The sequence below is a fragment of the Pseudoalteromonas sp. NZS37 genome, from assembly GCF_015864265.1.
GTDB classification, from domain to species: Bacteria; Pseudomonadota; Gammaproteobacteria; order Enterobacterales; family Alteromonadaceae; genus Pseudoalteromonas; species Pseudoalteromonas arctica.
Window position 1 is genome coordinate 57,672 of record NZ_JADYXL010000006.1, and the last position, 57,671, is coordinate 115,342.

General features: G+C 39.2%; 51 protein-coding genes and 1 pseudogene (2 of these 52 cut by a window edge). 35 read left to right on the forward strand and 17 right to left on the reverse strand.

The genetic code is table 11. The features are described from left to right. Positions 1 to 479, forward strand: the 3' end of a protein-coding gene (locus tag I6F47_RS12750) for a magnesium transporter (RefSeq protein WP_007584828.1). 874 nt of this gene lie to the left of the window's left edge; the window shows 479 of its 1,353 coding nt (coding positions 875–1,353); the start codon falls outside the window, past its left edge; its stop codon occupies positions 477 to 479. Positions 480 to 664: 185 nt separating this feature from the next. Continuing rightward, a complete protein-coding gene (locus I6F47_RS12755; RefSeq protein WP_076925166.1) occupies positions 665 to 1,726 on the forward strand; it encodes a DUF21 domain-containing protein in 1,062 nt (353 codons plus the stop codon). Positions 1,727 to 1,758: 32 nt separating this feature from the next. Here I6F47_RS12755 and I6F47_RS12760 read toward each other — a convergent pair whose 3' ends face one another. After that, positions 1,759 to 2,364: a TIGR04211 family SH3 domain-containing protein gene (locus I6F47_RS12760; RefSeq protein WP_197183971.1), complete on the reverse strand. Its 606-nt coding sequence runs from the start codon at positions 2,362 to 2,364 to the stop codon at positions 1,759 to 1,761. A 294-nt stretch (positions 2,365 to 2,658) separates the two neighbouring features. Here I6F47_RS12760 and I6F47_RS12765 point away from each other — a divergent pair, with 294 nt between their 5' ends. From I6F47_RS12765 to I6F47_RS12780, 4 genes are all read left to right on the forward strand, one after another. Further along, positions 2,659 to 4,182, forward strand: a complete 1,524-nt coding sequence (locus I6F47_RS12765) for a CYTH and CHAD domain-containing protein (RefSeq protein ID WP_165728469.1) — start codon at positions 2,659 to 2,661, stop codon at positions 4,180 to 4,182. Next, positions 4,183 to 4,413 (forward strand): hypothetical protein, encoded by a 231-nt coding sequence (locus tag I6F47_RS12770; RefSeq protein WP_231609223.1) that lies wholly within the window; start codon positions 4,183 to 4,185, stop codon positions 4,411 to 4,413. 192 nt (positions 4,414 to 4,605) lie between these two features. Beyond that, positions 4,606 to 5,415 (forward strand): phosphate/phosphite/phosphonate ABC transporter substrate-binding protein, encoded by an 810-nt coding sequence (locus I6F47_RS12775; RefSeq protein ID WP_197101429.1) that lies wholly within the window; start codon positions 4,606 to 4,608, stop codon positions 5,413 to 5,415. Continuing rightward, positions 5,402 to 7,633, forward strand: coding sequence for an ATP-binding protein (locus I6F47_RS12780; protein WP_197183972.1), 2,232 nt, complete (start codon positions 5,402 to 5,404; stop codon positions 7,631 to 7,633). The genes I6F47_RS12775 and I6F47_RS12780 overlap by 14 nt, the downstream gene beginning before the upstream one ends. Before the next feature lie 39 nt (positions 7,634 to 7,672). Here I6F47_RS12780 and I6F47_RS12785 read toward each other — a convergent pair whose 3' ends face one another. After that, complete coding sequence (locus I6F47_RS12785) at positions 7,673 to 9,190, reverse strand: S10 family peptidase (RefSeq protein WP_165728472.1); 1,518 nt, start codon at positions 9,188 to 9,190, stop codon at positions 7,673 to 7,675. Positions 9,191 to 9,555: 365 nt separating this feature from the next. On the opposite strand from I6F47_RS12785, the gene I6F47_RS12790 reads away from it, so the two are divergent. From I6F47_RS12790 to mrcB, 4 genes are all read left to right on the forward strand, one after another. After that, positions 9,556 to 10,779: a response regulator gene (locus tag I6F47_RS12790; protein WP_010555508.1), complete on the forward strand. Its 1,224-nt coding sequence runs from the start codon at positions 9,556 to 9,558 to the stop codon at positions 10,777 to 10,779. Between the two features lie 220 nt (positions 10,780 to 10,999). Then, on the forward strand, positions 11,000 to 11,338 hold the full coding sequence (locus I6F47_RS12795; protein ID WP_004587162.1) for a P-II family nitrogen regulator: 339 nt from the start codon (positions 11,000 to 11,002) through the stop codon (positions 11,336 to 11,338). A 9-nt stretch (positions 11,339 to 11,347) separates the two neighbouring features. Continuing rightward, positions 11,348 to 12,577 carry an ammonium transporter gene (locus tag I6F47_RS12800; protein ID WP_010555509.1) on the forward strand — a complete coding sequence of 410 codons (1,230 nt, stop codon included), beginning with the start codon at positions 11,348 to 11,350 and terminating at the stop codon, positions 12,575 to 12,577. 150 nt (positions 12,578 to 12,727) lie between these two features. Continuing rightward, complete coding sequence (mrcB, locus tag I6F47_RS12805) at positions 12,728 to 15,070, forward strand: penicillin-binding protein 1B (protein ID WP_010555510.1); 2,343 nt, start codon at positions 12,728 to 12,730, stop codon at positions 15,068 to 15,070. 65 nt (positions 15,071 to 15,135) lie between these two features. Here the strand turns inward: mrcB and I6F47_RS12810 are convergent, their stop codons facing one another. From I6F47_RS12810 to I6F47_RS12830, 5 genes are all read right to left on the reverse strand, one after another. Then, positions 15,136 to 16,977 carry a methyl-accepting chemotaxis protein gene (locus I6F47_RS12810; protein WP_121954084.1) on the reverse strand — a complete coding sequence of 614 codons (1,842 nt, stop codon included), beginning with the start codon at positions 16,975 to 16,977 and terminating at the stop codon, positions 15,136 to 15,138. 178 nt (positions 16,978 to 17,155) lie between these two features. Further along, a complete protein-coding gene (gene hemL / locus I6F47_RS12815) occupies positions 17,156 to 18,436 on the reverse strand; it encodes a glutamate-1-semialdehyde 2,1-aminomutase (protein WP_197183973.1) in 1,281 nt (426 codons plus the stop codon). A gap of 33 nt (positions 18,437 to 18,469) precedes the next feature. Then, a complete protein-coding gene (locus tag I6F47_RS12820) occupies positions 18,470 to 19,486 on the reverse strand; it encodes an aspartate carbamoyltransferase (RefSeq protein WP_007584862.1) in 1,017 nt (338 codons plus the stop codon). Between the two features lie 114 nt (positions 19,487 to 19,600). Continuing rightward, entirely contained in the window at positions 19,601 to 20,035 is a 435-nt protein-coding gene (locus tag I6F47_RS12825; protein WP_007584864.1) for a CopD family protein, read from the reverse strand. Positions 20,036 to 20,050: 15 nt separating this feature from the next. Next, positions 20,051 to 21,733 (reverse strand): chloride channel protein, encoded by a 1,683-nt coding sequence (locus I6F47_RS12830; protein WP_007584866.1) that lies wholly within the window; start codon positions 21,731 to 21,733, stop codon positions 20,051 to 20,053. A gap of 321 nt (positions 21,734 to 22,054) precedes the next feature. On the opposite strand from I6F47_RS12830, the gene erpA reads away from it, so the two are divergent. After that, the gene (erpA, locus tag I6F47_RS12835; protein ID WP_002958911.1) at positions 22,055 to 22,393 is read left to right on the forward strand and encodes an iron-sulfur cluster insertion protein ErpA; all 339 of its coding nucleotides are present in this window, start codon (positions 22,055 to 22,057) and stop codon (positions 22,391 to 22,393) included. A 49-nt stretch (positions 22,394 to 22,442) separates the two neighbouring features. Here the strand turns inward: erpA and I6F47_RS12840 are convergent, their stop codons facing one another. After that, the gene (locus tag I6F47_RS12840) at positions 22,443 to 22,631 is read right to left on the reverse strand and encodes a hypothetical protein (protein WP_010555198.1); all 189 of its coding nucleotides are present in this window, start codon (positions 22,629 to 22,631) and stop codon (positions 22,443 to 22,445) included. Between the two features lie 452 nt (positions 22,632 to 23,083). Between I6F47_RS12840 and I6F47_RS12845 the strand changes: the two genes are divergently transcribed. Then, positions 23,084 to 23,323, forward strand: a complete 240-nt coding sequence (locus tag I6F47_RS12845) for a helix-turn-helix domain-containing protein (RefSeq protein ID WP_007584874.1) — start codon at positions 23,084 to 23,086, stop codon at positions 23,321 to 23,323. Positions 23,324 to 23,393: 70 nt separating this feature from the next. Here the strand turns inward: I6F47_RS12845 and I6F47_RS12850 are convergent, their stop codons facing one another. From I6F47_RS12850 to I6F47_RS12865, 4 genes are read right to left on the reverse strand one after another with little or no spacing between them, the layout of a single operon-like run. Next, a complete protein-coding gene (locus tag I6F47_RS12850) occupies positions 23,394 to 24,773 on the reverse strand; it encodes an AmpG family muropeptide MFS transporter (RefSeq protein ID WP_197183974.1) in 1,380 nt (459 codons plus the stop codon). A 50-nt stretch (positions 24,774 to 24,823) separates the two neighbouring features. Next, a complete protein-coding gene (locus I6F47_RS12855; RefSeq protein WP_010555196.1) occupies positions 24,824 to 25,444 on the reverse strand; it encodes a peptidylprolyl isomerase in 621 nt (206 codons plus the stop codon). Between the two features lie 2 nt (positions 25,445 to 25,446). Beyond that, positions 25,447 to 26,007: a YajG family lipoprotein gene (locus tag I6F47_RS12860; protein WP_197183975.1), complete on the reverse strand. Its 561-nt coding sequence runs from the start codon at positions 26,005 to 26,007 to the stop codon at positions 25,447 to 25,449. After that, complete coding sequence (locus I6F47_RS12865; RefSeq protein ID WP_197183976.1) at positions 26,008 to 27,150, reverse strand: methyltransferase; 1,143 nt, start codon at positions 27,148 to 27,150, stop codon at positions 26,008 to 26,010. A gap of 42 nt (positions 27,151 to 27,192) precedes the next feature. Here I6F47_RS12865 and I6F47_RS12870 point away from each other — a divergent pair, with 42 nt between their 5' ends. The 17 genes from I6F47_RS12870 (at position 27,193) to cyoE (ending at position 44,099) form a co-directional block, all read left to right on the forward strand. Further along, positions 27,193 to 27,804 carry an alpha-ketoglutarate-dependent dioxygenase AlkB family protein gene (locus I6F47_RS12870; protein WP_197183977.1) on the forward strand — a complete coding sequence of 204 codons (612 nt, stop codon included), beginning with the start codon at positions 27,193 to 27,195 and terminating at the stop codon, positions 27,802 to 27,804. A gap of 62 nt (positions 27,805 to 27,866) precedes the next feature. Beyond that, positions 27,867 to 28,178, forward strand: a complete 312-nt coding sequence (locus I6F47_RS12875; protein ID WP_024589282.1) for a BolA family protein — start codon at positions 27,867 to 27,869, stop codon at positions 28,176 to 28,178. A gap of 107 nt (positions 28,179 to 28,285) precedes the next feature. Then, positions 28,286 to 29,479, forward strand: a complete 1,194-nt coding sequence (fabV, locus tag I6F47_RS12880) for an enoyl-ACP reductase FabV (RefSeq protein WP_197183978.1) — start codon at positions 28,286 to 28,288, stop codon at positions 29,477 to 29,479. Between the two features lie 629 nt (positions 29,480 to 30,108). Next, positions 30,109 to 31,452, forward strand: coding sequence for a Na(+)-translocating NADH-quinone reductase subunit A (locus I6F47_RS12885; RefSeq protein ID WP_010555190.1), 1,344 nt, complete (start codon positions 30,109 to 30,111; stop codon positions 31,450 to 31,452). 4 nt (positions 31,453 to 31,456) lie between these two features. Then, positions 31,457 to 32,659, forward strand: coding sequence for an NADH:ubiquinone reductase (Na(+)-transporting) subunit B (locus tag I6F47_RS12890; RefSeq protein WP_197183979.1), 1,203 nt, complete (start codon positions 31,457 to 31,459; stop codon positions 32,657 to 32,659). Further along, on the forward strand, positions 32,652 to 33,404 hold the full coding sequence (locus I6F47_RS12895) for a Na(+)-translocating NADH-quinone reductase subunit C (RefSeq protein ID WP_007584890.1): 753 nt from the start codon (positions 32,652 to 32,654) through the stop codon (positions 33,402 to 33,404). Before I6F47_RS12890 ends, I6F47_RS12895 begins: the two co-directional genes overlap by 8 nt. After that, positions 33,404 to 34,036: an NADH:ubiquinone reductase (Na(+)-transporting) subunit D gene (locus tag I6F47_RS12900; RefSeq protein WP_007584891.1), complete on the forward strand. Its 633-nt coding sequence runs from the start codon at positions 33,404 to 33,406 to the stop codon at positions 34,034 to 34,036. Before I6F47_RS12895 ends, I6F47_RS12900 begins: the two co-directional genes overlap by 1 nt. A 10-nt stretch (positions 34,037 to 34,046) precedes the next feature. Next, positions 34,047 to 34,655 carry an NADH:ubiquinone reductase (Na(+)-transporting) subunit E gene (nqrE, locus tag I6F47_RS12905; protein WP_007584892.1) on the forward strand — a complete coding sequence of 203 codons (609 nt, stop codon included), beginning with the start codon at positions 34,047 to 34,049 and terminating at the stop codon, positions 34,653 to 34,655. Between the two features lie 19 nt (positions 34,656 to 34,674). Continuing rightward, positions 34,675 to 35,904 carry an NADH:ubiquinone reductase (Na(+)-transporting) subunit F gene (gene nqrF / locus I6F47_RS12910; RefSeq protein WP_007584893.1) on the forward strand — a complete coding sequence of 410 codons (1,230 nt, stop codon included), beginning with the start codon at positions 34,675 to 34,677 and terminating at the stop codon, positions 35,902 to 35,904. Between the two features lie 109 nt (positions 35,905 to 36,013). Then, on the forward strand, positions 36,014 to 37,045 hold the full coding sequence (locus tag I6F47_RS12915; protein ID WP_024608763.1) for an FAD:protein FMN transferase: 1,032 nt from the start codon (positions 36,014 to 36,016) through the stop codon (positions 37,043 to 37,045). A gap of 101 nt (positions 37,046 to 37,146) precedes the next feature. After that, complete coding sequence (nqrM, locus tag I6F47_RS12920; protein ID WP_007376137.1) at positions 37,147 to 37,359, forward strand: (Na+)-NQR maturation NqrM; 213 nt, start codon at positions 37,147 to 37,149, stop codon at positions 37,357 to 37,359. A 1,177-nt stretch (positions 37,360 to 38,536) separates the two neighbouring features. Next, complete coding sequence (locus I6F47_RS12925) at positions 38,537 to 38,956, forward strand: hypothetical protein (protein ID WP_007581161.1); 420 nt, start codon at positions 38,537 to 38,539, stop codon at positions 38,954 to 38,956. Positions 38,957 to 39,275: 319 nt separating this feature from the next. Beyond that, positions 39,276 to 40,235, forward strand: a complete 960-nt coding sequence (gene cyoA / locus I6F47_RS12930) for a ubiquinol oxidase subunit II (RefSeq protein WP_121954119.1) — start codon at positions 39,276 to 39,278, stop codon at positions 40,233 to 40,235. Positions 40,236 to 40,237: 2 nt separating this feature from the next. Beyond that, positions 40,238 to 42,226 carry a cytochrome o ubiquinol oxidase subunit I gene (gene cyoB, locus I6F47_RS12935; protein ID WP_007581166.1) on the forward strand — a complete coding sequence of 663 codons (1,989 nt, stop codon included), beginning with the start codon at positions 40,238 to 40,240 and terminating at the stop codon, positions 42,224 to 42,226. Continuing rightward, positions 42,223 to 42,849 (forward strand): cytochrome o ubiquinol oxidase subunit III, encoded by a 627-nt coding sequence (gene cyoC, locus I6F47_RS12940; RefSeq protein ID WP_007581168.1) that lies wholly within the window; start codon positions 42,223 to 42,225, stop codon positions 42,847 to 42,849. The genes cyoB and cyoC overlap by 4 nt, the downstream gene beginning before the upstream one ends. Next, positions 42,849 to 43,205 carry a cytochrome o ubiquinol oxidase subunit IV gene (gene cyoD / locus I6F47_RS12945; RefSeq protein ID WP_024589276.1) on the forward strand — a complete coding sequence of 119 codons (357 nt, stop codon included), beginning with the start codon at positions 42,849 to 42,851 and terminating at the stop codon, positions 43,203 to 43,205. The genes cyoC and cyoD overlap by 1 nt, the downstream gene beginning before the upstream one ends. Positions 43,206 to 43,214: 9 nt before the next feature. Next, complete coding sequence (cyoE, locus tag I6F47_RS12950; RefSeq protein WP_007581172.1) at positions 43,215 to 44,099, forward strand: heme o synthase; 885 nt, start codon at positions 43,215 to 43,217, stop codon at positions 44,097 to 44,099. A 101-nt stretch (positions 44,100 to 44,200) separates the two neighbouring features. On the opposite strand, the gene I6F47_RS12955 is transcribed toward cyoE, so the two are convergent. From I6F47_RS12955 to ettA, 5 genes are all read right to left on the reverse strand, one after another. Next, positions 44,201 to 44,866, reverse strand: a complete 666-nt coding sequence (locus I6F47_RS12955) for a hypothetical protein (RefSeq protein WP_197183980.1) — start codon at positions 44,864 to 44,866, stop codon at positions 44,201 to 44,203. Positions 44,867 to 44,948: 82 nt separating this feature from the next. Further along, positions 44,949 to 45,446 (reverse strand): TlpA family protein disulfide reductase, encoded by a 498-nt coding sequence (locus I6F47_RS12960; RefSeq protein WP_165721281.1) that lies wholly within the window; start codon positions 45,444 to 45,446, stop codon positions 44,949 to 44,951. Between the two features lie 62 nt (positions 45,447 to 45,508). Then, the gene (locus I6F47_RS12965) at positions 45,509 to 46,417 is read right to left on the reverse strand and encodes a histone deacetylase family protein (RefSeq protein ID WP_024589271.1); all 909 of its coding nucleotides are present in this window, start codon (positions 46,415 to 46,417) and stop codon (positions 45,509 to 45,511) included. Positions 46,418 to 46,470: 53 nt separating this feature from the next. Beyond that, a complete protein-coding gene (locus tag I6F47_RS12970; protein WP_024593523.1) occupies positions 46,471 to 46,839 on the reverse strand; it encodes a PilZ domain-containing protein in 369 nt (122 codons plus the stop codon). Between the two features lie 156 nt (positions 46,840 to 46,995). Next, positions 46,996 to 48,669, reverse strand: a complete 1,674-nt coding sequence (gene ettA / locus I6F47_RS12975) for an energy-dependent translational throttle protein EttA (protein ID WP_007581203.1) — start codon at positions 48,667 to 48,669, stop codon at positions 46,996 to 46,998. A gap of 223 nt (positions 48,670 to 48,892) precedes the next feature. Here ettA and I6F47_RS12980 point away from each other — a divergent pair, with 223 nt between their 5' ends. The 6 genes and pseudogenes from I6F47_RS12980 to I6F47_RS13005 all read left to right on the forward strand — a co-directional run. Then, positions 48,893 to 49,840, forward strand: a complete 948-nt coding sequence (locus tag I6F47_RS12980; protein ID WP_010555178.1) for a homoserine O-succinyltransferase — start codon at positions 48,893 to 48,895, stop codon at positions 49,838 to 49,840. Next, positions 49,830 to 50,903: a homocysteine S-methyltransferase family protein gene (locus tag I6F47_RS12985; protein ID WP_197183981.1), complete on the forward strand. Its 1,074-nt coding sequence runs from the start codon at positions 49,830 to 49,832 to the stop codon at positions 50,901 to 50,903. The genes I6F47_RS12980 and I6F47_RS12985 overlap by 11 nt, the downstream gene beginning before the upstream one ends. A 9-nt stretch (positions 50,904 to 50,912) precedes the next feature. Next, positions 50,913 to 53,543: a methionine synthase gene (metH, locus tag I6F47_RS12990; protein ID WP_197183982.1), complete on the forward strand. Its 2,631-nt coding sequence runs from the start codon at positions 50,913 to 50,915 to the stop codon at positions 53,541 to 53,543. Between the two features lie 271 nt (positions 53,544 to 53,814). Next, positions 53,815 to 55,218: a Fic family protein gene (locus I6F47_RS12995; RefSeq protein WP_197183983.1), complete on the forward strand. Its 1,404-nt coding sequence runs from the start codon at positions 53,815 to 53,817 to the stop codon at positions 55,216 to 55,218. A gap of 113 nt (positions 55,219 to 55,331) precedes the next feature. Continuing rightward, positions 55,332 to 56,085: pseudogene (locus I6F47_RS13000) on the forward strand (hypothetical protein). Positions 56,086 to 56,295: 210 nt separating this feature from the next. Beyond that, positions 56,296 to 57,671, forward strand: the 5' portion of a protein-coding gene (locus I6F47_RS13005; RefSeq protein ID WP_197183984.1) for an Ig-like domain-containing protein. It continues 1,723 nt past the right edge of the window; the window shows 1,376 of its 3,099 coding nt (coding positions 1–1,376); the start codon lies at positions 56,296 to 56,298; its stop codon lies beyond the right edge, outside the window.

Genomic DNA, 57,671 nt, shown 5'->3' on the forward strand with positions numbered 1-57,671 from the left:
TTAACTTAGCTACTGCCTTTTTAGCGTCTTGGTTCATCGGTTTATTTGGCGCAACTATAGAACAGGTTGTAGCACTAGCTGTATTAATGCCAGTGGTTGCTTCTATGGGCGGGATCGCAGGTAGTCAAACATTAACCGTTATTGTGCGTGGTTTAGCGCTCGGACAGGTTACAGATTCAAACCGCAATGCGTTACTTAAAAAAGAGCTACGTGTTGGCGCTGTAAATGGCTTGGTATGGGCGTTTGTAATAGGCCTGCTTACCTTCTTATGGTTTAACGATTTAATGCTCAGTATTACGATTACGGTAGCCATATTATTGAATTTAGTCGCTGCGTCACTAGCGGGTGTTGTTATTCCGTCTATTTTAGACAAAATGAAAATTGATCCGGCGTTATCTGGCTCGGTAATTTTAACTACCGTTACCGATATTGTTGGGTTTGTTACCTTTTTAGGTTTAGGCAGTTTATTGCTTTTATAAGCCTTATACCAATTCGCTTAATTAAGTGCTCTATTTTGAGGGAAGAAAATCGTGTCGATAACAAGGCAAAAATTTCGTTATTTAGTTGTTCTATATCAGAAATTTTTAACGTAGTTAGCGTCAGATTTAACCCCTCAAATTGATTAAGTATTATTGCGGATTGGTATTACTAACAGGAAAATACAATGACCTTTGAAGTCATGATTTGGTGTGCAATTGCTTTGTGTATTTCACAATCGGCAATATTTTCGGGCTTAAACTTAGCGTTTTTTTCGCTAAGCAGACTCCAGCTCGAAATGGAAAGCACAAAAGGGAACGAAGCTGCCATAAAAGTGATGGCACTTCGAAACGACTCTAACTTTTTATTATCGACTATTTTATGGGGTAACGTAGGTATAAACGTACTGCTTACGCTACTTTCTGATTCTGTTTTAATGGGCGCTAGTTCGTTTTTATTCTCAACTATCGCGATTACTATTATTGGTGAAATTACGCCGCAAGCTTATTTTTCGCGTAATGCACTTAAAATGGCGAGCCTACTTTCACCACTCATTAAGTTTTATCAAATTCTGTTTTATATAGTTGCTAAGCCAACGGCTTTAATTCTCGATGCATGGCTAGGTAAAGAAGGGATTACGTACTTTGCTGAAAGTGAGCTCAGAGGTATTATTCGCAAACACATAGAAGCGGAAGAGGCTGATGTTCAGCACGTTGAGGGAATTGGCGCACTTAACTTTTTTAGTTTAGATGAAATAAGCGTAACCAAAGAAGGGGAGATAATTGACCCAGACTCTATTATTTCTTTGCCGACTAAGCTTGATTTACCTATTTTCCCAGACCTTACATTAACGACTGATAATGAGTTTTTACGAAAACTACATAAGTCAGGTTATAACTGGGTGATCATTACCAATGAAGACGGTTGGCCTTTATTAGTGGTAGATGCTGACGGCTTTTTACGTTCAGCCTTGTTTGAACCAGAGTCGTTCGATCCTTATCATTATTGTCATAGACCTATTATTGTTGCTGATGAAGCGATGCGCCTGAGTGAAGTTATTTTAAAAATACGGGCTAGTCATTCTTTAGATAAATCGTTTGATGGGGCCATTGATCACGACGTGGTGTTAGTGTGGAGTGATGTGAAGCGCATTATTACCGGCGCTGATATATTTGGTCGGTTACTCAAAGGTATGAGTGCACCAAAACTCGAACTGCATGAAAATACAGAGAATAAAAAGCCGCTATAAAGCGGCTTTTTTGTATTCAATAGAAAGGAGGGTTATGCCCAACCTTCGTAGCGCTTACGACGCGACAACACTATCGTTAATATAATACCTAAAAACAGGCCTAAAAACGCAATGGCACCACCGTAAGTAAGTAGCTGGCGTTTCTCTTTTGAACTCGCTGCTTCTTTTTGAGTGCGCTCTTGTTCTAGCGTTGTTTTAAGCTTAGTAATTTGGGCCGATAACTGCAGGTTTTGATCAGTTAAAGTTTGGTTTTGCTCTTGTAGCTGCGGAAGTTCTATTTGAGCTTGGCGCAGGTTTTCTTGCATAGTGCTCATTTCGCTACTTAGTGTTTTGTACTGTTGGTGTAAGCCTGCCGTTTTAGTAACAAACTTAGTTTCTATCCAACCTTCACGGTCTTTATCATCTTTGATTTTTATAAAGCCGTTTTCTTCAGCAGATAACAAGGTTAATTTTGTTCCAGCATCTACAGAGCCGAGTAGTCGATAATTCTTACTCGCACCAGAGCGCATAAAAGTATATAAATTATCGATAATATAAGCGGTGTTTGCATCAGTTGAATTTGCAGGTTTTGCTTCTTGTGCATAACTCATAAATGTCGTGGCTGTTAAAAGTAGCCCTAATAAACAATGTTTTAGCATTTATCTACCTTGTTGATCTAGCTGCGTCCGTTATGAACGTGATTTTCATTTCACATAAGTAGTTAGATAGTATGGATTAAATAGCTCAATAGCAAGACTGATATTGTAACCCAGTAGCAGTTACCTAGCCCACTAGGTTACAAACCTCGCCCCGCGATTAAATTGCCTCTAGATAGAACGAATTTTAATCCACAAAGGTCAACAGGCACTAAAATAAGGCTAAAAAATTTGCATTGTTAGTGTGCTTTGTTTATTTTGAGCACTTATTTATTTTAAAGGTAATCCGCAAACCGAATGGATACTGAGATAGAACTGAAATTTTTGGTATCAGATGCCGTTATTCCACTGATCCCCTCGTTAATTACTCAATTTGCAAAAACGGTGAAGAATAAACCGTCACGCAGCTTACAAAATGCATACTACGACACGCCAAGCCGAGAGCTTAGAGCGCTTGACATAGGCTTTAGAACTCGCTGTTCTGACAGCGAATGCGAGCAAACTATAAAGCTTGCAGGTGAAGTTGTAGGTGGTTTACACCAACGTCCAGAGTACAATTTACCAATTGAATCAAGTCGCCCTAATTTAATGGCGTTTGATGCTGATATTTGGCCTCATGGCATGCAAATAAGCGCAATCTCAAAAAACTTGTATCCAATATTTAGTACTAACTTTATTCGTCGTACTTGGTTAATTGAAACCGAAAGTGGCGCTAAAATTGAAGTTGTACTCGATAAAGGTGAAATTGCGGCTTCGGGTAAAATTGAAATTATTAGCGAGCTTGAAATTGAGCTTGTTGAGGGCAGTCGTAATGAGTTGTTTGCGTTTGCAGATGTACTGGTTAGCCAGAACTGTATCCGTTTAGGATTATACTCTAAGGCCGCGCGTGGTTATCGCCTTGCAGATGAAAAACCTTTAATACCAAGCAAATCTATTGGTTTTGTTCAATTACCAAAGTCGACTACCCAAGAGCGTGCTTTAGTTGAAGCCATGAACTTTGGCATTCGCTTTGTGCAAAAGCATGAGCAATGCTATTTCGATAAGCCAAGTTTAAAAACGCTTAAACGCGTAACTGACGGCATTAGCCTAATACGCCATACTTTTTGGCTGTACGACGATATAGTATCCAAAGAAAGTACAGAACATTTACGTACAGAGCTTAAATGGTTATTAAGCGAATTAGCGTGGGTAGAAAACGCGATTCAATTAAAAACGTACACGTCTAAACGCCATGCTTTTTATAAAAAAATTAATGCTGCTCCAGCACTTACTCAAGTCATTGGTGATTTAAAAGAGTTACAGCCAAGTATTGACGATATAAATGCACTGTTTCATAGCGCGCGTTATAATCGTTTATTACTGTCGTTAACTACGTGGTTAATTGATAAACAGTGGCGTAAAGATTGGGGGCAAATAGAGCTTCAAGCGGCTGAGCAAAACGTGTCGTCCATTGCGAGTAGGCTTTTTAATAAAGACTGGAAAAATCTGCACGAATTACTCCCTAAAGAACAAACACTCGATGTCGCTTCGTATTTAAACCTGCGCACTCAACTTGAAAATAGTTTACTGAGCGGTAACTGCTTAGGATCGTTATTTGATAAAGAAGAACGCCTAGAGTTTAGATTGCCTTGGCTTGATATCTCTCATGGTATTTATGAGTTAAGTACGCTTGAGTATTTAAAGCAGTTATGTGCTGGGCAAGAAGACGAACAGCTTGCTAAAATCCAGTCATGGCTTGAACAAAAGTCTGAATATCTGGTTAGTGCGATGGAGCAAAGTCGCCTTGCTTCATTTGACATAGAACCTTACTGGCAAAAATAAATGATGCGCTTTTGTAATGAAATTCAGTTACAAAAGTGCTTATTCGTTATTCTTTTATTAGTTAGTTTTAACACTTACGCTGAGCCAACATGGCATTTGTATAAAAACAAAAATGGCGTAAGTGTGTATTATCAAAGCCACAGTGATAATATTTTTGAAATAAAAGCGCAGATGAGCGAAATACCAACCAGCTTTGCCTCATGGATCAATCCTTACTTGGCTAAGCAATAAAGCCGGCCTAAAAAGTACTTACAACATCTTTATTAATTTACATCATATGCTCACACATAAAAATACACTCCAAAACGACCTGTAATCAAAGTAGGTCAGTGCTAAATATCGAATATATAATAATTTTATGGTGTGTTGAGTAGTCTTTAACTACGCTTAAGCAATAATGACACGCTATTATTTGGAGAATTGATGAAGTATTTAGTGGCTATATTATGTTTGATGCACAGCTCACTCTTATTGGCTCAAGAATATACTTTTGGTGTAGTGCCGCAATATGAGCCGCAAAAGCTAAATGCTATTTGGCAACCTTTGTTAAAGCAAGTAAGTAAGCAAACAGGGGTATCAATAAAGCTAATTACAGTTGAGTCTATTCCGGTATTTGAAAAAGCCTTTGCTAATGGCGAGTACGACTTTGCATACATGAATCCATGGCACAGTGTTGTAGCATATGAAAAGCAGGGATATTTGCCACTAATAAAAGATGCAGGGCGAAAGCTGCAAGGTATTTTGCTCGTAAACAAAGACAGTGGTATTGATAATTTAAGCCAACTAGAGGGCGCCGAAATAGCATTCCCTGCACCTAATGCATTAGGTGCGTCATTATTAATGAGAGCCGACTTAGCGTTGTTGTATGGGCTAACAATAAAGCCTGTATATGTTCAAACCCACCCTTCGGTATATTTAAATGTAGCACTGCATTCAACAATGGCGGGCGGTGGTGTAATGGGCACATTTAAACAACAACCAGAAAGCTTGCAAAATAAGCTTAAAATTATTTATAAAACGCGTGAAATTAGTCGCCATCCAATTGTAGTCCACCCAAGGGTTGACCCTGCAATACAGTTAAAAGTGCAACAAGCTATTTTAGATATTGGGCAAAGCCCAGAGCATAAACATTTACTTGCAGGTATCCCAATTATTAAACCTAGTATTGCAACTTTAGCAGAGTATCAGCAGTTAACTCAGTGGGGCTTGCGCTCATTTTATGTTGAAAATTAGAGGGTTTCGTAGTCTGAGGGCACAAAGCTTTATTGTTGTATTGCTTTGTGGCTTGCTTATGGCCTGTCTTTTTATGTTTTACGCCTTACCTGAGCAAGCGCGTTGGGTAAACGATGGGCTTTCAAAGGCTGCTCAGCGTTCTTTAGCGCAGTTATCGACTTCTATAACGACTCCGTTGTTAACTAGGCAGTATGCAGAGCTGTATGAAGAAATAGACAGCCAACTCCAAACTCGCCCTAATTGGAAAAGTATTAAAATTGTTGATGTGGATTCAAATAACCAATTATACCCGCTTGAAAACTGGATTGGAGCAAATAAAAACGGTGACATGTTGTTATCTCAGCAGGTGGTGTTTTTAGATAAACCGCTGGCTAATATTAGCTTGGTTGTTAATTTTACGAATGAAATAAACGAATCTTCAAAACTTCATTACACCTTAATATATATACAATTTATTATTTTAGTTATCGTTTTTATAGGTTTAGCTTGGCTGGTGGATTACAGGGTTACGTCGCCTTTAAGGACTTTAAAACAGGGGTTTTCACGTTTAGCCAAAGGTGACTTTGATTGTCATATAGATAAACAACAACAAAATGAAGTAGGTAGCGTAATAAGTGCATTTAATAACATGGTTGATGAGGTTGCTAATAACCATCAAAAATTAAATGTATTACGAATTCAAGCTGAGTCAGCAAGTAAAGCAAAGTCAGATTTTATGGCCAGTATGAGCCACGAATTAAGAACCCCATTAAATGCAATTTTAGGCTTAGCCCAGCTGTATGGATATGATGAAAGTGCTAATAAAGTACAAAAAGAAAACGCGAAAAGCATTTATCAAGCTGGAGAACATTTACTATTACTTATAGACGATGTACTTGATTTAACGGCTATTGAGTCGGGTAATATGCAGTTTAGTTTTTCTTATGTGCCTATTAAAAGCATATTAGAGGAGTCAGTAGAGCTCGTCACTGAGCTTGTTAAAGGGCAATCAATAACACTGCATACCCAAGGTTTCGAGTCCTTAGAAGGGTTGAGTATTTACATTGATCAGCGCCGCTTTAAACAAGTGATGCTTAACTTGCTTTCAAATGCGATTAAATACAACAAAGCAAATGGCAGCATTAATATAAATTGCCGGGTGTTAAGTAATAAACAATGCGAAATAGATGTAACAGACACCGGATGTGGATTTGCTCCAGATGACATTTCTCGCTTATTTAAACCTTTTGACCGTTTAGGAGCTGAAACCAGTAAAGTGAACGGTACGGGTATTGGTTTAGTGATAACTAAGCAGCTGGTAGAGCGTATGCAGGGTTCTTTAAGCGCGCAAAGTGAGCAGCACAAAGGTTCTTGTTTTACACTAAACTTTAATAGCTTTGATCAAACTGACTTGCCAGCACAAGTGCAATCTCCTCAAATAACACTTCAAAGTTTAGATACAGTAACTCTTCCTACGCTTGAGGTTTTAGTAGCAGAGGATCAGGTTACAAATCAGCAAGTATTAAAACAGCAATTAACCATGCTTGGAGTGTGTTCTACTTTTGTAAGTAATGGGGAACAAGCCTGGGAAACTCTGCAAAATAAACACTTCGATATTTTACTAACCGACATTCAAATGCCTTTACTCGATGGGTTAGGGTTAGCCAAAAAAATACGCGAAAACACTCATTTTGATAAACTTATTATAATTGCAATTACGGCCAACATTACCAAAAACAATATAGATAATTGTTATGATTGTGGAATGAACGGCTTTTTAACCAAGCCCATTGAGCTTGTTAAATTAAAGTCGTTATTGATGGAGCACTCTCAAACAGTGGTCAACACGCGATCAGAAAAACCTGATAGTGAAAATATAGCTTCAGATAGTTTTGATCAACTAGATATCACGTTATTAAAAGCAATGCTTGGTGATGATCCTACTGTGCACTGCATGGTGTTTAATGCGTTTTTACAAACGGCAGGGGAGCAAATTAAATTAGCTAATGCGTATGCTAAGAGTAAAAATTATGTTGATTTGGCTTTTCAGGCCCATGCCTTAAAGTCGTCGTCAAAATCGGTAGGGGCTATTGAGTTGGCAAATATATGCCAGCAGATAGAAACACATGCAGAGAGTGAAATAGTTAAAGGTGAATATATACAGCAGCTTGAAGTATGCTTTAACGATGTAGTAATGCAACTTAAAAGCTATTGTTTACGATATGAAAAACGCATATAAAAAATGGCTCATAAAGAGCCATTTTATGTTTAAAATATTTTAGTATTTAGCCGCTTCCCCTTTCTTAGGTAAAGCGTCCTGTATAAAGTCACGTAAATCGTTATTAGAGCTTTCTAAGTCAGCGTGGCGAAGGTACATCATATGCCCACTTCTGTAGCCTTTAAAGCTCAAACGGTCTTTCATTTTACCGCTTGGGTCTAATTGCCATAACGTATATTTAGCGTCAAAGTAATTGGTTGCACCATCAAAGTATCCTGATTGAATCATCACGTTTAAGTAAGGGTTTTGCGCCATTGCTAAACGTAGATTTTCGCCCGTATTATTACCGGTTCTATCCCATGGGTGAACATTACCAAATAAATTATATTTTACATCTGTTTTATAGTTTAGCTCTTCACGTAAGTAGTGATTAATTGCAGGAGTGAAAGAGTGTAACCAAGAGGTAAGTTCAGCCCAGTAGTCTGGGGATTCACCCGCGCCTCGTTTATCTATTCCTAAATAACGAGAATCTAAGCGACCCACAGTTTGACCACGTTCACGTAGTAGCTCTTTCCAGAAAAATTGAGTTGGAATATCCAAGTTATTTTGTTCAACAAACTTTTCTGATAAGCCAGCGTAGTGTGCCATTTTTGTAATAATTCGACGTTTTTCTTCAGCATTAATAAAGCCACCCTTAGCAAGCGCTGGGATTAACTCGTTTACAGTAAACTCTTCAACTTCAGGTAATAACTCATCTAGATCTTTAGCTTGTAAATCGGCTTTAAGTGCTTTGTGATACCAAGCAGTCGCTGCAAAGTAAGGTAGGCGGTTAGCGGCTTTAATCGGGCCGTCGCGCTTAATACCAATATCAGTGGGTGATACGAGAACAACACCGTTTATGTACATCCATTGACTATTTTGAAGCTCATGAGCAAGACCCGATACACGTGTTGTACCGTAGCTTTCACCAATTAAAAATTTAGGCGATCGCCAGCGCTCAGCTCTATTTACAAAAGTATTTAACCACTCTGCAAGGTATTTAATATCGGCATTAACACCAAAAAATAGCTCTTTTTGTTTTGCTTTAGAAGGAAGTTCGCCTTTTTCGTTTTCAAGTACGCGAGAGTAGCCAGTATTTACAGGGTTTACGTAAACAATATCGGCAATATCAAGTACAGAATATGGGTTGTCTTTTACGCCATAAGGTTGAATTGGATAGCCTTCGTCATCAATCTTTAATACGCGAGGACCAGTATAAGCAAGGTGCATCCATACAGAAGCCGAACCTGGCCCGCCATTAAACGAAATAAGTAATGGACGAGTTGTCCTGTCGTCAACTTTGTCGCGTGTATAGTAGGTGTATTGCAATGTCGCAACCGCATCGCCTTTATCATCCCATACAGGTTGTGTGCCTGTGGCAACGGTGTAATTAAAGCGTTGACCGTTGATTTTAGCTTTATGTTGAGTAACAACTTTGCTGTCTACATCAATACGACGTTGGTTATCGGCAAGCGTGCTTGTACTGATTATTAATGCAATAACGGTTATCGGTAAACTGATAATACGACTAAGCTTCATTAGGTGTCCTTATTATTGTTGATACACCATTAAAGACATTAATGAGTTAAATAACAAAAGTATTGAGACTAGTGGCCGATAATACTAGTTAAGTAAGGTATTAATGCGCTTAGAGATGCGTGCTAACCACTTTTATAGTTATTTGGGATTTGGTTTCTTTATTTAGTTAATCACAGAATTCAGGTATATTGCGGGCCTACTTGTATTTATTTTATATACAAGCTATCACCAAAAAAATCTAATGGATTACGCTTTCAAGCACATAGGTGCACTCTACACCGGATGTTTATGGCTAATGCTATTGCAGTAATAGCGTTGTATTTGTCGTTTTGTTACAAAATTAATTAAAGGTAAAGAGAAGCTTTATGCAAAGAGTATTAGTGGTTGAAGACAGTAAAGTCGTGCAGCAGGTGCTTCGCCACTTAACTGCACAATACCTTGATGTAGCAATTGATTTTGCTTGGTCTCTAGCAGAATGCGTAACCTATGTAGAAAAGCACGATTATACGCTTGCGTTAGTTGATCTAACTCTACCCGATGCTCCGCACGGTGAAGTTGCAAAATATACTTTATCTAAAAAAATTCCTACGGTTGTTTTAACCTCAAAAATAGATGAGTACAAGCGCCAACAAATGCTTGAATTGGGCGTAGTTGATTATGTTATTAAAGATAATCGCGATTCTTACCATTATGCCGTTAAGCTCGTTGCGCAATTACTCAGAAATCAAGGCTGTAAAGCACTAATAGCAGATGACTCATTACTAAGTCGCTCGTTAATGAAGCAAATGCTAGAAAAGCAATTGTTTGATGTAACAGATGCCCATGATGGACAACAAGCACTCGAAATATTAAAAGCTAATCCTGATATAAAGCTACTTATGACCGACTACGCTATGCCCTCTATGGATGGCTTTGAACTTGTCAAAGCGGTACGTAATTTTAGAGGCCGAGACGACTTAGCAATTATTGGCTTATCGGGCGCGGGAAAGCATGGCCTATCAGCACGATTTATTAAATACGGCGCCAATGACTTTTTAACAAAGCCATTTATGAATGAAGAGTTTCATTGTCGAGTACTTCAAACAATGGAGCAACTGTCGTTAATTTCAGATATTAAAGAAAGCGCACATAGGGATCACTTAACAGGGCTTCATAACCGACGCTACTTTTATCAATATGCAGAAAAGCTCCTTAAAAGTAAAAACCAGAAAAATACTTTGGCATTGCTTGATATCGATTTTTTCAAAAACATTAACGATACATTAGGCCATGAAGGCGGCGATCAGGCTTTAAAGCAGGTTGGTTCATTAATCCGATCTACGTTTTCAAAGTTTACGGTTGCACGGGTTGGCGGAGAAGAGTTTGCCATAATATTACCTGAAATAGAGCTAGAACGCGGTCGTGAATACTTTGAAGCATTTAGGAAAAAGATGGCTAGTTACGATTTTTCTATTAGCGATAAATCAATTAAAATTACCACGAGTATAGGCTTGGCTGACTTTCAAGACACTAGCTTAACGCAGGCAATGCGTGTTGCTGACAAAGCATTATACGAAGCTAAAAACCAAGGCAGAAACTGCGTGGTATAACCCTTCTTAAACAAAGCTAGGTACGTGATAAATATATAGAGATATACTACGCACCAATGTAGCTGACTTGTTAAATTAACGCACCTAATTGGTGCGTTTTTTTTGATCTTGAGTTTGTGTTTTTTACTAAGTGGCTGTTTTTAATTGATATAAAATAGTGGCACAAAGGTTGGATTGTTTAACCCAATAGGATAACAATAAAGAGTCCGAGGGGGCCGCTATGAAAATGATTAGTGCAATCATAAAACCATTTAAATTAGACGACGTGCGTGAAGCACTCGCTGATTTAGGAATTGAGGGGATGACAGTAGTTGATGTTAAAGGTTTTGGACGTCAACGAGGTCATACTGAGTTATATCGTGGTGCAGAATACCAAGTAGATTTTATTCCTAAGATCAAACTTGAAATTGCAACGCGTACTGAAAATTGTCAACGCGTTGTTGAAGCAATCACTAAAATTGCATCAACAGGTAAAATTGGTGACGGTAAAATTTTCGTGTACGACTTGGATCAAATTGTTCGTATCCGTACTGGCGAACTTGACGAAGAAGCAATTTAAGGGGGTCTCATGGAAAATACAATAATAGAACTAAAGTTTTCACTCGATACCTTCTATTTTTTAATATCAGGTATATTAGTAATGTGGATGGCAGCTGGTTTTGCCATGTTAGAGGCGGGCTTAGTTCGCTCTAAAAACACAGCTGAAATTTTAACTAAAAATGTCGCGCTATATTCAATTGCATGTACGATGTTTTTATTAGTTGGCTACAACATTATGTATGTAGACAATGCCGAAGGTGGTTTCATTCCTTCAATAGGCGCTTTAATTGGTACACAAGCTGCCGATGCTGACCATTCTTTAGAATCTGACTTTTTCTTCCAAGTAGTATTTGTTGCAACCGCTATGTCGATTGTATCGGGTGCTGTTGCTGAGCGTATGAAACTGTGGGCTTTCCTAGGTTTTGCTGTAGTACTAACTGGTTTTATCTACCCTATTGAAGGTTACTGGACATGGGGTGGCGGTTTCTTATCTGAAATGGGCTTTGTTGATTTTGCAGGTTCTGCAATTGTGCATGGCGCAGGTGCAGCAGCTGCACTAGCTGGTGTATTAATCCTAGGTGCTCGTAAAGGTAAATATGGTAAGAACGGTGAAATATACCCGATTCCAGGTTCAAACTTACCACTTGCTACACTAGGTACATTTATTTTATGGATGGGTTGGTTTGGCTTTAACGGTGGTTCTCAATTACTACTTTCGGATAAAGAAAACGCAACTGCAGTAGGCCAAATATTACTTAACACCAATGCAGCAGCTGCAATGGGTGCTATTGCAGCACTGTTTGTATGTAAAGTACTTTGGGGTAAATCAGATTTAACAATGGTCTTAAATGGTGCATTAGCTGGCTTAGTTGTTATAACAGCAGACCCTCTATCTCCATCACCATTAATGGCATGTCTACTTGGTCTACTTGGTGGTGCACTTGTTATATTTAGTATCATAGCACTTGATAAAGTTAAGATTGACGATCCAGTGGGTGCTATCTCTGTTCATGGTACGTGTGGCGCATTAGGTATTATGTTAGTACCGCTAACCAATGGTGACGCAAGCTTTGTTAATCAGTTAACGGGTCTAGTATGTATTCTTGCCTTTGTATTTGTAGCATCATTTATTGTTTGGACTGTGCTTAACAAAACAATGGGTATACGAGTAACCGAAGAAGAAGAACTAAACGGTATGGATCAACACGATTGTGGTATTGAAGCCTACCCAGAGTTTGTTTCTGTTCGAAATAGCTAATAGTTTATTTAAATAATAGTGTGTTTACACAAAGCCCTACTTCGGTAGGGCTTTTTTTGTTTCAGGGGGGGTTAACTTTTCGGATGTTAGGATATATCCAATATGCTAAGCTCACACTCGTGAATAACCCTTGGAATAAATTACACTTAAATGGCCGACAATAAAAAAACACCTACCAGTAAACCTGCAGTTAAACGTGCAAGTAAATCGTCAAGCAAGACAAAAAAAAGCACCTCAAAGGGCAGTAAAAAAACAGTGGAAACCACTGTTAAACGCTCTTTTATGAGAAAAACATGGTCAGTGTTTTGGAAACTAAGCTTGGCTGTTTTTATTGCAATGGCAATGTATTTCATTTATTTAGATTCAAAAACAACGCGTATATTTGAAGGTAATAAATGGCAACTTCCAGCGCAAGTGTATGCTCGTTCTATGGAGTTTTATCCGGGGCAATTTTTATCAAGTCAGGAAGTAGTGTTTGAGCTAGAGCGTTTAAATTATTCATCGGTTAATAGATTAAGCCGCACAGGACAGTTTGTTAAAACAGCAGATAGCATCAAGATTTATCGTCGTGATTTTGAATTTTATGATGGCCTTGAAGAATCACATATTATTGAACTTCGCTTTGCAGGGCAAAAAGTTGCGACCATTAAAGATAAGTTTGGTAGGCGTTTAAATTCAGCTCGTCTAGAGCCTGTGCAAATAGCGCGTATTGGTAATGACTCTAAACAAGATAGAGAATTTGTACCACTAGATAAGTTTCCAGCAATGCTAAAAGATACGCTATTGGTGGTTGAAGACCGTGATTTTTACGAACATCATGGTGTATCAGTGTTTTCTATTTTACGCGCGCTTTATTCTAATATTAAAGCGGGGCGCACCGTTCAAGGTGGTAGTACGCTTACTCAGCAGTTAGCTAAAAATATTTACCTAACACGTGAGCGTTCTTTAGTACGAAAAATAAATGAGGCCTTTATTGCCCTTATTTTAGATTATCGTTATTCAAAAGATCAGATATTAGAAGCTTACTTAAATGAAGTATACCTAGGGCAGTCATACAACCAAGGTGTGCACGGTATGGGGCTTGCTGCTGACTTTTACTTTTCAAAGCCGGTAGATGAGCTTGAGTACGATCAAATTGCTTTGCTGGTGGCAATGGTTAAAGGTCCATCTTATTACAATCCACGTCGCTATAAAGAGCGCACAATGGAGCGCCGAGACTTAGTGCTTCGCCTTATGGTTGAAAACAAGCTACTTAGCACAAAAGAGTACCGTGCATCGCTTAATCGCCCAATTGATATTGCGCCAATGAAAGCGAGTTTACAAAAATCATATCCAGGCTATTTAGAGTTAGTAAACAGAGAACTAAATGAATTATTGCCAGATCAGCAAACACTTGATGCAGGCGTAAGAGTATTTACTTATTTTGACTTACAAAAGCAAACAGCAATGGAAGAGTCTATTGAAAAGAGCTTACCGTACCTGGAAAATCGTCCTAGAACCGAAAAACTAGAAGCAGCCATGATCTCTGTTAATGTAGAAAAGGGCGGTGTATCTGCACTTGTTGCAGGGCGCGATGTTCGTTATTCAGGGTTTAACCGTGTTTTAGATACAAAGCGTAATATTGGCTCGCTGGTAAAACCGGCTGTGTATTTAAGCGCATTGCAATTACCACATTATAATTTAGCTACTTTGCTTGATGACTCGCCAGTACAGGTTACAAATGAGCAGGGAAAAGTGTGGCAACCAGAAAATTTTGATCATAAATACCGTGGAGCAATCCCTCTTTATAAAGCATTTAGTAACAGTATTAATATTCCAGCGGTTAATTTAGGCCTCGATGTAGGTGTTGATAAAGTCGCGAAAACACTAAAAGGATTAGGCGCTAAAGGGGCGATAAACGAATACCCATCGTTGCTTTTAGGGGCTGTTGAAATGTCGAGTTTTGAAGTTGCTCAGCTTTATACGACAATTGCTGCAGATGGCGAATATAAAAAGCTCACTGCAATTTCGGCATTAACTGACTCGGTTGGTAAAGTACTTTATAAGCATAAAGTAAATGCAGAGCCTCGTTTTGATAAATCTGCAATGTATATGACTAAATACGCGATGAAACGCGTAACGAAAGACGGCACTGCTAAACGCTTAAATTTACACTTCCCATCAATCCAACTTGCAGGCAAAACTGGCACTAGTAACGATTTACGTGATAGTTGGTTTGCAGGCTTTGATCAAAATACAGTGACGGTAGCTTGGCTTGGTCGAGACGACAACAAAAGCACGGGTTTAACGGGCAGCGTAGGTGCATTAGAAGCATATATTCGCTACTTAAAGCCACTTAATCCACAAGCAATAGCCGATACGCGTCCGCCATCAATACGCTGGGCATTTGTAAATGAGCAAACGGGTAAGCAGGCACCACCAGGATGTGGCAAGGTGATTCAGCTACCACTTAGAGCGAGTGAGTTTGAGCCAAGACCACAATGTATTCGTTAATCTAAGACTACTTTAAACAACGAAGCCGCTTATTTAGCGGCTTTTTTGTGAGTTGTAGTTAACGCTTAAGATTTAAAAAACTGCATTGATTTGGTTAAATCATTAGATAAGCGACTTAGCTGCTGTGCATCTTGCAGCGTTGATTGAGCTGATGTTAGCGTTTGATCTGCTAAATTACTCACCTCTTGCGAATCATTCAATGCTTGTGTTGTCGCATTTGACTGCTGTTTAACACGCTCTGCAATAACTTCACCTTGATGTTTAATGTCGCCCATACTTTGCTCTGCGCTTTGCAATACTTCATTGGTTTGATTGGCTGCTTTTACCGATTGCTCCATTTTTTCAACACTTGAACGCATTTTTTGCTGAGTGTCGTCAGATGCTTGTTGTAAGGAGCTAATAATTTGGTGAATTTCTTGTGTTTGTGTTTGTGTACGCTGAGCAAGAGTTCTTACTTCATCAGCTACAACGGCAAAGCCTCGACCATGCTCGCCAGCTCGTGCAGCTTCAATAGCGGCATTTAGTGCAAGCAAGTTTGTCTGATCGGCTATCTCACTAATACCTTTACTTACTTTGCTAATTTCTTGGCTATCTTGTGCTAGCTTATCGAGCGCTTGTTGGCTCTCTGCAAATTCAATTTGTAGATCTTGCATATATTTAGCAAGCTCCATTGTATTGTCTGAACCTTGCTTTACATGCGCAGCAGCATCTTGCGCGGTAAGCGTTGCTTGATGCGCTGACTCTTCAACAGCAAGTGCGTTTTGAGCCATTTCGCTGAGTGCATTATAAATGGCATTTACTCGAATTTGCTGTTTTGAAACATCATTGCTTGTTTGGCTACTCGCATGTGATAGCGATTTAGTTGCGCCGCATAGCTCTTCTGTACTTGCTTTAACATCAAATAATAAATGTGAAAATGCATTAAGTAATGCATTGTAGCGCGATGCAATAATTCCCATTTCATCATTAGTGCTCGAATCGATAGTGGCATTTAAGTCGCCATTTGCGGCTCTGTTAGCGGCATCAGCAAAGCGATTAATAGTATCAACAACTGCAAAATAAAAACCAATCATTAAATAAAATGCAAATAACAAACTAATTAATGAAGCGGCTAAAACAAGATTTCGAGTCCACTGTTGAGTTTGCAGTTTTGCTTCAATAAGGCTCTCAAGCGTTGGAATACTCTTACTAACAAGTTGATTAATACTGCTGTGAACATTGTTTGTTAGTTTAGTAAATTCTGATTGAGTTAACAAAATATCGTCTGGCTCAAGTAGTTTTTCATCTATCGCTTTTTTAAATGCACCAACAGCACTGTGTAAATTATTTAACGAAGGCATGAGCGCTTTATTTACTGATTTGTCAGCATTGGTGGCTACATTGAGTATTTTATCGAGTTGTTTTTCATATAAAGGCAGTGACTTACTAAAATTTGAAAGTGCTATAAACGTATCTGGCGTAAAACGATTACTTGCCAAAACAGTGTTTGCGCTTTGCGCTGTCGAGTTTATTTGCATTATAAGTGCAGGAATTGGTGTGACTAAAGAGCGGTTTACGTAAGCACTAGCTAACTGGCTATCTAATGCTAAGTTAGACTGGATAGAAACAAGTTCAAGTACATCATTTGCTTGATCGTCTTTTATATCAAAACCGAGTGAGCGAGCTATTTTTATATTTTGATTTGCTTCCCCCTGCATTTGATTTGAGAGTATTGACCTGTAGCCTTTTAAACCTTGTTGCTGCATTTTTGAAACAGCGATACTTTCACTTAATAATGAGACTAAAAAGAACAAACTAAGTGCAAGAGGAACGAGTAAAATTCCAAACATTAAGCTGATTTTAGTTTTGTATTTTAAATTTGCCATTAGCTGGATAGCGGGAAAAGAAAATTGGCGTAATCCTGACATAAGGCTCTCTTGTATTTTTGTAATTAGGGTAAAGGTGAATAGACCTTGTTATGCTTAATTATCATTCATTTATATTACTTTACAAATAAAAAAAGCCCTTTCGGGCTTTTTTCAATCTTTAGTCTTAATTACATACTGTAAAAACAAGCGTTTATAAAATATAAAAAGTAATTTTAACTTAAAGTTTAGCAAACGAGCGTTCTGCTGCCGCTATTGTGTCTTTTACTTCTTGTTCAGTATGCGCAGCACATACAAAACCAGCCTCAAATGCTGATGGAGCAAGGTACACGCCTTCTTCAAGCATAAGGTGGAAAAAACGTTTGAAGCGCTCTAGGTCGCATTCAGTCGCTTGTTTGTATGTCGTTACTTTTTCAGCATCGGTAAAAAAGAATCCATACATGCCGCCAGCATAATTAGTTGTTAATGCAATGCCTGCTTTTTTAGCGCCAGCTTCAAAGCCTTCACAAATTGCTTTAGACGTTGCTTCTAACTTATCGTGTAGACCTGGCTCACATAATAGCTCAAGTGATTTTAAACCTGCAGCCATCGCAATAGGGTTACCAGAAAGAGTACCCGCTTGGTAAACAGGGCCCACAGGCGCAATGTAATCCATTATTTCGGTTTTACCACCAAACGCGCCAACGGGCATGCCGCCGCCAATGACTTTACCTAAACACGTAAGGTCTGGTTTAATGTTGTAATACGCTTGTGCGCCGCCAAGTGCAACACGAAAACCCGTCATTACTTCATCAAAAATAAGTACTGATTTATATTCGTCACACACATCACGCAAACCTTCTAAAAAGCCTGGCACTGGTGGAATGCAGTTCATGTTACCGGCTACTGGCTCTACAATAATACAGGCAATTTCGTCAGCGTATTTTGCAAAAATAGCTTTTACTTCATCTAGGTTATTAAACGATACAGTAAGTGTATGCTTAGCAAAGTCCTCAGGAATACCAGGAGAATTAGGTACGCCCATTGTTAGTGCACCAGAGCCTGCCTTAACTAATAACGAGTCAGCATGGCCGTGGTAACAACCTTCAAATTTTAATATTTTATCGCGGCCGGTAAAGCCACGTGCTAAACGAATTGCACTCATTGTTGCTTCAGTGCCTGAGCTAACCATGCGTACTTTTTCGATTGATGGAACCAGCTCTTTTACTTTTTCAGCCATTAGTATTTCGGCTTTAGTTGGCGCGCCATAGCTAAGGCCATTTTCTACTGCTTCGTGCACGGCTTGTTTAATTGCAGGGTGGTTATGGCCCATGATCATAGGCCCCCAAGAGCCAACATAATCGATGTAACGATTACCGTCGGCATCAAATGTAAACGCGCCTTCTGCTTTTGTAATAAATAGCGGCGTACCGCCTACACCGTTAAAAGCACGAACTGGCGAGTTTACGCCACCTGGAATAGAGGCTTGAGCGCGTTCAAATAAGTCTTGGCTAATTGTCATGAAAAATCCTATAAATTGTCACTTAAAGAGGGTTTAGCTGTCGCGTTTGCGGCTAAACCAAGGTACGTCCACTTCATACTTATCGACTTTATTTTCTACGCCGAGTGTTAAAGCAAACAGTGCCATACGAATTAATACGCCATTTTGTACTTGGCGGAATATTGCTAAATTGTCGTTACTGTTCAAGTCGTTATCAAGCTCATTGGCTTCTAAGCGACTATCGCGTGGTAACGGATGCATTAATACAGAGTTAGGTTTGCAATGAGCGCTGTAAATAGATTGGCTAATTCTAAAACCGCCACGGTATTTATTTGCTTCTTCTTGTGAAGGAAAACGCTCTTCTTGAATACGTGTTTGGTAGACAATATCGGCGGCTAAATTACCTTCCATCTTGTTCACTAGCTCAATTTTGTGTCCTGCATTTTCTACGGCATCTAAAATGCTCGTTGGCATTTGTAGGCCATCAGGCGCGACCATCGAAAACTTTACGTTTTTATAATGGCACAATAGCTTTGATAGAGAATGCACTGTGCGACCATATTTTAAATCACCCACAAGCGCTATATGCATGCCATCAATATTTTGATCAAAACGGTGTAATTCACGCTCAATGGTTAATAAATCAAGTAATGCTTGAGTCGGGTGCTCATTTGGGCCGTCGCCGCCATTAATAACTGGCACAGTACAGCCATCAGCAAATTCACTTACTGAGCCTGCATCGGGGTGGCGCATAGCAACAGCATCGGCGTAAGCTGAAATAACGCGCGCGGTATCGTAAAGTGATTCACCTTTTGCAAGCGCTGAGCTTTGCATACCTGTAGTTTCACGTACACCACCGCCTAGTAAGTTAAAGGCTGTACCAAAGCTAACTCGCGTGCGAGTACTTGGTTCAAAAAACAAATTAGCTAAAATAGCGCCTTTAAGCACCGTTGTTTGCTTTTGTTTTTTAGCATAAGGCTCCATTTTTTTAGCTACTGCAAAAATACGTTCAATGCAGTCTCTGTCTAGCTGATTTACAGACAGTATATGTTCGCCTTGGAAACTTAACATGGGGTAATTCCTAATCAATCAAATGGGCGCGATAATCCATAAATGGAGCACGCAATCGCGCGTGTTATAGCAAGTATTGTAAATTGCAGCGCAGTTTAACATGCACCGAAACGCTTATAAATTAGGTTTTATTACCGCAAGTGCCACTATGATGAGCAGCGCAATAACAGGGAGCTCATTAAAAATACGGTAAAAGCGGTCTGTTTTAGTGTTTCGGTCATGTTTAAAGTCACTTAATAACTTAAAACAGTAGCCGTGGTATAGGTATAAAATAATTACCAGTACAAGTTTGTAATGTAGCCACATACTGTATTTAAACCAATCACGACCATATTCAACAATGGTTAACACACCAAATACAGCCGTTAAAACAGCAAATGGGGTTACGAAATAAAGTAACCTGCGCTCCATAACTTTAAGCATAGAGTTACATGATCTTTCTTCGCTCATTGCGTGATATACAAATAATCGAGGCAAGTAAAAAATACCGGCAAACCACGCAATCATAAAAAATATGTGGAGTGTTTTATAAATCAATAATGCGCTCATAATAGTCCTTATTGCTTAAAGTAAGCTGTTACGAATGGTTAAAATATGATGAATTTGATCCCAGCGTAATAGCCCCATAATTTGTTGATTATCTAAAAGGTTATAAACGTAAAGCGCGCCACTTCTTTTATCTTTTAGTATATCGAATGCATCGGCTAGAGTGGCTTGGCTGCTGATGCCCTGCAAGCTAATGTAATTTATATTTATTGCTTCATCAGACATTAGCGTTAAATCGTATTCAGCGAGGCGATAGCCATTTTCTTCGTCAAAAACAATCAAGGGTGTTTGGCTATCCATGGCATCAAGCGTATTTTTTATTTGCTCTTTATCGTCTGAGTAAAGCAATTTAAAGTCTTCATCCATATCATCCATTATTCCCACTTTTTGTAATGCTTCGGTAGCGGGAGATACATGGTACGGCAATCCCTGAAAATCTAATTGCTGCAAAAATATGGAGCGATTTCCAAAAAATTGTAATGCAGTTACATATGCAGTGGTTATAACTATCATCGCAGGAACGATTATTTCAGGTGATGATGTAAGCTCCATTACTGTTGTTAATGCAGCAAGTGGTGCATGCAGTGTAGCCGCTAATAACCCAGCCATACCTAAAACCCCATACGTACCCGCAATATCAGTACCCGGGCTAATATATTGAGCAAAAAAGGCCATTAATGTCCCAATTAATACACCAAGCCCAATTACAGGACCAATTAAACCGCCCGGAATACCCAAACCAATAGCAAACAATGTGGCAAGTAGTTTAGCGATTAAAATGGTAGTAAGCAGCTTTACGTTATCAGGAGATTCAACCGCGATAGTAATCGCACTCATACCAGAACCCATAGCATGAGGCACTGCGTAAGCTATTAAACTGGCAATACAGCCTGCGATTAGTAAACGAGGAAACATACTTAAAGGTTTAAATGTTTTAATAATTAGCATTAAGTTTTGATTAAAGCTAAATGCTATAGCGCCCAGCGCCATACCGCATAATATTAAATAAGGGTAATGCCAACCACTTAATGGCGCTATTGTAATGAGTGCAAGTTCAGAGCCTTCACCAAAAACAAACTGCGTAGCGAGTGCACCAGTAACAGCAGCAAGCATGATTGGCACAAATATGTGTACTTTATATTCTCGAAGTACCACTTCCATTACAAAAATAACGGCTGCAAGTGGGGTATTAAACGAAGCGGCTATACCTGCTGCAACGCCGCAACCACTTAAAGTACGCATGGCGTTATGCGGTAAATGTAGTTTATCCGCTAAAATACTCGCACCTGTTGCGCCCATATGTACGGAAGGCCCTTCTCGGCCAACCGAAAAACCGCTAATGAGTGCAAGTGCGCCACCAACAAATTGATTAACCGTATTGTATAAAGGCATTTGCCCGTAATGGCGTTTAATACGATGAATAACAAAAGGAATGCCTAAACGGTAATGTTTAAAGCCAGTAAATGCAGCAAAGCACGCAATTAAAAATGCGGCTATTAATGGCATTAAAACGCGTTCAAGAGTGGGTAGGGTAGTAAAGTCGTCAGGTGTTTCCAAAAATAAGCTTTGAAAAAACAAAATAGTTAAGCGAAATAAAATAATAAAAAATGCAGCAATTAATCCGGCAACTACGCCTAATAAGCATAATTGTACAGATGTTTTAGGTTTTGCCAGTCGACGCCTGAGTTGCTCAAGCCACATGCATTATTTCCTCGCCGCATTTTTCAGCAGCATTTTAGCAAAAGAGTTTAGTTAAGTCCTTGTGATTTTGAATTTTTCGTAACTTATATTAACAATTTGCAGTAAAGATTAAGACCTATTTTTTATAACTAAAATTTTTAATGAATTTATAGTTTACAAGGGTCGCTTTTAGTTTGCTTAAGTATTATTTTAGTGAGCTATGTTTAACCACTTTTTTACTAATTTATAGGTATAACTTAGAGTAAAGAGTTGTTTTACTATACTTGATTAAAACACTCGGGTATTAGATAATCACGCCATTGCGATATTGAGGGTTTTAAAATGTCTGAAGAATTACCAATTAAGTTCAGCGATGCAGCTGCTGTTCGCGTTAAACAGTTAATCGACGAAGAAGAAAATCCAGATTTAAAACTGCGTGTTTATGTAACAGGTGGTGGTTGTTCTGGTTTTCAATATGGTTTTACTTTTGATGAAAAAGCGAATCCTGGCGATTTAGAAATTGTAAAAAATGGTGTAACACTCGTTATCGATCCAATGAGCATTCAATATTTGGTTGACGGTGAAGTTGATTACACTGAAGGATTAGAAGGCGCACGCTTTTTTGTATCTAATCCTAATGCAACAACAACCTGTGGTTGTGGTGCAAGCTTTAGCGTTTAACAGCCAAACGCTAGATAGAATGAAGCCGCTTTTGCGGCTTTTTTAATGCCTACAAATCGGTTGGGGCATATTCGGTTATTTGCATTATCAATACAAAAAAGCCAAGTACAAAAGCAGAAAACGCTAAAATGTATATGAAGCCTTTTTTGCCTTGCTTAATTGGTACGCCGTTGTGGCGCAAAAAAAAGTACCAACCCAAGCACAACACAATCGGTAATAAAAAAAGAAGTCTGAACATTATTCGGCCTTTTTGGTGCTAATTATTGCTTAATCATAAACATGTGACGATAAATTGGAACAAAATTGTTATAAAAATTCATTTAAATATTTTATAACTAGAAATTAATTTATTAATACTTTTTGAGTACTTAGGTCAATATTCAGCGTTTATAAATATTCACTCGTGTTCATATTTGTACCGAGTATGTAATTAGTTATTTAACCAAAGTGTTAATAGTATATAATGTATCCAAGAATGAGACGGGCAAAATTTCATTCTCAATAAAAACAAATCTTGACCACATTATTAGCGTAGTTTTTTAGCTATATTGGTGGAGTGAGTAGCAACACATGCTTTGTTAAGCAATAGCTTGCTATTGAAAATATGGTATGACTGCTTACTTGCCTACAGCTATTGATAGAGACTACTGCTTTAATAGGTACGTCAAATCATCTAGTAGGAGATGTAAAATGATGGGCAAAACAGTTTCTTCTGAAGAAAATGCAAAGCTAACAAAGTGGCTTAAAAGTAAGCGCCACGAAAAGGGTCATACAATGCGAAGCCTAGCACAAGTGCTGGGAACGCCTCATTCGTTTATCGGCAAGATTGAAAATCAAGAACGCCGTTTAGATGTGATTGAGTTTGTTCGTTATTGTACAGCTCTAGAAGTTGATCCACATGAAGCACTTAGCTTGCTAAAAGTAGATTAACTCAAACATTGCTTAGTACACTTTAAGGGGCACTTGATAGTGCTAAGCAATATGTTAATGCAGGGATGCATTAAATATTTTTATGATAATTTTTCTCAAGCTCATATAATTTATGCCTAATCAGGTATAAAAATATCAGCGAAGGTATAACCATCAAGGCTGTTAAAATAAAGAACAGCGACCAATTTCCCATTAACCAATCATCAATTACTACACCACTGTAGCTCGAAAGTAACGTTCGTCCTAAATTCCCTAATGACGCCAGTAATGCATAGTGTGTTGCACTAAATGCTCTATCGCATAACATCGATATAAAGGCCACCATAGCGACCAGCGACCATGCTTGCGTAAACCCATCAATAACAATAGCAAAGGCATACAGTCTTAAATCAGGGCCAACTAAAGCAATCCACGAAAAGGCTAAGTTTGAGGCCGCCATCGCAATGCCACTGACAAATAAACCCTTAACAATGCCATATTTTTGATTAAATAAACTGCCAACAAAGGTAAATATGATTGTAAGTACGGCAGTACCTACCTTTGAAAATGTAGCTATATCGCTATTGCTAAAACCAATTTCTTTATAAAAAACAATCGACATTCGCCCTAAAAACGCTTCGCCTATTTTAAATAAGAAAATAAACGCAAGTAATGCCAGTGCCGTTTTAACGCCATTTTTAGTAAAAAAAGCTCTAAAGGGATCAATAACGGTTACCGCGAGCCACGCAACAGTTTTTGTAAGAGGAGTTTGTTTTGTAGAGGACAGTTTTTCAAGGTACACACGTTCAAGCTCGGCATGTACCGCTTCTCTATTTGATTCCGGCTCTTTTGCAAACAATGCTCCACTCATTAGCAGCAGCATTACAGCAGCTAAAAAGTAATAAATTTGTGGCCAGTCGAGCGAGGGGATATCAGCCATATAAAATGGAATTGCACCTAAAAGCGCATAACCTGTCCACCAACCAGATGTTGCCATAGCGGCTGCCGCTGTTGTTTTGTGAGATTCGTTTGCTTTAAGTGTGTCTATTCTGAATGCATCAATAGCAATGTCTTGCGTTGCAGAAGCAATGGCAATTAACAAACAAATTGCAGCAACAATTGCTAAATTAGCTTTTAAATCAAGCCCAGCTAATAATAAGGTGCCAATAAAAATAAAGCTCTGGCAAAATAGTATCCAACTACGACGTTGGCCTAGCCATTTATATAAAATAGGGAGTTTTGTACGATCGATTAAAGGCGACCATAAAAAATTTATACTGTAAGCGCCAAATACAATGCCGAATAGGCCAATCATGCTGCGGCTTAGCCCTTCATCCTTTAGCCAAGCCGACATAACAGAGCCAATTAATACCCACGGAAAGCCGCTACTCATACCAAATATAAAAATATGGATTAAGCGTTTGTCTTTAAAGTAAGAAAAATATTCGCTAATAGAGAGAGATTTGCTCATAGGGCCTTCATTGGCTTTGATGCAGAGCAGCTAAGCTGCTCTTAAATAAATTACAGTGGAACTTGTTCAAGCATTTTAATATTTAAGATGATCACCGGTTTTTTAGGAACAAAATCGTAACCAATCTTTTCATTAAACCCTGTTTCAACAGCCATGATCTTATCAAGGGTATCGTAGCCATCCATTACATTACCAAATACTGCAAAACCCCAATCTTTCCCTGGATTTAAGTGATCGTTGTTATCCATATTAAAAAAGAATTGGCGTGTTCCCGAGTGAGGTTCACGGTCTTGATACGCCATAGCAATGCTATACATATCATTTTTTAAACCATTGCCACTTTCATTAAAAATAGGATCGTTTTCGTGTAAGCCGTCGTAATCTTTATCGTAACCACCACCTTGAATAACAAAGTCGCGGTCATTTTCTACATCGCGCTCAATACGATGAAAAACACTGCCTTGATAGCTCTTATCTGACACGTAAGTTAAAAAGTTATTGACCGTAATAGGCGCTTTTGAACGGTCCAGTTCAACAACAATACTGCCCATTGTCGTTACGATTTCGACGCGTGGAAAAATATTATCTTTTTGCACAAAGCGGCCTTCTTGGGCTGCCAAGCTACTTACACTAAAAAATAGGCCTAAGCAGATTAAAAAAAGTCGTTTCATAGTTAACCTTCTAAAAATTCTATTAATTCAGGGTCAGATACAATGCGGGTAATAATTTGCTCAGTCAACTTATTGAGCTGACCTTCTATTTTTACTCGCTCGTGACTAAACGGACCTTCTAAATTAGCACTGCCTCTATACACTTTACTAAAATTACTTGAGGCGCGAATAACGCGCACGCCAAACTCTATATGGGCTTCGCTGGTATGGCTCACAAGTTTTTCGGTCACAACAGCCTGCAGTGCATGAATATCTACTTCAAAGCGAACAGTTGCCAAGTTAGAAATGCTGGCACCATTGCGGCTAAGGGCGCTGTCTAAAACACTTTTAACTGATTCAGTAAGACCTTGGCTTGCAAAGGTTTTAGTTTTGTCTGATTCAATAAGTTTAAGTGTTGATGAGTCGCCACGTAAATCAATTACACTGGTGCTTAAGCTACTATTTATAGTGCTTATTTGACCACTTTTATAAACAGGATTGAGTATTACTTGGCTAGGCTGATTCGCACAGCCACTAAGTATTAGTAATACACAACACCCAATTATAATGTTTGTTAATTTCATTTATAGCATTCCACTATTTTTAGTTGCACTTAGAACGACAAACTTTTTGTTTGAGCCTAACAACTTACAGTTTCCGAACATACGGTTTAATTTATCGTGATAATCTAAATGACGATTACCAATAATACGCAGCTCGCCGCCTTCTTTTAAAGTATCTTTTGCTTGTTTAAACATTTGCCAAGCAATGTGATCGGTAACAGCTTGAGCTTGGTGAAATGGAGGATTACAAAGCACCATATCCACACTGTCTCTTTCAAAGCCTGTTAAACAATCGTTTTCGACGAACTCACAGTTATCAAACTTATCGCCTAGGTTAATTTCTACATTTAACCGGGCTGACTCTACTGCCATGTAAGACTCATCAACAAAGGTAATTGATGCATTAGGGCAACGAGCAAGCGTCATTAATCCAACAACGCCGTTACCACAGCCTAAATCAATAATGCTTTTAGCTTTAGGTGTTTCTGGTAAGTAGTTAAAAAAGAAGCGCGCACCAATATCTAACGAATCACGCGAAAACACATTTGCATGATTTGTTATATTAAACTCAGTACCTTCAAGCTCCCATGTTATAGGGAAGTCTGCTGCTTTATATCCGCCTTTAGCTGTGCTTAATATAAGGCGAGACTTTTTAACTGCTAGGCTTGTTGTTGTTTCACCAATAAATTGCTCAAATGATTTTATTGTTGAATTATGAATTTCTTTTGTTTTACCTGCGGCAATTACTGGTGTACCAGGTGCAAGTACTTCACTAAGTTCACTTAATTGGAACTGTAAAAAACCTACATTACGAGGGATTTTAATAAGTACTAAATCTACATCCTCTGGTAATGCCGACAAACTATCTACTTGCGTAAACTCTGCTGTAGGCAGCTTGTTTTCGTGTAAGTTATAAGCCGCAGCTTGGTGGCTAATATAAGAATCATTAACTGAACAAACCGTTAACTTATTAAAATAACAAGCAAGTGCACCAAAGCTATCGTTTAAAATAAGCAATGAGCGACAATCTGGGTGATGTTCGTTAACATAATTGATAAGGTACTCATCTGCCGAATCCCACGCTTGTAAGCTGCGGTTTTTTTGATCCAATGGAAAGCGTTCAAGAGTAAAGGTTTTATCGCCTAGCTGGGCTTGCGTCGTCATAATAGTTCGTTGATCAGTAATCTAATGTAGGTAAATTCTAACATGCAACGGCAAAACGCCAACCCCCAACAGTTACCAAATGGCTTTTCTTATCAAAGTAGGGCACTTAGTGCACAAAAAAGCCTCGATCTATTTTATTATTTGCAAAAAAACCTACGTTGGCAGCAACCCGATGTAACCGTTTATGGCAAAACGGGGCCTATTCCACGACTGCAATGTTTCATGAGTGATTTAAATATTGAATACGGCTATTCAAGTAGTAAGCAAATAGTAGAACCATGGGATGAATTGTTACTTAATATGCGAAAGCGTTTAGAAGCACATTTAAACCAGCCTCTAAACTCATTGCTCGTTAATTATTACCGAGATGGTAATGATACGATGGGATGGCACAGTGATGATGAAATAGAGCTTGGTGATAAACCAACAATTGTGTGTCTCTCTCTAGGAGTTGATCGGGTTTTAAAGTTAAAGCACAAGGCGAGCAATAAAGTAACCGACTTAAAATTACAAAGTGGCAGCTGTTTAATAATGAACGATCACAGCCAACGAGATTATCAACATGCAATACCTAAGCAAACCACGCTTGCGCATCCGCGAATAAGTTTAACTTACCGATTTATAAAGCACATTAAGCAAAAGCAATTTAGTTAGCCAATCGCTGCGTTAAATTGTTATAGTAAGTGTATAAATTAGCTAATTAAAACGGTCTTTTTATGTCAATGCAGCAACAGATCCAAGAAAAAATAAGCAACGCCATTGCGTGTAAACATTTAAACGTGATTAACGAAAGCCATATGCACAGTGCTGGCACTGAATCACACTTTAAAGTAGTAGTGGTTAGCGAAGATTTTGCGGGTAAGCGTTTATTACAACGTCATCGCGAAATTAATGAAATTTTAAAGGATGAGTTAGCAAATCATATTCATGCACTCGCTATTCATACATATACACCCGATGAGTATGCAGAGCAGGGCGGCGAAGCGCCTGATTCACCTAATTGTATGGGTGGCTCTAAAATTAGCTAAGTAATGTTTTAGAGTATTTGATGAGTGTTTAACTGATCAGATCAGTGTTTTTAGTATTAGCCTTTAAACTAGCGCTAATTTTTATTGTAAAAGATATAGGATGATCAATGGTCATTAAGCCTAAAATTCGTGGATTTATCTGCACAAACGCACACCCAGCTGGTTGTGCAGAGCATGTTCAAGAACAAATTAACTATGTAAAACAACAAGGCGCATTAAAAAGTGCACCAAAAAATGTATTAGTTATTGGCGCATCAACAGGCTACGGCTTGGCATCGCGCATTACTGCTGCGTTTGGTGGTGGTGCTAAAACATTAGGTATTTTCTTTGAAAAAGAAGGTACAGATCGTAAAACAGGTTCTGCTGGTTGGTACAATACTGCTGCTTTTCAAGAAGCTGCAGACGAAGCGGGTCTTTGGTCTAAAAATATTAATGGCGATGCGTTTTCTAACGAAATCAAGCAAAAAGCAATCGACACTATTAAAGCAGATTTGGGTAAAGTAGATTGTATTATTTACAGCCTAGCGTCTCCTCGTCGTACTGATCCAAATACAGGCGAAGTGTTCTCATCTACACTTAAGCCAATAGGTAATGCAGTAACCACTAAAAATTTAAATACATCAAAGCGTGAAATTGATGAAATTACGGTTGAAGCTGCAAATCAAGACGATATCGACAACACTATTAAAGTAATGGGTGGTGAAGATTGGGAAATGTGGATTGACGCATTAAAAGAAGCGGATGTATTAGCCGATAACTTTAAAACTACAGCGTATACTTATATTGGTAAAAAGCTAACATGGCCAATATACGGACACGCTACTATTGGTAAAGCTAAAGAAGATTTAGACCGTGCAACGGCTGCTATTAAAGAATCAACAAAAGATTTAAATGGTGAGGCGTATGTTTCATCACTTAATGCAGTAGTGACACAAGCAAGTTCTGCTATTCCTATTATGCCGTTATATATTTCTGCTTTATTTAAAGTTATGAAAGCAGATGGCACGTATGAAGGCACCATTGAGCAAATTCACGCATTATTTAGTGAAAACCTATATGGTGAATCGCCTCGCTTTGACGACGGTGGGCATTTATTCCAAAACTATAAAGAGCTAGAAGACGATGTGCAAGCACGCGTTCAAGCTGTATGGGATAGTGTTGATACAAGCAGCATTGATGAGCTAACAGACTATGTTGGTTACCATAATGAGTTTTTACGCTTATTTGGTTTTGGTATAGACGGTGTTGACTACGATCAAGACATAGATTCAGTTAAGCCAATTGCTAATATGATTGACTAACAGAACTTAGGGCCTGTTTATCTTTCGAGTTTAAATTTGCAGCAGTCTGTTTGGTATTTAGGCAAGGCAGAGCCTATGTAGTGTGGTTATTCCCCATAAATGGGCGATAACGTAGCATTAATGCCAAACAGGCGCTGCCCAAAGGGTTCTGCCTAGGGGCTATTTACTCTTTGTTGCTCGGTTTTTACTTAGCCCACTAGGTTACAAACCTCACGCCGCGATTAAATAGCCCCTAGATTGAACAAATTTTAATCCTGAAAGGTCAACAGGCCCTAGTTATTAAAAGCCGCAATAGCGGCTTTTTTTGTATTATGCGATTTGTTTAATTTGCGATGAAATCAGGAATGATAATTGCTTAGGCTACCACTTTGGTCTACCTTGATTTTTATTTAAATCACTTAACAAAACTAAATAAGTGTTTCTGTCGTATAATTTTCATAAATACACTCGCATAGTCATCTAAAATGATGTTAAAATCTCGACAATATGTGATGAGTTTTACTACGTTGCTTGTTTGATATTTCTAGCAAGCTGCTCTTTTGTACCTTGATATAACTTGGAATAACTCAAATGGCGACGTGGTTGATACGATTTTTCAGTTTCTTTCCTTTAATGTAATGCAAGTGCGTATGATCAATATAAAAAAAGGTCTGGATTTACCCTTAGAGGGCGCGCCACAGCAAGTTATACATGACGGTTCTGCTGTCAAACGTGTAGCTGTGCTTGGCGAAGAGTTTATCGGTATGCGTCCAACCATGCATGTTCGTGTGGATGACCAAGTCAAAAAAGGCCAGGTACTTTTTGAAGATAAAAAGAACCCAGGCGTCCTATTTACTGCTCCAGCTTCTGGCACAGTAAAAGAAATAAATCGTGGTGCTAAACGTGTGCTGCAATCTGTTGTTATTGAAGTAGCAGGCAGTGAGCAAATCACCTTTGACTCTTTCAAAGCAGACGAGCTTGCGAGCTTAGAGCGTGAAAAAGCCAAAGAAGTACTTATCCAGTCTGGTCAATGGACAGCACTTCGTGTTCGCCCATTCAGTAAAGTAGCGGCTGTGGATGCAAATCCTAGTTCTATTTTCGTGACCGCAACTGACACAAACCCATTAGCTGCAGATCCTGCAGTGATAATTGCCGAAAATGCGCAAGCATTTGAAGCGGGTCTTGCTGTTATTTCGCGTTTGACCGATGGTAAAGTATTTGTGTGTAAAAAAGCAGGTAGCCAAGTTCCTAGCTCATCTATAGCTCAAGTAGAAGTACATGAGTTTGGTGGTGTGCATCCGGCTGGCCTCGTTGGCACTCATATCCATCATCTTGATGCAGTTTCTGTTAGCAAACAAGTTTGGCATATTGGTTACCAAGACGTTATTGCGTATGGTCACCTATTCCTTACTGGTGAAATTTACACAAATCGTGTTATTTCGCTTGCAGGTCCTCGCGTTAAAAACCCACGTTTAGTGAAAACACAATTAGGTGCTTCATTGGATGATTTAGTGGCTGGTGAGCTAGAAGACGGAGATAACCGCGTTATTTCTGGTTCTGTTCTATCAGGTTCTATTTCAAACGGTGTTCATGCATTCTTAGGTCGTTACCACGTTCAAGTATCTGTTTTACTTGAAGGTCGCGAAAAAGAATTGTTTGGCTGGATTGCACCAGGTAGTGATAAATTCTCTGTAACGCGTACATTCCTTTCTCACCTTGCGCCGAGTCGTTTATTTAAAATGACAACGTCAACAGGTGGTTCAAAACGTGCCATGGTACCAATTGGTAGCTACGAGCGCGTAATGCCGCTAGATATTTTGCCTACTCTATTATTACGTGACTTAATTGCACGCGATTTAGACAGTGCAATTTCATTGGGCGCGCTTGAACTTGATGAAGAAGATTTAGCGTTATGTACCTTCGTTTGTCCAGGCAAATACGAGTATGGTTCTATCCTACGCGATTGCTTAACTACGATCGAGAAGGAAGGCTAGAGAGATGGGTTTAAAAAAATATCTAGAAGATATCGAGCCGAATTTTGAAGCCGGTGGTAAATATGAAAAGTTTTATGCACTGTATGAAGCAGCTGCAACTATTTTTTATACACCAGGCTACGTAAATAAAGGCGCGACACACGTACGCGATAACATCGACCTAAAACGCATGATGATTTTAGTGTGGATGGCGACGTTCCCAGCTATGTTTTTTGGTATGTTCAATATCGGTCATCAGGCCGTAGGTGCTTTAGCACAAGGTTTTGAACTAGCAAATACGTGGCAAGTTGGTTTGTTCCAGTTATTCGGTGGTGAATTAACCGCTGATGCAGGCTGGGGCGCTAAGATGTTCTACGGAGCATGTTTCTTCCTACCTATCTACGCGGTAACATTTGCAGTAGGTGGTTTTTGGGAAGTAATATTTGCTTCTGTGCGTAAACACGAAATTAACGAAGGTTTCTTCGTAACTTCAGTATTATTCGCACTTATTTTGCCTGCAACGATTCCTTTATGGCAAGTTGCATTAGGTATTACGTTTGGTGTAGTAATCGCTAAAGAAATCTTTGGTGGTACTGGCCGTAACTTCTTAAACCCTGCTTTAGCCGGTCGTGCGTTCTTATTCTTCGCATACCCAGCTCAAATCTCGGGTGACACAGTATGGACAGCAGTAGATTCTTTCTCTGGTGCAACTATGCTAGGCCAAGCTTTCATTGGGCAACTAGACTTTGCAAACATGGAATTATGGTGGAATGCGTTTTACGGTTTCATTCAAGGTTCTGTAGGTGAAACATCTACACTTGCATTGTTAGTAGGTGGTTTGTTCTTAATTTACGTTCGTATCGCTTCTTGGCGCATCGTACTAGGTGTATTCCTAGGTATGGTAGCAACTGCATTTTTACTAAATGCTGTTGGCTCAGAAACTAACCCTGTATTTGCAATGCCTTGGTATTGGCATTTAGTACTAGGTGGCTTTGCGTTTGGTATGTTCTTTATGGCTACTGACCCTGTATCAGCTGCATTTACTGACAAAGGTAAATTGGCATATGGTCTATTAATTGGCTTTATGGTGGTTATGATACGTGTTGTGAATCCTGCTTTCCCAGAAGGTATGATGCTAGCAATCTTATTTGCTAACTTATTCGCTCCACTGTTCGATCACTTTGTAGTGCAGGCTAATATTAAGCGGAGGTTGGCACGTAATGTCTAGTAATAACGAATCAATCGGTAAAACGTTATCAGTTGTTGTAGCACTATGTTTAGTGTGTGCAATCATTGTATCGTTTGCTTCTGTACAGCTTCGTCCTTTACAGCAAGCTAATAAAAACAAAGATATTCAAAGCAATATCTTGGCTGCTGCGGGTATCGATAAAGTTGAAAATGTTTTAGAAACATTTGATGCAAAAATCGAAGCGCGCGTTGTAAACATGACTACAGGTGAGTTTGTAGATACAGACCCAACAATTTTTGATTTTGAAAAAAGCAAATATGATGCAGCGCTAAGTGTTTCTCTTCAAGAGAAAGGCGTTAAAGATATTGCTGGTATTCAACGTGTGACTAAAGAGTCGCCGGTGTATATCTCTAAAAAAGAAGATGGCTCAGTTGATGCAATTATTCTTCCTATCCAAGGCTACGGCTTATGGGGCTTAATGTACGGTTTTATCTCGCTTGAAAGCGACGCTGAAACAGTTAAGAGCATTATCTTTTATAAGCATAATGAAACCCCAGGTCTAGGTGGCGAAATCCAAAATCCACAGTGGACTGCTACATGGGAAGGTAAAGAACTTCCAATTCAAATTGTTAAAGGTACTGCGGGCAATGATGAGCATAAGATCGATGGTCTTTCAGGTGCTACATTAACGTCTAACGGTGTTGATCATGCAGTTGACTTTTGGACTGGCGAAAATGGCTTTGGCCCTTTCCTTGCGAAAGTACGTAAAGGAGCGTTGAAATAATGGCTGATACTAAAGAAATGAAGGCGGTCCTATTTGGTCCGGTTTTAGCTAACAACCCAATCGCACTACAAGTACTTGGTATTTGTTCTGCGCTAGCGGTAACGTCTAGCTTAAAAAATGCGTTAATCATGTCAATCGCATTGACATTAGTAACTGCATTTTCGAGCTTCTTTATCTCGCTTATTCGTAACCAGATCCCATCATCTGTTCGTATCATCGTACAAATGACAATTATTGCATCGTTGGTAATCGTTGTTGACCAAGTATTACAGGCATTCTCTTACGCTACGGCAAAAGAGCTTTCTGTATTCGTTGGTCTAATTATTACTAACTGTATTGTAATGGGTCGTGCTGAAGCATATGCGATGAAGTCGCCACCAATTATGTCTTTCCTTGACGGTATTGGTAATGGCTTAGGTTACTCTGTAGTACTACTTACTGTTGGTTTCATTCGTGAGCTATTCGGTAAGGGTTCACTATTCGGTGTTGATATTATCCCATTAGTACAAGATGGCGGTTGGTATCAGCCTATGGGTCTATTGATCTTACCACCGAGTGCATTCTTCATCATTGGTTTATTCATATGGGTACTTCGTACTTATAAGAAAGACCAAGTAGAAGCTAAAGCGTAAGGGGCAAATAGTGGAACATTATATTAGTTTATTTGTAAAAGCCGTTTTTATTGAGAACTTAGCGTTGTCATTCTTCTTAGGCATGTGTACTTTTTTAGCAGTATCTAAAAAAGTAACTACATCAATTGGCCTAGGTATAGCTGTTATAGTTGTATTGGGTATTTCTGTACCTGTTAACAACTTGGTTTACCATGCGGTACTTGCACCAGGTTCACTTACTTGGTTAGGTTATCCAGATGCGGATCTTAGCTTTTTACGTTTCTTAACTTTCATTGGTGTTATTGCAGCACTTGTGCAAATTCTTGAAATGGCATTAGATAAGTTTTTCCCTGCACTATACAACGCATTAGGTATCTTCTTGCCACTTATCACAGTTAACTGTGCAATATTTGGTGCGGTATCTTTCATGGTTGAGCGTAACTATGACTTCGGCGAGTCTGTTGTCTATGGTATTGGCGCTGGTGTTGGTTGGGCGCTTGCAATTACATTACTTGCAGGTATCCGTGAGAAACTGAAATATTCAGACGTACCAGATGGCTTACGTGGTTTAGGTATTACCTTCATCACTGTTGGTTTAATGGGACTTGGCTTTATGTCATTCTCTGGTATTTCACTGTAAAGGGTAGCGAGGATAAATCATGGATTATCAGATTTTCTTAGGCGTTGGTGTTTTTATCGCTATCGTTGTACTACTAGTTTTAGTGATCATTGGTGCTAAATCTCAGTTAGTTGCAAGCGGTGACATCATCATCGGTATTAATGGCGATAAAGACAAAGCCATTACTACATCAGCAGGTAATAAGCTTTTAAGTGCATTATCTGAGTCAGGTATATTTGTATCATCTGCTTGTGGTGGCGGTGGCTCTTGTGGTCAATGTCGTGTACACATTAAAGAAGGTGGTGGTGATATCCTGCCAACTGAGCTTGATCACATTTCTAAAGGTGAAGCCCGTGAAGGCTGTCGTTTAGCGTGTCAGGTAAATGTTAAAAACGACATGGAAATTGAGCTTGAAGAGTCAATTTTCGGTGTTAAAAAATGGGACTGTGAAGTTATCTCTAACGATAACAAAGCAACCTTCATTAAAGAACTTAAACTGCAAATCCCTGGTGATGAGTCAGTGCCTTTCCGTGCGGGTGGTTACATCCAAATCGAAGCGCCACCTCACCATGTTAAATATGCAGATTTCGATGTTCCTGAAGAATATCGTGGCGATTGGAACCATTTTGGTTTCTTCGACCTGGAGTCAAAAGTAGACGAAGAAACAATTCGTGCATACTCAATGGCTAACTACCCAGAAGAAGAAGGCATCATTATGCTTAACGTGCGTATTGCTGCTCCGCCTCCAAGAAACCTAAGCTTGCCATGTGGTAAAATGTCTTCGTACATTTGGTCACTTACAAAAGGCGACAAGGTAACTATTTCAGGTCCATTTGGTGAGTTCTTTGCTAAAGACACAGATGCAGAAATGATCTTTGTTGGTGGTGGTGCTGGTATGGCGCCAATGCGTTCACATATCTTTGACCAACTTAAACGTTTGAACTCTAAACGTAAGATGAGCTTTTGGTATGGTGCACGTTCTGAACGTGAAATGTTCTACGTAGAAGATTTTGACGGCCTAGCCGCTGAAAATCCTAATTTCGTATGGCATACAGCACTTTCAGATCCACAACCTGAAGATAACTGGGAAGGCTATACTGGCTTTATCCATAACGTGTTATTTGAGAACTATCTTAAAGACCACGAAGCGCCAGAAGATTGTGAGTACTACATGTGTGGTCCTCCAATGATGAACGCGGCAGTTATTACTATGCTTAAAGATTTAGGTGTTGAAGACGAAAATATCTTACTAGATGACTTCGGTGGCTAACACTAATACCAAAACAGTTTAGTTTTGGTTAAAATACCAGCCTCGTAGCACTTGTGTTACGAGGCTTTTTTTATTCTTTAATTTTATCAATCTATTAAGTAGAGCTGTTATGAATCGAGTAAGTACTTCACAAGGCATAATGGCCTTTTTACTAATCACACTGACCTTATTACTGTCTGGGTGTGGTGAAAAACCAGAGTCGAGGGAAACCTTTTTAGAAGGTAAGACTATGGGCACCACTTATCATATTAAATATTACGATGAGCAGGGCCAGCTATCAGCTTCACAATTACAGCTGCAAATAGACGCTGTTTTAAAAGATGTGAATCAGTCTATGTCTACTTACATAGAAGACTCTGAAATAAATACATTTAACAGATTACCAGCAAATCAAGTTATGCCAATTAGCGAAGATTTTAGGGCTGTTATCAGCGAGTCTATTCGCTTAGGCGAATCAACTAAAACACTCGATGTCACTATGGGGCCTTTAATTGATTTATGGGGCTTTGGTCCTGATAAAAAACCAACCAATCGCCCAAGTGATGAAGAGCTTGCAACTATGGTCGAAAAAATAGGTATTGATAAACTTATTTTAGATGAGCAAGGACTGTCTAAAACAGTTAATGGGTTAGAGCTTTCGTTTTCGGCAACGGCTAAAGGCTATGGTATTGATAAAGTAGCGCAGTTATTAGAAAGCCACAGTATTACCAATTACATGGTTGAGATTGGTGGAGAGCTGCGTATAGCAGGTGAAAAGCCAAATAATCAGGATTGGAAAATTGCGATTGAGCAACCAGATGCGCAACCTGGAGAGCGAAAGGTACACCGTGTTTTATCGCCAGGTACAAACGGTATTGCTACGTCAGGTGATTACCGTATTTTTTATAAAATGGATGGCGAGATCTATACTCATTTAATTGATCCCGTGACCGGCATGCCTATTAAGCACGACTTAGTGTCGGTAACTGTGCTTCATCCAAGCGCTATGACGGCAGATGGTTTAGCGACTGCACTTACTGTGATGGGTATGGAAAAAGCGCAGGCATACGCTCAGCAGCACGATTTACCGGTATACTTAATAGGTAAATCAAATGAGGGTTTAGTTACTTATTCAAGCCCTGCATTTAAACCTTATTTGTAGTATGGTGCTGGCTTGTTTATTTTCGCGTTATTTGGGTATATAATAGCAGTCGCTCAAAAATGTTTGAGTTTAATTAATTGCTGATCAATAGGGGCTAAGCAATGTCACTTTTTCTTCTTACTTTTGGCTTACTAATTTTGATAGTTTCGGCTATGGCCGTTGGTATGATCGTGCAAAAAAAATCTATGGCAAGCAGCTGTGGTGGTTTAGGTTCGGTTGGTATTGATAAAGCCTGTGATTGCGATGATCCATGTGATAAACGCAAAAACCGTTTAGCTAAAGAGCAAGCCTGGAAAGAAAACCAAATTATTTAAGTCCGCCTTAAATATTAAAAAGCGCTTTATAGCGCTTTTTTTGTGTCTGTAAAACTGCTTAACTCGATAGCTTCTAAAGTAATCCAATCTTAATGTATTAGACAAACGTCTATAGTTTAGTTTTTTTCACCTATTAGGTTTATTTTTCTCGTTTGTCAAATTGGAGCTAACACTCTAAAGTTTAACCATAGACACAGAGCAAGGCTCTCGTCATAAGCTTGAGGCAAGTTAGCCTCGCTTAAAAGAATCTTTATATTGTGTGTGAAGATGTTGTCAGTGTGAAAGACAACTCAAGTTCGGTGGATTCACTTCCATAAAGAACGAGTTTGAGTTGTTTTTATTCCCTTTCAATACCACGTAATGTAAACCAAGAATCTTTATATTGTGTGTGAAGATGTTGTCAGTGTGAAAGGCAACTCAAATTCGGTGGTGACTGCATTTGAGTTGTTTTTATTTCCCTACAATGCCACGCAGTGTAAACCAAGAATCTTTATATTGTGTGTGAAGATGTTGTCAGTGTGAAAGGCAACTCAAATTCGGTGGTGACTGCATTTGAGTTGTTTTTATTTCCCTACAATGCCACGTAATGTAAACCAAGAATCTTTATATTGTGTGTGAAGATGTTGTCAGTGTGAAAGGCAACTCAAATTCGGTGGTGACTGCATTTGAGTTGTTTTTATTTCCTTACAATGCCACGCAGTGTAAACAAAAAATCTTTATATTGTGTGTGAAGATGTTGTCAGTGTGAAAAGCGGCTCAATTTCGGTGGTGACTGAATTTGAGCTGTTTTTATTTGTGCCACACAATTATTATTCCTTCCAAAAAAACCTATAATTTTATTAAATATTCTGCTTTAAATTATTTTTAATTCTAGCTAACTCAATGTTTTTTATGTTGTTATTTTTTATTAACAAAATAGCTTCGAAAGCTTAACCCAAATTAATTGATTTTTAGTTGAACAGAAAATTCTCTTTGTTATACTCACGTTCGAACTTTCAGTAAGTTTTGAAAGTTTGATTGATACGGATCAATTTTCGCTAGGTAAATATGTGCTAGCTGGATTTGATTGTATTTAGCACCTGGTTTTAGGGCTTACAACAGCAATGTTTTTTAAATTTTTCCATTGCAAACTGTATTCCTCTAATTTTGTTATAGTCATTTTAGTAGGTTAATGTTTTTGAACACACTTTCTTTGCATCATACAAATACGGATCTTGCCTCTGGCGAGCCGCAGACGTGTGAGCGCTTGAATAAAGCAGGCAAGGGCGTGTGTGTAGCTATAACTTTATTAGTGTTTAATACTGTAATGTTGCTAAGTGGTGCACTAGAGGATGCCTTCAAGCTTGAAGCGCTATTAAGTGATGGGTTTATTGTAGAGCCGCTGTTACTTACTATTGTGCAATTTTTAGCTCATCCGATCATATCAAGTCAGTTACTTATTGGCCTTTGCTGGCTATTGTTCCATATTTTTCCAGCGCGTCGTGCTGGAATTATCCTCCGTAAAGCAGCCTTTGCTTTTAGCGAGGCTAAAGTTCTTCAGCCAGTGCAAGTTGCACACGGTTGTCGTGCTCCACCTAGCTTTACAGGTTGTCTGTAAGGCTGCATTTTGTTGCTGGTTTTAATTATTTGTTCTTGCTGTAAATAATTAAGGTTAGCTAAAACAAAGTAGCTCAGTGTTTTTTAAACACATTTCAGCCAACCACCACTCACCCAAGTTAACTTTTATTACGTTATATAAATGCGTTTAGAAAGCTGGGTTTGTTGCTAGGTCATTATTGGCATGAGCTTTAGGTTTTGAATAGCCCCCTTATTTTTTATAATTTAATTCCAGTTAACTTGGGTTTTACCGAAAAATCGTTGCTTTGTTTTTTATTTAAAGCAGCAAATTAGAACTTTTAGGTTTGTAGGATACTCCCTTGTTAATTCGTAACCTTTGTAATATTGCTTTAGCTAGTACAGTGCTGGCGTTGTCAGGCTGTAAAGGCGGGATACTCGATCCAAAAGGGCAGATAGGCATAGATGAGAAAAATTTAATCATCATCGCAACCGTGCTTATGTTGCTTGTAGTCGTTCCCGTTATTGTGATGACTTTGTATTTCGCATGGAAATATAGAGACACGCAAACTCATGAAATTTACGCTCCAAAATGGGCTCATTCAAATAAAATTGAAGCCGCAGTTTGGGCTGTCCCTATTGTTATTGTGATTATTTTAGGTGTTATTACCTGGGTGTCTACCCAAGAGCTAGACCCTTACAAACCAATTGAAGGTAAAGGTAAGCATCTTACTGTTGAAGTGGTTTCATTAAACTGGAAGTGGCTATTTATTTATCCTGAGCAAGGTATTGCTACGGTTAATGAATTAGTGTTTCCGGCTAATGTACCTGTTGAATACAAAATCACTTCAGAGAGCACAATGAACTCGTTTTTCATTCCGCAATTGGGTAGTCAAATATACTCAATGGCCGGTATGGAAACCAAGCTTCACTTAATTGCTAATGAGCCAGGTACATTTAAAGGCTTTTCGGCAAATTACAGTGGTGCAGGCTTTACTGGTATGAAGTTTAATGCCATTGCTACACCTACTCAAGCTGGTTTTGATAAGTGGGTGAGTGATGTGAAAGCGAATTCAAGCGCTAATAATCTTACTCATGCAAATTATGTTGAACTTGCAAAAGCAAGCGAAAATAACCCAGTTGCTTATTACGGTAAAGTTGATGACGGCTTATTTCATACCATCGTTATGAAATACATGCAGGCACATGGCGATATGAACAAAAAGCAACATGCAATGGGCGAACATGGGCAAATGAGTAAGAAGCATCAAGTAATGGATGAACACTCAATGCCATCATCTCACAGCCAGGGCGAGGAATAATAATGTCGTTATTAGGTAAACTAACAATAGACGCAATTCCGTTTCATGAGCCAATTCTTGTGTTCACGATGTCGGTTATTGCTATAGCTGGGCTTATTATTGCCGGGCTTATTACAAAGTATAAAAAATGGGGCGTGCTTTGGCGCGACTGGATCACGTCTGTTGATCATAAACGCTTAGGCGTAATGTATATTCTTTTAGCACTAATAATGCTGTTCCGTGGTTTTTCTGATGCCATTATGATGCGTGCTCAGTTAGCGCTTGCTACCAGTGGTGCGCCCGGTTATTTACCACCTGAACACTACGACCAAATATTTACTGCCCACGGCGTAATTATGATCATATTTATGGCTATGCCATTTATGATTGGTTTAATGAACATTGTTTTACCACTGCAAATTGGTGCTCGCGATGTTGCATTCCCATTTTTAAATAACTTAAGCTTTTGGTTTACAGCCAGCGGTGCCATTTTAATTAATATGTCGCTAGTGTTTGGTGAGTTTGCTAAAACAGGTTGGGTGGCCTATCCACCGCTTTCGGAGTTGACCTTTAGCCCTGGGGTGGGGGTAGATTATTATATTTGGGCCTTGCAAATATCCGGGCTCGGTACACTTCTAACAGCAGTAAACTTTTTAGCAACCGTGTTTAAAATGCGTGCACCAGGTATGACCCTAATGAAAATGCCAATTTTCACATGGACATGTACGTGGGCAAACATCTTAATTGCAGCATCATTCCCAATTTTAACTGCTGTACTTGCAATGCTAACGCTTGACCGTTATCTCGATTTCCACTTCTTTACCAATGAATTGGGCGGTAACGCCATGATGTACATCAACCTATTTTGGGCATGGGGTCATCCTGAGGTATACATATTAGTATTACCAGCATTTGGTATTTTCTCTGAAATTATTTCGACCTTTGCCGGTAAACGTTTATTTGGTTACAAATCGATGGTTTACGCCAGCGGTGCAATCTCAATTTTAGGCTTTATTGTTTGGTTACATCACTTCTTTACGATGGGGTCGAGCGCTAACGTTAACGCGTTCTTTGGGGTAATGACCATGGTTATTGCCGTACCAACTGGGGTTAAGTTGTTTAACTGGTTATTTACTATTTACCGAGGTCGTTTACGTATTAGCGTACCGGTACTTTGGACTCTTGGCTTTATGGTTACCTTTACCGTAGGCGGTATGACCGGTGTATTACTTGCTATTCCTGGTGCCGATTACGTACTGCATAACAGCTTATTCTTAATTGCACATTTTCATAACACCATTATTGGTGGTGCTGTATTTGGCTACCTTGCTGGTTTTGTATTTTGGTTCCCTAAAGCAATGGGCTTTAAACTTAACGAAAAATGGGGCAAAGCATCATTCTGGTGTTGGATTATCGGTTTCTTCGTTGCATTTATGCCGTTGTACGTACTTGGTTTCTTAGGTATGACACGTCGTTTAAACCACACTAACAACCCAGATTGGAACATTTGGTTATACATTGCCGCAGGCGGTGCTGTAATAATTATGTTTGGTATTGTTAGCCAAGTAATTCAATTATATGTGAGCTTTAGAGACCGTGAAGCGCTTGACGATACAACAGGCGATCCGTGGAACGGCCATACACTTGAGTGGGCTACAAGTTCACCTCCGCAAATTTATAACTTTGCAACAATTCCACACATCGATGATATTGATGCATGGACCGACATGAAAGAAAAAGGCCAAGCATACCAAGATAAAGCAAACTATAGCCCTATTCATATGCCTAAAAACACATCAGCTGGCGTGTTAATGGCAGCAAGCTTAACAGTATTCTGTTTTGCAATGATTTGGCATATTTGGTGGTTAGCTGTTGTTGGGCTAGTAGGCGCAATTGCCATCTTTATCAAACGTTGTTACACCAGCGATGTTGATTACTATATTCAACCTGATGAAATTGCACGCACTGAAGCTGCGTATAATTCAAGTGGCATTAAGGAGCTAAAAGCGTGAGTACACTTTCTGCAAATTTAGAATCAGTATCGCACGATGATCATGCCCACGCGCATGATCATCACGATACATCGGGTGACACCATATTCGGTTTTTGGTTATACCTAATGACCGATTGCCTATTATTTGCCTCGTTTTTTGCCACTTACGCTGTGTTATTTATGAACACAGCCGGTGGTGTATCGGGTAAAGATATTTTTGAACTCGACTTTGTAGCAGTAGAAACTGCTGCACTACTTATTAGTAGTATTACCTTTGGCTTTGCCATGATTGCCGCTCAAGGGCAAAAAAAGGCACTAACACTGACTTGGTTATTTGTTACGTTTTGTTTAGGTGCTGTGTTTATTGGTATGGAAGTATACGAATTTCATCACCTAATTGTGCACGGTAATGGCCCACAACAAAGTGCCTTTTTAACATCGTTTTTCTCATTAGTTGGCTTACATGGATTACATGTAACGGCTGGACTAATTTGGATGACCATAATGATGATTGAAGTTGCTAAACGTGGTCTAGGCAAAGCAACCGTAACGCGTTTAAGCTGCTTAAGCCTATTTTGGCACTTCTTAGACATTGTTTGGATTTGTGTATTTACCGTTGTTTATTTGATGGGAGCAATGTAATGAGCCACAGCGAAACGCATGCGTTAAAACAAGCGCAAAGTGATCATCATGATGAATCTCATGGAAGTGTTAAAACTTACTTAATTGGCTTTGTGCTATCGGTAATTTTAACTGCTATACCGTTTTATATGGTTATGGAAGGTGACTTCTCAAAAGCAACAACGCTTTGGAGCATTGTTACTTTTGCAATCGTACAAATTTGGGTGCATTTAAAGTACTTTTTACACCTTAATTTTACCACCGAAAATGGCCGTGCAAGTACTTTCTCATTCCTATTCAGTGCTCTGATCATCGTAATGGTTGTTGGGTTATCTGTTTGGATCATTTATGAATCTAACGCAATGATGATGTACTAGGAGTTGAAGATGTTTCGTCGTTATTTATCAGTGACAAAGCCGGGTATTATTATGGGCAATTTGATCAGCGTAGCGGGTGGGTTTTTACTTGCCTCGCGCGGTGATATAGACCCATGGTTAATGATTGCCACATTAATTGGTTTGTCGCTAGTGGTTGCATCAGGTTGTGCTATCAACAATGTTATAGATAGAGACATTGATGTAGCCATGGCACGTACTCGTACGCGGGTAACAGTAACTGGCGAAATGTCGGCCTTTGCTGCACTTAGCCACGGTGTTTTATTGGGCGTTATTGGCTTTGGTTTACTTATCGCCTATACCACTCAAGCCGCGGTATTTTTTGCAGCCTTTGGCTACGTAATTTATGTAGGGGTTTATAGCCTCTACATGAAACGCAACTCAGTATATGGCACTTTTGTAGGCAGCCTTTCTGGCGCTGTACCGCCAGTAGTAGGTTACTGCGCCGTAACAGGGCAGTTCGATATGGGCGCATTAATACTGCTAGTTATGTTTAGCTTGTGGCAAATGCCGCACTCTTACGCCATCGCTATTTTTCGCTTTAAAGATTACCAAGCTGCAGGTATTCCAGTATTACCTGTGGCGCAAGGTATCGACAAAGCAAAACGCCACATTGTGCTTTATATTGCTGTATACGCCTTAGTTGTAATGTTACTGCCAATTACTGGCTACACAGGTGCTGCTTTTATGGCTGTTGCTTGTATTACAAGCTTTTGGTGGTTGCTAATGGCGCTACGTGGTTATCGTCGTAATATTGATATGAGTAGCTGGGCACGTAAAGTGTTCGCATTTTCAATTATTAATATTACAGCGTTAAGCATTGCTATGGCTGTTGATTATCACAGCGTTGCTCCACAGCTATTAACGCTTACCTAATTTAAAAGTTTTTAACTATTCCAAAGTTAATCCAAAGGCTCGAAAGAGCCTTTTTTTATGCCTAAATATTAAAATAATTGAACATTCGTATACTCGCTCTTTTACTTTTTAAAATCATCAGCATTGTAATAAAGTGGTTTAAGCGTGCCGCAATTAATAAACTTATAGGTAAGCTCATTTTCAGCTGGGACACGTTTTGAGGTACGAAGCTTTTGCATACACGCATTAACTAAATCGACAAAAATAAGATGGTTATAGCTCGGTGCTTTTTGAATTTTATGAATATAAATACGCTCAGTACCGCCTAGTGTAATCATGTCGTAGTCTTGCCATTGCGATGATTCACTCAAATCTTTTAGTTCTCTGGCATACAGCTGCTTACTCAAGACCAACTCTTTTTTTGAATAAATTAAACTACCACCTTGTTGATAATCACCCTCGTAAATATCGGCAATAATCGTAATTTCTTCACCACGCATTAAATGCTGAATATTAAACGCTTGTGGCTTTACGGTGATTAACTCGGCATTTCTAACAAAGCCTAAAAATGGAACATCGGGGTTTCCTATTTTATAAATAACTTGCACATCATTGGGTAAATTATAGGTGGGTAAATTCATTGCAATAATAGACGAGCCTTGATTAACCAAAGCCATAGGGTGCTCAGCATTGTAAGCGGGGTCTACCGGTGGAAGTTCTGCTTTTTCTTCTTCAGCTGCGGCAAAGCCACTTAAAGTGATTAGTAATAAAGTAAGTAGTAAGCGCATTATAATCTCAATTAATTTATGAGCTTAAATTGTAGTATAAAGTTTATATTACTTATATTTTTAAACTAAATTTAGACCTATATTATTGTTCAGATATGGAGTGCAACAATGTTCGTGCCTTTAAATGTAGATTTGCGTCCTCTGGGTTTGACGTATTAGTCAGCCAAATTACATTGCCTTCTTTATTTACAAACAATGTAGTAGGTGTGCCTCGTATACCTAATTGCTGTGCTATTGCATCGGCTTTTACGGCTGTTTTAAAAGTATAACCTCTATCGCTAAGCGCTTTAGCGGGAGTAGCATCGTCATCTTCTTTAAAGCTCACGGCAATAACTTTTAAGCCCATATCATCAATTTTTTGAAGTGCTGGCTGAAGCTTTTTACAGTACGGACACCACGTTGCCCAAAAGTGTAAAACGTAAGGTTGACCTAATAAATCTTGAGTATTGAGCGGCGACCCATCAGCCATTTGTAAATTTAATGTAGGTAGCTTAGGGTATGTTTCTTGCGTGCTTTCTTCTTGCGAATAGCTTGTAAAGCTTATAAAAATTAGTGCGATGGCAATAAATAGTTGTTTCATAATATGTTCGTTCTTATTTTACATATTAAATAAGAACGAGAATTTAACATTTTTATTTCAAACTAAAAGCGAGCGGCTTGCTCAACAACAATAGCATGGCGTTTAGCGAGGCGAAGATGGTCTTTATCGTAGCCACCACCTATTACTGTAGCAACGGGTGTATTGTGTTCAAGGCAGCGTTTTAGCACTAAATGGTCGCGCTTAACTATGCCATCCCAGCTGATATCTAATTTACCCAAGCCATCGCCTTGCCAAATATCAACGCCAGCATCGTAAAGTACCAAGCTTGGGTTTAGCTCTTTAAGTAAATAACTCAAGGTGTCGTCAACTACGGCAAGGTATTCGTCGTCTTTCATATTATCGGCTAAGCCAATATCTAAATCGCTAGCGGACTTTCTAAAGGGGAAGTTTTTTTCACAATGGATAGAACAAGTATAAGCGTATGCTTGATGCTCTAACATTGCGGCTGTGCCATCACCTTGGTGCACGTCTAAATCAAAAATAAGTACGTTAGTTACTTCACCCGATTCAATTAAAGTTTGCGTGGTAAAGGCTAAATCATTAACCATGCAGTAGCCTGAGCCAAAATCGGTATGCGCATGGTGTGTACCACCGGCTAAGTGGCACGCTATACCGTGTTTAAGTGCTAAGCGGGCTGTTTGTAACGTCCCTTGAGGGGCTGTAAAGGTACGTGCCATAAGCTCTTTTGACCAAGGTAGGCCAATGCGACGCATTGCTTTTTCATCTAAGCGGTTATTCCACAAATCGTGTATGTAATTTTCGCAGTGTATCAGCTCAAGTGGCTCTGGCGTGCCTAATATTGGCTCAACCAGGTTATCGCCAATCAAACCAAGCTCTGCAACATGCTGATATAAATGTGCAAACTTACTCATTGCAAAACGATGCTTTGGATCGAAATTAAACGAGTAGTTAGGGTGATACACCAAAGGTAAATGTGGATTTAAAGTCATGTTTGCACAAGTTAAAAAGTTTGCACTATGGTAATCAACTAATCCAAATGAGTCTATTCTTGCGTGTCGTGAATCAACATAGCGAGTTCGCGATGTAATAGTTCGTCATCAGCTAAGTTTAGCTCTATTAAACGCTTTAAATAAGTAATGCTGTCTATATCAATATGGTGGCATTTTAAACCAATATGATCTGCTTCTATATGGCACACCACAACCTCCATTTTTATTTCTATTTCGCTTTGAGGAAGTATAAAACGCAGTATTGCATTAGAATTAGTGTTACTTATAAAAGCATCGCACTTAGTAATTAATGCGCCATGTAAAGATACATCAAGTAATTTACATGGGTATTGGTGATCATTAAAAATTACTTGTGCATCGGTTGAAAATAAAACACGAGAAAACTGACGACGATTTTGCATAACCTAATTTAGCCTTACTGTTTTTATAATAAATTAAGCATAGCGGGTAATTCTCTACATGCTAGCAGGATATGCTCCTGTAATGCTGGTGGCATAAAAAAGCCCCGCATAAATGCAGGGCTTAGTATTACAGTAATAAATTAGCTAAAGTAAATATTAACCAATTTTTTTGTACTTAATACGTTTAGGTTCAGTTGCTGCTGCACCAAGTGTTTTTTTAAGCCACTCTTCGTATTCAGTATAGTTACCATCAAAAAAGTTAATTTGACCTTCGTCGCGGTAATCTAAAATGTGCGTAGCAATACGGTCAAGGAACCAACGGTCATGCGAGATACACATTACACAACCAGGGAACTCTAAAATAGCGTTCTCTAGTGCGCGTAGTGTTTCAACGTCCAAGTCATTGGTTGGCTCATCGAGTAGTAACACATTGCCGCCAGCTTTTAATAACTTAGCAAGGTGTAAACGGTTACGCTCACCACCTGATAGGTCTTTAACAAACTTTTGCTGATCGTTACCTTTAAAGTTAAAGCGACTTACATACGCACGGCTTTGGAACTCAAAGTTACCAATTTTTAGTACGTCTTGACCGTCTGATATTTCTTGGAAAACAGTTTTGCTTTCGTCCATACCGTCGCGGAACTGATCAACAGTAGCAAGGTGTACGCTTTCGCCAACGGTAATGCTACCGCTGTCTTGCTTTTGCTCACCACTGATCATTTTAAACAGCGTTGATTTACCCGCGCCATTAGCACCAATAATGCCCACAATGGCACCTTTTGGCATGCTAAAGCTTAAATCGTCAATTAAAACGCGGTCACCAAAACTCTTACGAAGATTCGTTACTTCAAGTACTTGATCCCCTAAGCGCGGGCCAGGTGGAATAAACATCTCGTTAGTTTCGTTACGTTTTTGGTAATCAGACTGCTGCATTTCAGTAAACTGAGCCATACGTGCTTTTGACTTAGCTTGGCGACCTTTAGGGTTTGAACGAACCCATTCAAGTTCTTGCGCAATTGATTTTTGACGTGCTTTTTCAGATTTTTGTTCTTGCTGTAAGCGCGCATCTTTTTGTTCAAGCCAAGAAGAGTAGTTACCTTCCCATGGAATACCTTCACCACGGTCAAGCTCCAATATCCAACCCGCTACATTATCAAGGAAGTAACGGTCATGCGTTACCGCCACAACAGTGCCTTCGTAATCGTGTAAGAAGCGCTCTAACCATGCAACCGACTCAGCATCCAAGTGGTTAGTTGGTTCATCGAGAATAAGCATGTCTGGTTTTTCAAGCAGTAATCGACATATAGCAACACGACGACGCTCACCACCTGAAAGGTGCTCAATTTTAGCATCCCATTCTGGCAGACGAAGTGCATCAGCAGCACGCTCTAAAACGTTGTCGATGTTATGACCATCGTGCGCCTGAATAACAGCTTCAAGTTCGCCTTGCTCTTTTGCAAGTGCGTCAAAGTCAGCGTCTTCCATGGCGTATTCGTTATACACTTCGTCAAGACGTTTAAGTGCGTGTTTAACTTCGCCAACAGCTTCTTCAACTATTTCACGAACTGTTTTGCTTTCGTCTAAAACAGGCTCTTGCGGTAAATAACCAATTTTTGTACCAGGCTGAGGATGTGCATCACCTTCAAAATCTTGGTCAACACCGGCCATAATACGTAGTAACGTAGATTTACCAGAACCGTTTAAACCAAGCACACCAATTTTAGCGCCAGGAAAAAAGTGTAACGAAATATCTTTTAAGATAGTGCGCTTAGGTGGCACAACCTTAGATACTCGACTCATCGAGAATATAAATTTATCAGGTAAAACCATGGAGGAAAGCCTTCAAATAATAATAAAAATTTCAATGTTGTATTGTAGTGGCTGACAGGTGAAACAGTCAACGAATGGCGGGTTTTAAAGCACTAAAGCATGCTTGTAAGTAAAGTATAAAATCATGAATAAATTTCATTTAGACATCTATACATCTAGAGGTTGATATTTTTTACTTTCAGTTCATAATTAACTTTCGGTTTTTATGAGCAGGAGTAAAAATATGCCAATTACAGTAAAAGACGAGTTGCCGGCAATTGCACGTTTACGTCAAGAAAACGTATTTGTAATGCCAAAAACACGTGCAAAAACGCAAGAAATACGCCCAATGCGTTTGGCTATTTTAAACTTAATGCCTAATAAAGTAGAAACCGAAGTTCAGTTTATTCGTTTGCTTGCCAACTCGCCTTTGCAAGTAAATGTAGAACTACTGCGCCTCGATACTCACCGCAGTAGCAGTAATTCAGAAGAGCACCTTGATACCTTTTATCGTTATTTTTCTGAGGTTAAAGACAACAATTACGATGCATTAATTGTAACCGGCGCGCCACTTGCCCATTTAGAATACGACGATGTAGCGTATTGGGATGAGTTAAAGGTCATTATAGATTGGGCTGAGCAACACGTTACCTCTACGTTATTTTCGTGCTGGGCAGCACATGCAGCGTTATATCACCGTTACAATTTAAAGCGTGATTTAAAAGACGACAAACTGTGTGGTGTATTTACCCACCAATGTTACTTTGATCACGGCGCACTGACTCGCGGGTTCGACGACACCTTTTTAGTACCGCACTCACGTTATGGTCACATTGATATAAATAAAATAAACGCCTGCGATGAGCTAGTTGTACTGGCTGGTTCTGAGCGAGTAGGGGCTTACTTACTTAAAAATAAATCGGGTAGCCAAGTGTTTATAACCGGTCATCCTGAGTACGACGCCGACTCGCTAAAAGCAGAATACGACCGCGATTGTAAAAAAAGCCCTAATGCACCAAAACCCGAAAATTACTTTCCGGATGACGATGCAACCAAACAACCTTCAAAAACGTGGCAAAGCCATGCTTTTTTACTTTTTTCGAACTGGTTAAATTACTACGTGTACCAAACCACACCGTATGATATTAATTTAGTTAGCCAAGACGTGAGGACTAACAACTATGCCGAATAACGCTCCTACAAATAATAAGCAAGCCGAAATAAGCGCCGCATTAAAAGAACGCATTTTAATTTTAGATGGCGCTATGGGCACCATGATCCAAGATCATAAGCTAGAAGAAGAAGACTATCGCGGAGAGCGTTTTAAAGACTGGCATGTATTAATTAAAGGCAATAACGATTTATTAAGCCTAACCAAGCCTGATTTAATCACTGATATTCATCGTGGTTTTTTATCAGCGGGCGCCGATATTATCGAAACCAACACGTTTAACTCGACCACTATTTCGATGGAAGATTACGACATGGCAAGCCTAAGCCGTGAAATAAACCGAGAGTCGGCTAAATTAGCACGCGCCATTTGTGATGAATTTACGGCTAAAACGCCAGAAAAACCGCGTTATGTAGCCGGTGTTTTAGGGCCGACATCTAAAACGTGTTCAATTTCGCCAGACGTAAACGATCCGGGTTACCGAAATGTCACCTTTGATAAGCTGGTTACTGCGTATATTGAATCAACACTTGCATTAATGGAAGGCGGCGCCGATTTAATACTAATCGAAACTATATTCGATACCCTTAATGCAAAAGCCGCCTCGTTTGGCGTTGAAGAAGCCTTTGAGCAAGCAGGGCGTAAATTACCAGTTATGATTTCGGGTACTATTACCGACGCCTCTGGTCGTACGCTTTCGGGGCAAACAACCGAAGCATTTTATAATTCTATTCGCCATATTAAGCCTATTTCGATTGGTCTAAACTGTGCGCTTGGTCCTGATTTACTGCGCCAGTATGTAGAAGAGTTATCGCGCGTGTGCGAAACCTTTACATCGGTACATCCTAATGCGGGCTTACCAAATGAGTTTGGTGAATACGACTTAGAAGCGGGCGATATGGCAACCGAAATTATCGATTGGGGTAAATCGGGCTTTATTAATATAGTAGGCGGATGCTGTGGCACCACGCCTGCGCATATTCGCGCTTTTGCAAAAGGTTTAGCGGGCGTTAAACCACGCCAACTACCAGAGCTTGAAGTACGCATGCGTTTATCAGGCCTTGAAGCCTGTAACTTAAATTAAGGAGCCAGCATGACCCAACAAATAGCAGTATTTACTAATGTCGGCGAACGTACCAATGTAACGGGTTCTGCCATGTTTAAACGTTTAATCATGGAAGAAGACTTTGAAGCCGCGCTAACAGTGGCACGCGAACAAGTAGAAAATGGCGCACAGGTTATTGATATAAACATGGACGAAGCCATGTTGGACTCAAAAGCCGCCATGGTTAAGTTTTTAAACTTAATAGCCTCAGAGCCTGATATTTCTCGCGTACCAATTATGGTCGACTCCTCAAAATGGGAAGTAATAGAAGCAGGCTTAAAGTGTATTCAAGGCAAGGCAATTGTTAACTCAATATCGCTAAAAGAGGGCGAAGAGCCGTTTATTCGCCAAGCTAAAATAATAAAACGCTTTGGTGCAGCCGCTGTTGTAATGGCGTTTGATACCGACGGGCAAGCCGACACGGCAGACCGTAAGTTCGCAATATGTGCGCGCAGTTATAAAATATTGGTAGAAGACATTGGCTTTGCGCCAGAAGATATTATATTCGACCCTAATATATTTGCCGTAGCCACCGGTATTGAAGAGCACGATAACTACGCCGTAGAATTTATTGAAGGCACTCGCCGTATTAAGCAAAATTTGCCGCACTGTAAAGTGTCGGGCGGTGTATCAAATGTATCGTTTTCGTTTAGGGGTAATAACCCCGTACGTGAAGCCATTCACTCGGTGTTTTTATATCACGCTATTCAAGCTGGTATGGACATGGGTATTGTAAATGCGGGGCAACTAGCCGTTTACGATGATATACCAGAAGAACTACGTAAAGCCGTTACAGACGTAATACTTAACACCGACTCAGGCGCAGGCGAGCGTTTAGTAGAGCTTGCACCAAAATACTCGGGTATGGCGCAAGCCGAGCGAGTAGAAGATTTAGAGTGGCGCACATGGCCTGTTGCAAAACGCCTTGAGCACGCGCTTGTTAAAGGTATTACTACCTTTATAGATGAAGATACCGAAGAATGCCGCGCCGCAGCAGCTAAACCTATTCACGTAATTGAAGGGCCGTTAATGGACGGCATGAACGTAGTAGGCGACTTATTTGGCGCAGGTAAAATGTTTTTACCACAAGTTGTTAAATCGGCGCGCGTAATGAAGCGAGCCGTAGCCTACCTAGACCCATACATTGAGCTTGAAAAAGAAGAAGGCTCAACTAACGGTAAAATAGTGATGGCGACCGTAAAAGGTGACGTACACGACATAGGTAAAAATATTGTGGGTGTTGTACTGCAATGTAATAACTATGAAGTAATCGACTTAGGTGTAATGGTACCGGCTGATAAAATACTCCAAACCGCAATCGACGAAAAAGCCGATATTATTGGGTTATCGGGCTTAATTACCCCATCGCTTGACGAAATGGTACACGTAGCAAAAGAAATGAAACGCCGTGGCTTTGAACTGCCGCTGTTAATTGGTGGCGCAACTACTTCTAAAGCGCACACCGCAGTAAAAATTGAACCGCAATATGACAAAGGCGTAGTGTATGTAAGTAATGCCAGCCGTGCGGTAGGTGTAGTATCTAATTTATTATCAAAAGAGCATAAGCCTGGTTTTTTAGAAAAAACCCAAGCTGAATATGTAAAAGTACGCGAGCAACAAGCGCGTAAAAAACCACGATCTAAGCCTGTTACAATCCAGCGCGCACGCGATAATGCAGCAAAGCTTGATTGGGATAACTACACGCCACCAGTGCCTAAAAAGCTCGGCGTGATCGAGTTTAAAAACGTATCAATTGCTACTTTGCGTAAATACATAGATTGGACGCCATACTTTATGACGTGGTCAATCGCCGGTAAATACCCGCGCATAATGACCGACGAAGTAGTAGGCGAGCAAGCGCAAAGCTTATTTAAAGACGCTAACGATATGTTAGACGACCTTGAAAAAGCAGGCAGTTTGCAACCACTTGGCGTAATAGGTTTATTCCCTGCTAACCGCGTTGGGGACGACATAGAAATATACACCGACGAAACACGCAAAACGCTGTTAACTACCTCTTGCCATTTACGTCAGCAAACCGAAAAAACCGACTTTGCTAATTACTGCCTAGCCGACTACATAGCACCCAAAGGTACACCAGACTATTTTGGCGCGTTTGCTGTAACAGGCGGTCTAGAAGAAGACGACTTAGCAAATGCGTTTGACGCACAGCAAGACGACTACAACAAAATAATGATTAAAGCGGTTGCCGATAGGCTCGCAGAAGCGTTTGCAGAATACCTACACGAAAAAGTACGTAAAGAGTATTGGGGTTTTGCACCAGACGAAAACCTAGCAAACGATGAGCTAATACGCGAAAACTACCAAGGTATTCGCCCAGCGCCAGGTTACCCAGCGTGCCCAGAGCACACCGAGAAAAAGAAAATTTGGCAGTTGCTCGACACCGAAAAACGCATTGGCATGCAGCTAACCAGCTCGTACGCCATGTGGCCAGGTGCTGCTGTTTCAGGTTGGTACTTCTCACACCCACAAGCTAAATACTACGCCGTAGCTGCAATACAACGTGACCAAGTAGAGGACTACGCCAAGCGAACCAATATGACGCTGGAAGAAGCTGAAAGATGGCTGTCACCTAACTTGGGGTATGATCCGGAGTAATAGCGAAGCGGTCAGTTTTTAGCTGTCAGTTATCAGTAAAAACAAAAAGCGAGTCCATGTGGCTCGTTTTTTTATTATACTTCTTTAATTATAAAAATGATGTTCTTAATATTTCAATTTAAAAAGTGGAATTGAATAAATTTTTATAAGTTATTAGTAACCCAAATTAGTAGAGCTTTACATAATTAATAAGTTTCAATATGGCTTTTAAATACTGTAATTATTAGTATATAGTACTTCTATGCAAAGTTTTCAATAAAGTTGGTTTACTATGAGTTCAAGTGAAATTGAAGAACCTAAAACTACCCAAATAGCTAAGTTTAGAAGGCAAACAATAGATGGTATTCAAGTTCCTCCTACACTAGAAGAATGTTATAGCTATGGCGACATGCCATATTCGTTTGTAAAAATGGTAAATGCAAAAAAGTTTGGTTTCAGTAGTAAAGGGCTTTACTTGCATTGGCATGACTTTCACCATAGATTTGATAGTGATTTCAAAGATAAAAAGGTATGGGCATGGTGTGCTTTAAAATTTAATAGGGCATTAGACGAGCATGGTTCATTGGTTTCGGAGGATAACTCTCATTTTTATTGGAGTCCTATAGCTTTAAATCACTATCCTCCAATGATTGAAAAAGCTTATCGGTTTGAGCATGTCGGGTTAACAGGGGATCAAAAAAGACATATGCTTGTTAAGAGCTTAGTTATGGAAGAGGCTATTACAAGCGCGCAACTTGAAGGGGCTGCTACGACAAGAGCTGTTGCTAAGGAAATGCTTTCATCGGGTCGAGCTCCTAATGATGACTCTGAAAATATGATATTGAGTAACTGGAACTTGATGCAATTTGCACTTGATAACCTTGATAGGGAATTAAGTATTGAATTTATACAAGAATTTAACCATATAGCGACAGAAAAAACTTGCGAAAATGATCATATCCCAGGAATGTTGAGAAGCAAAGAGATTGAAGTTGCAAAGAATAATGCAGAAGGTGAGGTAACCCATAAAGCTCCTGATGCTAAAGTGGTGGATAAATTGCTTAACGATTTATGTAAGTATGCAAATACTAATCACGAAAATGTGCATTATATTCATCCAGTATTTAAAGCAATAGTCATACATTTTATGATTGGCTATATTCACCCATTTTTAGATGGAAATGGAAGAACTGCAAGAGCTCTTTTTTATTGGTATGCGATTAAACATGGCTATGAAAACTTTCAATATATCTCTATTTCAGCGCTGCTGAAAAAGAAAGCAAATGATTACGGACGTGCATATATAAAAACAGAAACTGATGAACTTGATTTAACATATTTCTTACAGTTTAATTTGGAAATAATAATAGATGCATTGGGTGATTTTTCTGCATATATCCAAAAGAGAATTGATCAGAATAGATATATGGTTGAAAAGTTGTCTGAATCTCCTTTTTATAAACATTTTAAGCGTCAACACATTGATATCATATCTAAAGCTTTAAAAAATCCAGGTAGAGAATTTTCTGTAAAAGAAGTAGAGCAAGATAATAATGTAAGTGCTACAGCGGCAAGAGGATATCTTGATAAACTATATAATCTAGGTTTATTGCTCAAATATAAATCTGTTGGGAATAAATTTACATATTTTGCTCCAGCTAAGTTACAAGAACAGTTATTCGCAAAAACAAAATAGTTGTAATAAGTTGTTGTGGGTTTTAAAAGGCTAATAAAACAAAGGGATGTAAAAAGTTAACTTCATACATCAATTACTCAGAGTTACTAGTAATTTTAAATAAAGGAATATAAATGAAGTTTTTAAGCCACATAGTATTGTGTATGCCTACTTTTCGCATCACATACATTTGCTCTTGAGCAAAAATATCACGAGTTCTTTTTATCTGTTATTGCAGCCTTTGAAAGTGACGATAAAGCAGCTATTGCCTCGCTTGTTTATTACCCGCTAAAACGACGATACCCCATACCTGACATTAAAGATTAGGCTGAGTTTATCAACCGCTTTGATGAAGTATTTAATGATGAGCTAGTGGCAGTTATTGCCAGTTCAAAAATTGATACTGATTGGGATAAAGTAGGTTGGCGCGGCATTATGCTAAATAACGGCGTTATGTGGGTAGATACCGACGGTAAAATTATTGCTGTAAATACACAAAATACTAAAGAGCAGGCACTTGCAAAAAGCTTAATCGAAGACGATAAACAATCCTTGCACGCAAGTATTAATACTTTTGAAAAACCAGTACTCAATTGGAAAACGGCTAACTATCATGTTCGTGTTGATGATTTAGGCGAGCATAATTTTCGGTATGCAGTGTGGGGTATTAATAAAAAGCCAAGTGACAAGCCTGATATGGTTTTACTAAATGGCGATATTACATTTGAGGGCAGCGGCGGGAATCATCACTATACGTTTAAAAGTGGTCGTTATAGTTATGTGCTACAAGTAACCATTATTGGCTGCGATACATCACCACCAGGTTGGCTTGAAGTTTATAAAGACGATGAGCGATTGTTGTCTGAAGATGTTATAAGCACTCATTAATCGCTTTTTATTAGTAAGTATGCGGATAAAATTTCTATAAAAGTAGCTTTAGCTGCAAGTTAAATGTTATTACTTTATTTCTTCTATCCCTTTGTAAAACTTTGTTAATCGCCTCTTTATTTCCGGTTGGTACTCTATATAATGCCGTGTTAATGGAACGTTGCAGTTGTAGTGACGTGATTAAATAAAGAAATACAAAGGATTATGGAATTGATTAAACTACCTTGCCTTACGTTGCTCATGATGAGCGCGTATTCAGTGAATGCCAATACTCACGCTCAGCCTATAAAAAACACTCAAGAAAATACTTACGGTGATGCTGTTTTAATTAACGATCAAAAAATAAATTTTGATAAAGCTCATTTTGAAAGTTTATCTAAAAAACCTCTACTCGCGCCAATTATAAAAAATAATAGCCTTACTCAAGCTGCCTCAGACGAGGAAAGCATAGAGCTTAGCAGCGTATTTCGTGAATTTTCGTTAGGCAACTCAACAGGTCGAAAAGGCTTGTACGTGGCACCTTTGTCGGGTGTGGGTAGTAAGCACATTATATCCGCCCAAGAGAGCAATTTTAATATTATAGAATATGTGAAAGGTGCGTATGAAGTAACTGCTCGCTACGACTTTGATGACTATATTGAAGATACCACGCTAATTAAAGATACAGTGGCAGATACATACTACTTATATATTTTAGAAAATAACGCAGTACATAAAGTTAATTTAGTCACTCAAGAGATAGAACTAAGTAAAGAGTTTTATTACCCAAGAGCAGCAGATAAGTTTGATATAAATAACGATGGGCAAGATGAGCTTTTTGTTTATCAAAGCAGTAAGCTTTTTGTTCTTAACTCGCTCGATTTATCTGAAATTGCGGTACTTGAAAACGTACCACAAAACTTTGTGACAGGCTCATTTACTGAGGCTAATGCAAAAGAAGTTTTATTTAGTGATGGTGCGGTATATAGATTCGAAAATTCAGAATTTGTACTGCACAAACAACTTAGTGTAAGTATTAATGGCGAGCATTTAATTGCTGTTGATATTAATAACGACGGCTTAGATGAAGTGATTAATGGGCAAAGTTGGTACAGCATAGAAATGCTAAGCCCAAGCACTGAAAGTATTTTATGGACAGCCCAAAGCGACTTAGATATTGATAAAGTAATAGTTGCAGATATCGATAATGATGGTACCGACGATTTAGTTTACGGCGATGGTCAGTGGGGGAGTTTATACGCGCTTTCACTCACAACAGGTGTTGAGTTTTGGAGTATTAATAATCCAGAGCATGGTGTGTCGGGCATTGTTGTAGATGACCTTAACGGTGATGGTAAGCAAAATATTGCTTGGGGCTCAGGTTATTCTTCGTCAGGTGAAGATGGTTTTTATATTCACAACACGGATGACAAAACTCAACAGTGGGCTAAAGGCATTAAGTACTACTCAAATAAAGCGTTAGCACTTGCTGATATTAATAACAACGGAAGCTTAGATATACTTTATTCCGAGCGTGACAGTAACGCTTTGCATATAGTAGATACACAAACTAATGAAAAAATACTTACAAATATAAGCGTTAATAA

What these genes read in the sequence shown, in the direction of transcription:
- ettA (WP_007581203.1), bottom strand. Translation starts at nt 48,669, where the DNA reads ATGGTTTTACCTGATAAATTTATATTCTCGATGAGTCGAGTATCTAAG.
- I6F47_RS12865 (WP_197183976.1), bottom strand. Translation starts at nt 27,150, where the DNA reads ATGACGACGCAAGCCCAGCTAGGCGATAAAACCTTTACTCTTGAACGC.
- I6F47_RS12830 (WP_007584866.1), bottom strand. Translation starts at nt 21,733, where the DNA reads ATGTGGCTTGAGCAACTCAGGCGTCGACTGGCAAAACCTAAAACATCT.
- I6F47_RS12800 (WP_010555509.1), top strand. Translation starts at nt 11,348, where the DNA reads ATGGAAAATACAATAATAGAACTAAAGTTTTCACTCGATACCTTCTAT.
- I6F47_RS12855 (WP_010555196.1), bottom strand. Translation starts at nt 25,444, where the DNA reads ATGAAACGACTTTTTTTAATCTGCTTAGGCCTATTTTTTAGTGTAAGT.
- fabV (WP_197183978.1), top strand. Translation starts at nt 28,286, where the DNA reads ATGGTCATTAAGCCTAAAATTCGTGGATTTATCTGCACAAACGCACAC.
- I6F47_RS12900 (WP_007584891.1), top strand. Translation starts at nt 33,404, where the DNA reads ATGGCTGATACTAAAGAAATGAAGGCGGTCCTATTTGGTCCGGTTTTA.
- erpA (WP_002958911.1), top strand. Translation starts at nt 22,055, where the DNA reads ATGTCTGAAGAATTACCAATTAAGTTCAGCGATGCAGCTGCTGTTCGC.
- hemL (WP_197183973.1), bottom strand. Translation starts at nt 18,436, where the DNA reads ATGACAATTAGCCAAGACTTATTTGAACGCGCTCAAGCCTCTATTCCA.
- I6F47_RS12955 (WP_197183980.1), bottom strand. Translation starts at nt 44,866, where the DNA reads ATGCGCTTACTACTTACTTTATTACTAATCACTTTAAGTGGCTTTGCC.
- I6F47_RS12755 (WP_076925166.1), top strand. Translation starts at nt 665, where the DNA reads ATGACCTTTGAAGTCATGATTTGGTGTGCAATTGCTTTGTGTATTTCA.
- I6F47_RS12970 (WP_024593523.1), bottom strand. Translation starts at nt 46,839, where the DNA reads ATGCAAAATCGTCGTCAGTTTTCTCGTGTTTTATTTTCAACCGATGCA.
- metH (WP_197183982.1), top strand. Translation starts at nt 50,913, where the DNA reads ATGACCCAACAAATAGCAGTATTTACTAATGTCGGCGAACGTACCAAT.
- I6F47_RS12860 (WP_197183975.1), bottom strand. Translation starts at nt 26,007, where the DNA reads ATGAAATTAACAAACATTATAATTGGGTGTTGTGTATTACTAATACTT.
- I6F47_RS12845 (WP_007584874.1), top strand. Translation starts at nt 23,084, where the DNA reads ATGATGGGCAAAACAGTTTCTTCTGAAGAAAATGCAAAGCTAACAAAG.
- I6F47_RS12895 (WP_007584890.1), top strand. Translation starts at nt 32,652, where the DNA reads ATGTCTAGTAATAACGAATCAATCGGTAAAACGTTATCAGTTGTTGTA.
- nqrM (WP_007376137.1), top strand. Translation starts at nt 37,147, where the DNA reads ATGTCACTTTTTCTTCTTACTTTTGGCTTACTAATTTTGATAGTTTCG.
- I6F47_RS12985 (WP_197183981.1), top strand. Translation starts at nt 49,830, where the DNA reads ATGCCGAATAACGCTCCTACAAATAATAAGCAAGCCGAAATAAGCGCC.
- I6F47_RS12995 (WP_197183983.1), top strand. Translation starts at nt 53,815, where the DNA reads ATGAGTTCAAGTGAAATTGAAGAACCTAAAACTACCCAAATAGCTAAG.
- I6F47_RS12770 (WP_231609223.1), top strand. Translation starts at nt 4,183, where the DNA reads ATGATGCGCTTTTGTAATGAAATTCAGTTACAAAAGTGCTTATTCGTT.
- I6F47_RS12790 (WP_010555508.1), top strand. Translation starts at nt 9,556, where the DNA reads ATGCAAAGAGTATTAGTGGTTGAAGACAGTAAAGTCGTGCAGCAGGTG.
- I6F47_RS12980 (WP_010555178.1), top strand. Translation starts at nt 48,893, where the DNA reads ATGCCAATTACAGTAAAAGACGAGTTGCCGGCAATTGCACGTTTACGT.
- I6F47_RS12885 (WP_010555190.1), top strand. Translation starts at nt 30,109, where the DNA reads ATGATCAATATAAAAAAAGGTCTGGATTTACCCTTAGAGGGCGCGCCA.
- I6F47_RS12870 (WP_197183977.1), top strand. Translation starts at nt 27,193, where the DNA reads ATGCAACGGCAAAACGCCAACCCCCAACAGTTACCAAATGGCTTTTCT.
- I6F47_RS12965 (WP_024589271.1), bottom strand. Translation starts at nt 46,417, where the DNA reads ATGACTTTAAATCCACATTTACCTTTGGTGTATCACCCTAACTACTCG.
- I6F47_RS12780 (WP_197183972.1), top strand. Translation starts at nt 5,402, where the DNA reads ATGTTGAAAATTAGAGGGTTTCGTAGTCTGAGGGCACAAAGCTTTATT.
- I6F47_RS12960 (WP_165721281.1), bottom strand. Translation starts at nt 45,446, where the DNA reads ATGAAACAACTATTTATTGCCATCGCACTAATTTTTATAAGCTTTACA.
- I6F47_RS12785 (WP_165728472.1), bottom strand. Translation starts at nt 9,190, where the DNA reads ATGAAGCTTAGTCGTATTATCAGTTTACCGATAACCGTTATTGCATTA.
- nqrF (WP_007584893.1), top strand. Translation starts at nt 34,675, where the DNA reads ATGGATTATCAGATTTTCTTAGGCGTTGGTGTTTTTATCGCTATCGTT.
- I6F47_RS12915 (WP_024608763.1), top strand. Translation starts at nt 36,014, where the DNA reads ATGAATCGAGTAAGTACTTCACAAGGCATAATGGCCTTTTTACTAATC.
- cyoB (WP_007581166.1), top strand. Translation starts at nt 40,238, where the DNA reads ATGTCGTTATTAGGTAAACTAACAATAGACGCAATTCCGTTTCATGAG.
- I6F47_RS12795 (WP_004587162.1), top strand. Translation starts at nt 11,000, where the DNA reads ATGAAAATGATTAGTGCAATCATAAAACCATTTAAATTAGACGACGTG.
- I6F47_RS12765 (WP_165728469.1), top strand. Translation starts at nt 2,659, where the DNA reads ATGGATACTGAGATAGAACTGAAATTTTTGGTATCAGATGCCGTTATT.
- I6F47_RS12810 (WP_121954084.1), bottom strand. Translation starts at nt 16,977, where the DNA reads ATGTCAGGATTACGCCAATTTTCTTTTCCCGCTATCCAGCTAATGGCA.
- I6F47_RS12775 (WP_197101429.1), top strand. Translation starts at nt 4,606, where the DNA reads ATGAAGTATTTAGTGGCTATATTATGTTTGATGCACAGCTCACTCTTA.
- I6F47_RS12875 (WP_024589282.1), top strand. Translation starts at nt 27,867, where the DNA reads ATGTCAATGCAGCAACAGATCCAAGAAAAAATAAGCAACGCCATTGCG.
- I6F47_RS12840 (WP_010555198.1), bottom strand. Translation starts at nt 22,631, where the DNA reads ATGTTCAGACTTCTTTTTTTATTACCGATTGTGTTGTGCTTGGGTTGG.
- I6F47_RS12820 (WP_007584862.1), bottom strand. Translation starts at nt 19,486, where the DNA reads ATGTTAAGTTTCCAAGGCGAACATATACTGTCTGTAAATCAGCTAGAC.
- I6F47_RS12850 (WP_197183974.1), bottom strand. Translation starts at nt 24,773, where the DNA reads ATGAGCAAATCTCTCTCTATTAGCGAATATTTTTCTTACTTTAAAGAC.
- I6F47_RS12825 (WP_007584864.1), bottom strand. Translation starts at nt 20,035, where the DNA reads ATGAGCGCATTATTGATTTATAAAACACTCCACATATTTTTTATGATT.
- cyoE (WP_007581172.1), top strand. Translation starts at nt 43,215, where the DNA reads ATGTTTCGTCGTTATTTATCAGTGACAAAGCCGGGTATTATTATGGGC.
- I6F47_RS12760 (WP_197183971.1), bottom strand. Translation starts at nt 2,364, where the DNA reads ATGCTAAAACATTGTTTATTAGGGCTACTTTTAACAGCCACGACATTT.
- mrcB (WP_010555510.1), top strand. Translation starts at nt 12,728, where the DNA reads ATGGCCGACAATAAAAAAACACCTACCAGTAAACCTGCAGTTAAACGT.
- cyoD (WP_024589276.1), top strand. Translation starts at nt 42,849, where the DNA reads ATGAGCCACAGCGAAACGCATGCGTTAAAACAAGCGCAAAGTGATCAT.
- I6F47_RS12890 (WP_197183979.1), top strand. Translation starts at nt 31,457, where the DNA reads ATGGGTTTAAAAAAATATCTAGAAGATATCGAGCCGAATTTTGAAGCC.